53 protein-coding genes and 1 pseudogene (2 of these 54 only partly in view) are annotated in these 57671 nt (G+C 38.6%); 41 read left to right on the plus strand and 13 right to left on the minus strand.

The features are described 5' to 3' along the window. The 8 genes from tssH to I5515_RS05345 form a co-directional block, all read left to right on the plus strand. A protein-coding gene (tssH, locus tag I5515_RS05310; protein WP_199965101.1) for a type VI secretion system ATPase TssH crosses the window boundary here: on the plus strand, positions 1–769 show its 3' portion. 1913 nt of this gene lie to the left of the window's left edge; 769 of the gene's 2682 nt are visible here — the last part of the coding sequence; the start codon falls outside the window, past its left edge; the stop codon is at positions 767–769. 22 nt (positions 770–791) lie between these two features. Next, positions 792–1886: a type VI secretion system protein TssA gene (gene tssA / locus I5515_RS05315; RefSeq protein WP_199965102.1), complete on the plus strand. Its 1095-nt coding sequence runs from the start codon at positions 792–794 to the stop codon at positions 1884–1886. A 16-nt stretch (positions 1887–1902) separates the two neighbouring features. Continuing rightward, a complete protein-coding gene (gene tssK, locus I5515_RS05320; protein ID WP_199965103.1) occupies positions 1903–3267 on the plus strand; it encodes a type VI secretion system baseplate subunit TssK in 1365 nt (454 codons plus the stop codon). A 17-nt stretch (positions 3268–3284) separates the two neighbouring features. Then, positions 3285–4091: a type IVB secretion system protein IcmH/DotU gene (icmH, locus tag I5515_RS05325; RefSeq protein WP_199965104.1), complete on the plus strand. Its 807-nt coding sequence runs from the start codon at positions 3285–3287 to the stop codon at positions 4089–4091. 12 nt (positions 4092–4103) lie between these two features. Continuing rightward, positions 4104–4703 (plus strand): hypothetical protein, encoded by a 600-nt coding sequence (locus I5515_RS05330; RefSeq protein ID WP_199965105.1) that lies wholly within the window; start codon positions 4104–4106, stop codon positions 4701–4703. Positions 4704–4710: 7 nt separating this feature from the next. Continuing rightward, on the plus strand, positions 4711–5664 hold the full coding sequence (locus tag I5515_RS05335) for a M15 family metallopeptidase (protein ID WP_199965106.1): 954 nt from the start codon (positions 4711–4713) through the stop codon (positions 5662–5664). 10 nt (positions 5665–5674) lie between these two features. After that, the gene (locus tag I5515_RS05340; protein ID WP_199965107.1) at positions 5675–6343 is read left to right on the plus strand and encodes a hypothetical protein; all 669 of its coding nucleotides are present in this window, start codon (positions 5675–5677) and stop codon (positions 6341–6343) included. Positions 6344–6415: 72 nt separating this feature from the next. Then, entirely contained in the window at positions 6416–7564 is a 1149-nt protein-coding gene (locus tag I5515_RS05345) for a winged helix-turn-helix domain-containing protein (RefSeq protein WP_199965108.1), read from the plus strand. 89 nt (positions 7565–7653) lie between these two features. Here I5515_RS05345 and I5515_RS05350 read toward each other — a convergent pair whose 3' ends face one another. Next, a complete protein-coding gene (locus tag I5515_RS05350; protein WP_199965109.1) occupies positions 7654–8109 on the minus strand; it encodes a GNAT family N-acetyltransferase in 456 nt (151 codons plus the stop codon). Between the two features lie 110 nt (positions 8110–8219). Between I5515_RS05350 and I5515_RS05355 the strand changes: the two genes are divergently transcribed. Beyond that, positions 8220–9698, plus strand: coding sequence for a PLP-dependent aminotransferase family protein (locus I5515_RS05355; protein WP_199965110.1), 1479 nt, complete (start codon positions 8220–8222; stop codon positions 9696–9698). A 277-nt stretch (positions 9699–9975) separates the two neighbouring features. On the opposite strand, the gene I5515_RS05360 is transcribed toward I5515_RS05355, so the two are convergent. Continuing rightward, complete coding sequence (locus I5515_RS05360; protein ID WP_199965111.1) at positions 9976–10635, minus strand: epoxyqueuosine reductase QueH; 660 nt, start codon at positions 10633–10635, stop codon at positions 9976–9978. Between the two features lie 445 nt (positions 10636–11080). Between I5515_RS05360 and I5515_RS05365 the strand changes: the two genes are divergently transcribed. The 3 genes from I5515_RS05365 to I5515_RS05375 all read left to right on the plus strand — a co-directional run bounded on the left by I5515_RS05365 (position 11081) and on the right by I5515_RS05375 (position 12636). Then, positions 11081–11374, plus strand: coding sequence for a hypothetical protein (locus I5515_RS05365; RefSeq protein WP_199965112.1), 294 nt, complete (start codon positions 11081–11083; stop codon positions 11372–11374). 198 nt (positions 11375–11572) lie between these two features. Further along, positions 11573–12040 (plus strand): redox-sensitive transcriptional activator SoxR, encoded by a 468-nt coding sequence (gene soxR / locus I5515_RS05370; RefSeq protein ID WP_199965113.1) that lies wholly within the window; start codon positions 11573–11575, stop codon positions 12038–12040. 158 nt (positions 12041–12198) lie between these two features. After that, a complete protein-coding gene (locus I5515_RS05375) occupies positions 12199–12636 on the plus strand; it encodes an I78 family peptidase inhibitor (RefSeq protein WP_199965114.1) in 438 nt (145 codons plus the stop codon). Positions 12637–12696: 60 nt separating this feature from the next. On the opposite strand, the pseudogene I5515_RS05380 reads toward I5515_RS05375, so the two are convergent. Beyond that, positions 12697–12846, minus strand: a pseudogene (locus tag I5515_RS05380) (hypothetical protein); the annotation flags it as partial. A gap of 461 nt (positions 12847–13307) precedes the next feature. On the opposite strand from I5515_RS05380, the gene I5515_RS05385 reads away from it, so the two are divergent. Further along, a complete protein-coding gene (locus tag I5515_RS05385; RefSeq protein WP_199965115.1) occupies positions 13308–14687 on the plus strand; it encodes an L-serine ammonia-lyase in 1380 nt (459 codons plus the stop codon). A gap of 43 nt (positions 14688–14730) precedes the next feature. Here I5515_RS05385 and paaZ read toward each other — a convergent pair whose 3' ends face one another. Beyond that, on the minus strand, positions 14731–16833 hold the full coding sequence (gene paaZ / locus I5515_RS05390) for a phenylacetic acid degradation bifunctional protein PaaZ (protein WP_199965116.1): 2103 nt from the start codon (positions 16831–16833) through the stop codon (positions 14731–14733). A 265-nt stretch (positions 16834–17098) separates the two neighbouring features. Between paaZ and paaA the strand changes: the two genes are divergently transcribed. The 13 genes from paaA (at position 17099) to I5515_RS05455 (ending at position 28467) form a co-directional block, all read left to right on the plus strand. Beyond that, the gene (paaA, locus tag I5515_RS05395; RefSeq protein ID WP_199965117.1) at positions 17099–18037 is read left to right on the plus strand and encodes a 1,2-phenylacetyl-CoA epoxidase subunit PaaA; all 939 of its coding nucleotides are present in this window, start codon (positions 17099–17101) and stop codon (positions 18035–18037) included. 32 nt (positions 18038–18069) lie between these two features. After that, on the plus strand, positions 18070–18360 hold the full coding sequence (gene paaB, locus I5515_RS05400) for a 1,2-phenylacetyl-CoA epoxidase subunit PaaB (RefSeq protein ID WP_000389648.1): 291 nt from the start codon (positions 18070–18072) through the stop codon (positions 18358–18360). A gap of 12 nt (positions 18361–18372) precedes the next feature. After that, a complete protein-coding gene (paaC, locus tag I5515_RS05405; RefSeq protein WP_199965118.1) occupies positions 18373–19128 on the plus strand; it encodes a 1,2-phenylacetyl-CoA epoxidase subunit PaaC in 756 nt (251 codons plus the stop codon). Between the two features lie 16 nt (positions 19129–19144). Further along, on the plus strand, positions 19145–19645 hold the full coding sequence (gene paaD / locus I5515_RS05410) for a 1,2-phenylacetyl-CoA epoxidase subunit PaaD (RefSeq protein WP_199965119.1): 501 nt from the start codon (positions 19145–19147) through the stop codon (positions 19643–19645). Between the two features lie 23 nt (positions 19646–19668). Beyond that, positions 19669–20730 carry a 1,2-phenylacetyl-CoA epoxidase subunit PaaE gene (paaE, locus tag I5515_RS05415; RefSeq protein ID WP_199965120.1) on the plus strand — a complete coding sequence of 354 codons (1062 nt, stop codon included), beginning with the start codon at positions 19669–19671 and terminating at the stop codon, positions 20728–20730. Positions 20731–20738: 8 nt separating this feature from the next. Then, positions 20739–21512 (plus strand): enoyl-CoA hydratase-related protein, encoded by a 774-nt coding sequence (locus I5515_RS05420; RefSeq protein ID WP_199965121.1) that lies wholly within the window; start codon positions 20739–20741, stop codon positions 21510–21512. After that, positions 21512–22303, plus strand: a complete 792-nt coding sequence (paaG, locus tag I5515_RS05425) for a 2-(1,2-epoxy-1,2-dihydrophenyl)acetyl-CoA isomerase PaaG (protein ID WP_199965122.1) — start codon at positions 21512–21514, stop codon at positions 22301–22303. The genes I5515_RS05420 and paaG overlap by 1 nt, the downstream gene beginning before the upstream one ends. A 2-nt stretch (positions 22304–22305) precedes the next feature. Beyond that, positions 22306–23844: a 3-hydroxyacyl-CoA dehydrogenase gene (locus I5515_RS05430; protein ID WP_199965123.1), complete on the plus strand. Its 1539-nt coding sequence runs from the start codon at positions 22306–22308 to the stop codon at positions 23842–23844. 12 nt (positions 23845–23856) lie between these two features. Further along, positions 23857–25065 carry a 3-oxoadipyl-CoA thiolase gene (pcaF, locus tag I5515_RS05435; RefSeq protein ID WP_199965124.1) on the plus strand — a complete coding sequence of 403 codons (1209 nt, stop codon included), beginning with the start codon at positions 23857–23859 and terminating at the stop codon, positions 25063–25065. 40 nt (positions 25066–25105) lie between these two features. Then, complete coding sequence (paaK, locus tag I5515_RS05440; RefSeq protein ID WP_199965125.1) at positions 25106–26395, plus strand: phenylacetate--CoA ligase PaaK; 1290 nt, start codon at positions 25106–25108, stop codon at positions 26393–26395. Positions 26396–26448: 53 nt separating this feature from the next. Further along, the gene (paaX, locus tag I5515_RS05445; protein WP_199965126.1) at positions 26449–27414 is read left to right on the plus strand and encodes a phenylacetic acid degradation operon negative regulatory protein PaaX; all 966 of its coding nucleotides are present in this window, start codon (positions 26449–26451) and stop codon (positions 27412–27414) included. Beyond that, positions 27401–28006 (plus strand): DapH/DapD/GlmU-related protein, encoded by a 606-nt coding sequence (locus tag I5515_RS05450; RefSeq protein ID WP_199965127.1) that lies wholly within the window; start codon positions 27401–27403, stop codon positions 28004–28006. The genes paaX and I5515_RS05450 overlap by 14 nt, the downstream gene beginning before the upstream one ends. A 77-nt stretch (positions 28007–28083) precedes the next feature. Then, positions 28084–28467: a PaaI family thioesterase gene (locus I5515_RS05455; protein ID WP_199965128.1), complete on the plus strand. Its 384-nt coding sequence runs from the start codon at positions 28084–28086 to the stop codon at positions 28465–28467. A gap of 145 nt (positions 28468–28612) precedes the next feature. Here I5515_RS05455 and I5515_RS05460 read toward each other — a convergent pair whose 3' ends face one another. Continuing rightward, complete coding sequence (locus tag I5515_RS05460; RefSeq protein ID WP_199965129.1) at positions 28613–29950, minus strand: anti-phage deoxyguanosine triphosphatase; 1338 nt, start codon at positions 29948–29950, stop codon at positions 28613–28615. A gap of 386 nt (positions 29951–30336) precedes the next feature. Between I5515_RS05460 and I5515_RS05465 the strand changes: the two genes are divergently transcribed. The 4 genes from I5515_RS05465 to I5515_RS05480 all read left to right on the plus strand — a co-directional run bounded on the left by I5515_RS05465 (position 30337) and on the right by I5515_RS05480 (position 35953). Further along, positions 30337–32130 (plus strand): ATP-dependent nuclease, encoded by a 1794-nt coding sequence (locus I5515_RS05465; RefSeq protein ID WP_199965130.1) that lies wholly within the window; start codon positions 30337–30339, stop codon positions 32128–32130. Further along, the gene (locus tag I5515_RS05470; RefSeq protein WP_199965131.1) at positions 32123–33904 is read left to right on the plus strand and encodes an ATP-dependent helicase; all 1782 of its coding nucleotides are present in this window, start codon (positions 32123–32125) and stop codon (positions 33902–33904) included. Before I5515_RS05465 ends, I5515_RS05470 begins: the two co-directional genes overlap by 8 nt. A gap of 626 nt (positions 33905–34530) precedes the next feature. Further along, positions 34531–35088 (plus strand): TetR/AcrR family transcriptional regulator, encoded by a 558-nt coding sequence (locus I5515_RS05475; protein WP_199965132.1) that lies wholly within the window; start codon positions 34531–34533, stop codon positions 35086–35088. A 220-nt stretch (positions 35089–35308) separates the two neighbouring features. After that, a complete protein-coding gene (locus I5515_RS05480) occupies positions 35309–35953 on the plus strand; it encodes a glutathione S-transferase family protein (protein ID WP_199965133.1) in 645 nt (214 codons plus the stop codon). A 161-nt stretch (positions 35954–36114) separates the two neighbouring features. Here the strand turns inward: I5515_RS05480 and pobR are convergent, their stop codons facing one another. Further along, on the minus strand, positions 36115–36930 hold the full coding sequence (gene pobR, locus I5515_RS05485) for an IclR family transcriptional regulator PobR (RefSeq protein ID WP_199965134.1): 816 nt from the start codon (positions 36928–36930) through the stop codon (positions 36115–36117). Positions 36931–37071: 141 nt separating this feature from the next. On the opposite strand from pobR, the gene pobA reads away from it, so the two are divergent. The 8 genes from pobA to phnX all read left to right on the plus strand — a co-directional run bounded on the left by pobA (position 37072) and on the right by phnX (position 46565). Continuing rightward, the gene (gene pobA / locus I5515_RS05490) at positions 37072–38286 is read left to right on the plus strand and encodes a 4-hydroxybenzoate 3-monooxygenase (protein WP_199965135.1); all 1215 of its coding nucleotides are present in this window, start codon (positions 37072–37074) and stop codon (positions 38284–38286) included. Positions 38287–38463: 177 nt separating this feature from the next. Beyond that, entirely contained in the window at positions 38464–39186 is a 723-nt protein-coding gene (locus tag I5515_RS05495) for a UTRA domain-containing protein (protein WP_199965136.1), read from the plus strand. A gap of 91 nt (positions 39187–39277) precedes the next feature. After that, entirely contained in the window at positions 39278–40315 is a 1038-nt protein-coding gene (locus I5515_RS05500; RefSeq protein WP_199965137.1) for a putative 2-aminoethylphosphonate ABC transporter substrate-binding protein, read from the plus strand. Positions 40316–40337: 22 nt separating this feature from the next. Beyond that, positions 40338–41540: an ABC transporter ATP-binding protein gene (locus I5515_RS05505; protein ID WP_199965138.1), complete on the plus strand. Its 1203-nt coding sequence runs from the start codon at positions 40338–40340 to the stop codon at positions 41538–41540. Continuing rightward, complete coding sequence (locus I5515_RS05510) at positions 41534–43243, plus strand: putative 2-aminoethylphosphonate ABC transporter permease subunit (RefSeq protein WP_199965139.1); 1710 nt, start codon at positions 41534–41536, stop codon at positions 43241–43243. Before I5515_RS05505 ends, I5515_RS05510 begins: the two co-directional genes overlap by 7 nt. Before the next feature lie 101 nt (positions 43244–43344). Then, positions 43345–44499 (plus strand): TIGR03364 family FAD-dependent oxidoreductase, encoded by a 1155-nt coding sequence (locus I5515_RS05515; protein WP_199965140.1) that lies wholly within the window; start codon positions 43345–43347, stop codon positions 44497–44499. Positions 44500–44525: 26 nt separating this feature from the next. Next, a complete protein-coding gene (phnW, locus tag I5515_RS05520; protein WP_199965512.1) occupies positions 44526–45713 on the plus strand; it encodes a 2-aminoethylphosphonate--pyruvate transaminase in 1188 nt (395 codons plus the stop codon). 36 nt (positions 45714–45749) lie between these two features. Continuing rightward, positions 45750–46565, plus strand: a complete 816-nt coding sequence (gene phnX, locus I5515_RS05525) for a phosphonoacetaldehyde hydrolase (protein WP_199965141.1) — start codon at positions 45750–45752, stop codon at positions 46563–46565. Between the two features lie 217 nt (positions 46566–46782). Here phnX and I5515_RS05530 read toward each other — a convergent pair whose 3' ends face one another. Then, positions 46783–48033 (minus strand): MFS transporter, encoded by a 1251-nt coding sequence (locus tag I5515_RS05530; RefSeq protein WP_199965142.1) that lies wholly within the window; start codon positions 48031–48033, stop codon positions 46783–46785. 61 nt (positions 48034–48094) lie between these two features. Further along, complete coding sequence (locus tag I5515_RS05535; protein WP_199965143.1) at positions 48095–49246, minus strand: acyl-CoA dehydrogenase family protein; 1152 nt, start codon at positions 49244–49246, stop codon at positions 48095–48097. A 331-nt stretch (positions 49247–49577) separates the two neighbouring features. Between I5515_RS05535 and I5515_RS05540 the strand changes: the two genes are divergently transcribed. Beyond that, the gene (locus tag I5515_RS05540; protein WP_199965144.1) at positions 49578–50795 is read left to right on the plus strand and encodes a CaiB/BaiF CoA transferase family protein; all 1218 of its coding nucleotides are present in this window, start codon (positions 49578–49580) and stop codon (positions 50793–50795) included. A 186-nt stretch (positions 50796–50981) separates the two neighbouring features. Next, entirely contained in the window at positions 50982–51827 is an 846-nt protein-coding gene (locus I5515_RS05545; RefSeq protein ID WP_013198245.1) for an IclR family transcriptional regulator, read from the plus strand. A gap of 69 nt (positions 51828–51896) precedes the next feature. Here the strand turns inward: I5515_RS05545 and I5515_RS05550 are convergent, their stop codons facing one another. Continuing rightward, complete coding sequence (locus I5515_RS05550) at positions 51897–52706, minus strand: enoyl-CoA hydratase (RefSeq protein WP_199965145.1); 810 nt, start codon at positions 52704–52706, stop codon at positions 51897–51899. 286 nt (positions 52707–52992) lie between these two features. Here I5515_RS05550 and I5515_RS05555 point away from each other — a divergent pair, with 286 nt between their 5' ends. Beyond that, on the plus strand, positions 52993–53964 hold the full coding sequence (locus tag I5515_RS05555; RefSeq protein WP_199965146.1) for an NAD(P)H-dependent flavin oxidoreductase: 972 nt from the start codon (positions 52993–52995) through the stop codon (positions 53962–53964). 62 nt (positions 53965–54026) lie between these two features. On the opposite strand, the gene I5515_RS05560 is transcribed toward I5515_RS05555, so the two are convergent. The 4 genes from I5515_RS05560 to I5515_RS05575 all read right to left on the minus strand — a co-directional run. Further along, positions 54027–55199 (minus strand): MFS transporter, encoded by a 1173-nt coding sequence (locus tag I5515_RS05560; RefSeq protein WP_199965147.1) that lies wholly within the window; start codon positions 55197–55199, stop codon positions 54027–54029. Between the two features lie 64 nt (positions 55200–55263). Beyond that, positions 55264–56106 (minus strand): IclR family transcriptional regulator, encoded by an 843-nt coding sequence (locus I5515_RS05565; protein WP_004793097.1) that lies wholly within the window; start codon positions 56104–56106, stop codon positions 55264–55266. 109 nt (positions 56107–56215) lie between these two features. Further along, entirely contained in the window at positions 56216–57421 is a 1206-nt protein-coding gene (locus tag I5515_RS05570) for a 3-oxoadipyl-CoA thiolase (protein WP_199965148.1), read from the minus strand. A 14-nt stretch (positions 57422–57435) separates the two neighbouring features. Continuing rightward, positions 57436–57671 carry the 3' end of a 3-hydroxyacyl-CoA dehydrogenase gene (locus tag I5515_RS05575; RefSeq protein ID WP_199965149.1) on the minus strand. 1288 nt of this gene lie beyond the right edge of the window, so the window shows 236 of its 1524 coding nt (coding positions 1289–1524); its start codon lies off the right edge, out of view; its stop codon occupies positions 57436–57438.

Here is a 57671-nt window from a genome sequence, read left to right on the forward strand (position 1 = left end):
AATCACCATTAATATGTCTGAATATCAAGAAGCACATACTGTATCTTCGCTTAAAGGTGCACCTCCTGGATATGTAGGATATGGTCAAGGCGGTGTTTTAACAGAAGCTGTTCGCCGTAACCCATATAGTGTTGTCTTACTTGATGAAATTGAAAAAGCACATAGTGATGTTCAGGAGCTGTTCTATCAAGTATTTGATAAAGGTACTTTAGAAGATGGCGAAGGACGAGTTATTGACTTTAAAAACACCACTATTTTGTTGACTTCAAATGCTGGCTCAAGTGCCATTATGCAGGCTTGTTTAAATACGCCTGTTGAAGAATGGCCTACGGCGGAAGAGTTGATTGACCATTTAAAACCAAGTTTATACAAGCAATTCAAACCTGCATTTTTAGGCCGAATGAGAGTTGTGCCGTATTTCCCATTACATGACGATTTACTCGTACGAATCATTAAACATAAGCTAGGCAAGATCACAGCAAGAATTGAAAAACAATACGGTACACAAGTCCAGTATTCTGATGATTTGGTAGAGTTGCTCTTAAGCCGTTGTACAGAAGTCGATAGTGGTGCTCGTAACGTCGATAATATTTTAAATTCTACGGTGTTACCTGCATTAGCTACAGAAATTTTGGTGGCTTTAGCAGAGCAAAAATTACCAAAAATTATCATGATTGATGCTAAAGATGACGAAATTCAATATTTACTAGATCCGGTTGCAAAAGTTGCTAAAAAAAGGACGAGTAAAAAGTTGAAGTCAGAAGTTTAAAATTGAATAGAGCTAAAATTAGATGAATATTGATATTTCTGAACTACTTAAACCCATTAGTGATAGCTTACCTTGTGGTAACGACTTTTCATTTTCTAATGAATTTCATGAAATCAAAAAAGCGAAAACACAAGATGATTTATTGTTAGATCAAGGTGATTGGGTTGCTGAGCGCAAACAAGCAGATTGGGACTTTGTATCAAATAAAACAAGTGTTTTGCTAAAAGAGAATACAAAAGATATTCGTCTATTAACTTGGCTCTTGGAAGCTTGGACTCATCTTTATGGTTTTGATGGTATGGCCAAAGGTTTAACCCTAAGTCATACCATGTTGAATCAATACTGGCAGGAAATTCACCCTGTTATCGAAGATAATGATTTAGATCAGCGCATTGGTTTATTACAGGGTTTAATTAATCAACTCCCTATGTTGTTAAAGAAAGTCTCTTTAACAAATACAGCTCCTTATTATAATTTGCTTGATTACGATAATTTTCTCTATCACGAAAATATTCGTCGTAAGCAAACAGAAGATTATGATAGTCAGTCTGGACCTTCGGAGTTAGAGCAATTCGATCAAACCATTTTCAATACGTCTAAAAGTTTTCAATACTCTAATTATCAAGATTTTAGTTCAGTCTTAACTGAGTGGGATGTTCTAAAGCAAACCCTTGATCATTTAATGGGACTAGACTCGCCGAGTTTTGGTGCAATTGATTCAGCATTTGAAACAATTCACAGCACACTACGTAAAATTTATAAAGCAGAGGCTTTTGGTAATGGGCTTACACCAATCCAAGAACAGGCCACTGTCATGACAAGTTCATCTATGGAAAATCAAGTGCCAGTACAAATCGTGTCAGATCAGTCTGTTTTTCAGCCTCAAGCACAAACTCACTTGGCCAATCGTGAGCAAGCAATGAAAGTGTTGCAAGAAATTGCGGATTACTTTCAAGCAAACGAACCTCATAGCCCTGTGAGCTATATGCTTCAAAAAACCATTAAATGGAGTCAAATGCCGTTACATGAATGGCTAGCACAAGTCATTAAAGATGAGAATCCATTACAAATGGTTCAGGAAATGTTAGGTGTACAACCTAAAAATGAATATGAATAAAGATTGGTAAAGACATATGTTTAAAGCTGAAAAAGTCCTATGGGGCGAAGGTTTATTTTTAAGACCTCAACATTTCCAAATTCAAGATACTTATCATGAACAACGGTTGAATCATACGGTTAGAGCAGTTGTACCTTTTTCATATGGTGTTCAAAAACTCAGTTTCGATGAGGCTCAATTGAGCACACATATTCTTGCTCTTGAGTCTGTAGAGATGATCTGGCAAGACGGAGAAATTTATCAGGCACCTGCTTATGATTTATTGCCTGAGCCAATTTTATTGGATGATCTTAATTTACGTGGTGAAATGGTAATCTATTTAGCATTACCACTTTTACAAGCAAACAAGCAAAATCTAATTGATCAAAACCAAGCGCAAAAGGGCAGATATCAATCTCATCTTGTCGAAACGCACGATCTATTTACGAATGCAACCGAAGCAGATATTAGTTTACTCCGTCGCCGTGCTGTTTTTAAATTATTAGATGTACATAGTAATCCTGACCATAATTTAGATGGTTTTTTATATTTACCTATTGGAAAGATCAAGCGTCAAAGCTCTGGGGCTTTTGAAATTGATCGAAAGTTTATTCCACCAATTTTAAATGTAGATGCATCTGAAACACTCATTTCAAATTTAAAAAGAACACTGAACGTTATTAAGGCAAAAATTAAGACGATTCAAACCAATAACCGAGAAAATGAACAGAAATTAATTGAATTCCGTTCAGGTGATATTGTTTCGTTCTGGTTAGTGAATGCCTTAAATACAGCTCATGCTGGCCTTAATCATTTTGTGCAATATCCACAAATTCATCCAGAACGTTTATTCTTTGAATTATTACGCTTAGCAGGTTCATTATTAACTTTCTCGACGGCCTATGATGTTGATCAGTTACCTGCTTATAAACACCATAATTTACAAGAAAGTTTCTCACAGTTAGACACGATTTTGCGTGATTTACTAGATACGATTATTTCGAGTCGTTATATCAGCATTGCACTTAAAGAAATCCGACCTTCATATTGGGTAGGAAGTCTTGAAACCGATAAGATTACTCGAGACACTCGACTCTATATTGCAGTATCAAGTAGTGCAATGCAGACACATGAGTTAATCCAGATTGTACCTTTACGATTCAAAATCGGTAGTACTTTAGATGTAGAGCAACGTGTGGTTGCTGCATTACCTGCAATTCCATTGCATCACTTAATTCAAGTTCCAACTGCTATACCTGTACGTTCTGGTGTGAGTTATTTTGAAATTGAACCGCATCATGAGCTTTACCAACGCATGCTAGATTCAGAAACGATTTGTATTTATGTTCCGGCTGGTTTCCAAGATATCAGCATTGAATTGATTGCGGTCATGAACGCTTAACGGTAAAGGAGAGAAAAATGTCACAATCCACAGGTGCTCCTTCTTTATTTGATGATGGGCAAATTGGAACGGGCGGGAGCAATAATAGCCAGTCTCAAGCAAAATTACAGGCAATCAATCTTATTGATTTATTGCATGATGGCTTTTATCTGGTTTTTTTAATTCGAAATCAGTATGTGCCAGCAGATGCGCTGCAGTTTCGTGAAAAAATCTTAAACTTACTCAACCAATTTGAGCAACAAGCCAAAAAGTTGCAATTTTCAGCTGATGATATTCATGATGCTAAATATGCATTTTGTGCTTTGATTGATGAAACTATCGTAACGCAGCAGGACCCAAGTTATTTTAATTTGCAAAATGCTTGGTTAATTAGCCCATTGCAATTGAGCTTGTTTGGCTCTCAATTAGCTGGTTATCGCTTCTTTGAAATATTGGAACAATTACGTAGCCGTGGAAAAGAACGTCTAGCTGCTCTAGAAGTATTTCACTACTGCCTTTTATTAGGTTTTCAGGGGAAGTACCGAATTGAGTCTACGGAGAGTCTCAACCATTTAGTATCAAGAGTTGGTGACGAAATTGACTATTTAAAAGGGAAAAAGATCGCATTTTCGCCGTTCTCGGCAATTCCCGATCAAATACGAAATATTATCCATCGCGAAGTACCTTTCTTCTGGATTTTGATATTTTTATTGATTTTTGCATTTCTTACCTTTGCAGGGCTAAGATTTATGCTGACTAATCAGAATGATAAAGCATTATCTAATTATCAAAATGTGATTTCTGCTCCTCAAGAGCAAGCACATATTACAATTTATTTACCTTGATGATGGTACGAAATGGCTCAGGAAAAACCAACTTCTATTCGAGTTTTACAGTCGAATAAAAAAAAGCCGAAATCACCAATACTTTATATTGTGATTGGTGTTATTGCTGGGGTGTTTGTAAGCATCTCACTATTCCTGTTCTTGTCTCAACCGTATTCGTCAGATCCTACAACTGTTGAGAATAAATCAAATCAAGATCAGGAACATGATCAAGTATTAATGTCGAACTCCTCCGTACATGGACAAGTTGCAGCTGATCAGCAAGAGCAAGCTGATCCGGTGAGCCATGAAGGTTTTGAGCAGCCTAAGGAAAATGAACTGAGTGGTATTTTTAAACCTGCTCCTCATAAAAATACAGCTCCGAATCAACAACGGGTTTCACCATTTGATGCACAGTTAACAGGGGAACGGGTAGCACCTAAGCAACAAGTTGTAGCTAAATCTACTCAACCAATACAGCCAGTTCAGAAAAAAGCTGTTCCTCAACTTAAGGTAGCTCAAGCGAAACCTGCTGAGGCTAATAAGGCTCCAGTTGAGCCAGAAGCTCAGGTGGAGCCACCAAAAGCTTCGGTTGACATTAAAATTACTCGTAGCCCGTTTGCGGTGAACTAGTAAATTCATGATGATTTTTCTAATTTTCTTTTGTTTTGCCTGCCTTGCTATAGGGCTGGCATTTTTAATGTCATATGAATTAAGAAGTAAGGGTAGAACATTTGTTTTATCGTTATTACCTCAGGGACGTCGGCAACTCAATCAAGTAAGGCAATTTGCCCAAACTATGAATCAGGCAGCTGCACCTGAAAAATTACAATCCCATTGGCATTTGCAGCAATGGTGGATTGTGATTGCAGGATTTTTTTTATTTGCCAGTATTTTAGTTTTTGCTTTTACTCGCCCGATTAGCTCAACTCGGATTGAAGCTGAATATCTTAAAAAAACGGATCCTCAAATTTATGCATTATTAAATGGAGAAATTTTATCACCTCCGCCTGAAGTTGATGAAGGTCTGATTGCCGCAGCAATTGTTGAAGCGACGCAATTGGAACAGCAGCATGCTTCTCAAGATGGTGGTGTGGTTGATTCTTCACCTATTGATAAAGCAAGCTTCGATGGTCGTGCAATTTTAGATACAAACATGGTCAATCGTAAGTGGGACAAAATGAATCCACGCTATAAGCAACGTTTGCTTATGGTCTTTAAAATTATGAAAGAGCAATATGGCTATGAGCTTGTCCTGCTTGAAGGTTATCGCAGCCCGGGACGCCAAAATATGCTGGCAGGTAATCCGAATACAACCAAGGCAAAAGGCTATCAGAGTTACCATCAATTTGGTTTAGCAGCAGATGTGGCATTTAAGCGAAATGGTAAAGTGGTTATTTCTGAACGTGATCCATGGGCTATGCAAGGCTACCGCTTATATGGGCAAGTTGCTGAATCAGTTGGGCTCACGTGGGGCGGACGTTGGAAATCTATTCAAGATTATGGCCATACTGAATTCCGTATGCCTGGATTAAGAAAAACTCAAGAAATGGCAGAAAAACTTATTGCCGAAAGTTTGAATGATATAAATTAAAAGAGTAAATATGTTTACAGAACCTAGAATACAGGACGTTAAAATTGATTCAGTGATTAGTTCAAAACAAATCGCAAAATTATATTTTAAGCCTAAAGCATTTTTCTTAATGTTCGCGAAATTAGATATGCAGTATATTCATTTCGCGACTTATCTTGTTGCTGTATTTTTTGTTATGGATCGCATTGATACAAAGCTTCTTAAAGCTTTGGCATCAGACCATCCCAATTATTCTTCCTATTCTTTTATTTTAGATCATTGGCTTAACTATTGGATTTGTGTTGCAGCACTGGGCGCGGTTGCTTCATTTATCACATGGTACTTTTATGGTTGGTGGTATGAAATTCGTCTGAAATGGTGTGGTGTAGAGAACCCAGATACCTCTTTGATTCGTCAGGTCAATATTATGCAATGGTTTGTTGCAGCATTACCTGTAATTATTATTACTATTATTCAAACATTTGTTTATGATAATTATTTAGATACATTTTTTAGTGAAGAGATCTGGTCTGGTTTAATCATTTTATTTTTTAGCATTTATTCCTGTTGGGTAAGTTATCTTGCTGCAAAAATAGTATTTTCAGCGAATAAGCGTGCAATTTTATGGTTTTTGGCTTTACCTTTGATATTTTATTCTTTGGGTCTTATTGCAATGTTTAGTGTATTTGCAGGAAACTGATTTCACTTGAACCAATCTCATATTCATCTGAGTAGTAGCCCATATCAATATAATTAGCCCATTGAGCTTTGTATGACTTCATCTTTAAAACGTTTGGTTTTATTTAATCAAGGCTTAGGAAAGACTAGTCCGTTTGCCAAAGGTATGGACGGAACTCTACAGGCTATTGAACATTTGGGTTATGTGCAGATTGATACTATATCGGTTGTTGAGCGTGCTCATCACCATATATTGTGGAATCGAGTTCCTGATTATGATTTAAGTTATTTAAATCATTTAGTTCGAGAGCGTCAGGTTTTTGAATATTGGTATCATGCTGCCTCTTATCTGCCAATGAAAGATTATCGTTATGCTTTGCCTGCCATGCTGTCTGTCAGGAATGGGGAAAGCCGTTACTTTAATAGAGGTGATCAACATCTCATGAATGAAATTTTGTCGCGTGTTCGTGCTGAAGGTAGAATTCGACTAAGAGATATTGATAAAAATAATAAAAAGAGTTTGGGGAATTGGTGGAATACGGGTCCGGGACGCCGTGCTTTTGAGCAGTTATATATGCAGGGTGACCTGATGATCTGTGAGCGTAACGGAATGGAAAAAGTCTATGATTTGACTGAGCGTTGCTTGCCTGAAAATATTGATTTGAGTATGCCTACGCTTTATGAATATGCGCAGTATTTATTTAATAATACGCTTCGAGCACATGGTGCATTTACATGGAAGCAATTAGTCCATTTAAAGAAAAATGATTTAAAAGAAACGATGCGTGTCGTACTGAATGAGCAGATTGACGCAGGTGTTGTATCAGCAATTAAGCTTACCAGTGGGCAAACGATATATGTTGATATGGCCGCAATAGAACAAAAAGCTAGTACTGATTTTGGATTAAAAATACTTTCACCGTTTGATAACTCACTTATTCATCGTGACCGTTTAACTTCTTTATTTGAATTTGATTATCGGATCGAGTGCTATGTGCCAGCGGCCAAACGGGTATTTGGTTATTTTTGCTTACCTATTCTTTATCAAGATGAGTTAGTGGGCCGTATAGACTGCAAAGCACATCGGATAGTAAAAGAGTTACAAGTAATTAGCCTACACCTAGAAAAAATAATCAAAGATAAAGAGCATTTCTTTTACGAGTTAGAGCAAGAGCTCAAACGTTTTGCAGAATTCAATCAATGCACGCTCATTAATGACAAAGTAATCAAGCTTATCCGCTAAGGTGTAAGTAGTGAACCATTTGGGTCTTAAATAGAATATTTTTAATATAAAACACCAAAAGAATCAAAGTTTTTGGTGTTTTGCTTCATTTAGACTAAAGGCATACGATATTCAATTATTCCTGGTTTTTGTGCAATCCAGTCATAGAGTTTTTGAGCGGTGTGATTGGTTTCTTGAGTGTGCCAATATAAACGGTCGCAGTTGTGTTCAATCGCCTGCTTTTGTACATACTCAATGAGTTTTTTACCAATATGTTGACCACGGACCTCAGGTGAAACATAGAGGTCTTCTAAATAGCAATAATTATTTTCTACCCATGTTGAGCGATGAATAACATAATGCACAATTCCCAAAACTTGCTCACCTTGTTTTGCCACCGCACAATAAACAGGCTCATTTCCATCGAAAAAGCGTTCCCAAGTCATTTTTGTGACATGAAGAGGTAAATTTACCTGATAAAAATTTTGATAAGCAAGCCAATATTTTTCCCATTGAGAGTAGTCCTGTGGCTGAACTGGAACAATCTGAATATCTTGATTTTGCATAATAATTACACTCTGTTTAAAGTAATAGAAAATTGAAAACTAGAGTGTAGTTTTGATAGTGGTATTTTTATAAGGTACACTTTTAATATTTTTTACAGTACCAGTTTATTATGGTAGCTTTGATTTCTGCATCTTTTCCACATTTGATTTTGCCAAAAGGCCAAATTAAAGATGGGCTATATACAGCCTTGCGTGATGCTATTTTAGATGGGAGACTTATTGCGGGAACAAAATTACCCTCTAGTCGTGCTTTAGCAGAAATGATGTCGATTTCACGCAATTCTGTATTAGCTGCGCTTGAACGCTTACTTGATGAGGGATATTTATTTACCAAACCAAGTTCTGGTACCTATGTGGCTGAGGTCATGCCAGATCAGTTAATACATATCCAAGAAAATTCAAAAAAAACTACGCTAGCCAATCAGCATTTGTTAAATATTAATCCAAATATTGAAGCTTTATTAGGGGCTTGGCGAGCGCAGACTTTGTCAAGCAAAGAGAAAAAGATGTTTCATGTGGGAGTAGGTTGTATCGATTTATTTCCTCATCAACTTTGGGGGAAATTATTAACGCAAGCTTGGCGACAGTCATATCATCAACTTGGTCAATTTCACGACCCAAGAGGTTATCTACCTTTGCGTCAGGCGATCTGTGAATATGTCCGCTCAACCAGAGGACTGAACTGTAATGAACAACAAATCATTATTGTAAATGGTACGCAGCAAGCAATTCATTTAACGGGCTATGCCTTACTTCAAGCAAATGATGAGGTATGCCTAGATGAACCAGGTTACGATGCAGCTTTTAACATTTTTCGTAGTTTTGGTGCGCAAGTAAATTTAATCGAAAGTGATGAAGAGGGAATGCAGGTTTCAGACATTATTCATCATTATTCAAAAAGCAAACTTGTTTATACAGCACCTTCACATCAGTTTCCTGTAGGGGGAACTTTAAGTCTAGCTCGCCGTTTTGCGTTACTCGATTGGGCATCTCAACAGGGAAAATGGATTTTTGAAGATGATTATAATAGTGAGTTTCGCTATGGCACACACCCCATTCAAGCTCTACAAGGCTTAGATCAGCAGCAAAGAGTTATTTACTCTGGTACTTTTACTAAAATGATGTTTCCTGAGTTTCGTTTAGGGTTCATGGTTGTGCCTGAAGCATTGATCGAAACATTTAGTGCAGCCAAATATTATACCGATGTGCGAAGTTCTTATTTAGAGCAGGTTGCTTTGTCTCTATTTATACAAAAAGGTCACTATGCTAGACACGTGCGTAAAGTTAGAAAAGCATGCTATGAGCGCCAACAAGCATTGATTAAAGCTATTAATGACAATCTTTCAAATGTGCTTAGTGTTCAACCAACAGATTCAGGTATTCATACAGTGTGTTGGTTAAAAGATGAGTGGACAGAGCAAGAATTTATTGATCAGTGTTCAGCTCTAAAGTTAGCAGTTCAGCCGTTATCAAGGTATTGTCAGATGCCAAACAAGAAAGCCGCGGTACTTATTGGCTATGCAGCCCATACACCTAATGAAATTATTGAAAATATTCAAAAAATTGCACAACATTTACAAGCTAAATAATAGCCTAATTTATGCTCTTTACATAAATTTAATCATTATTCAAATGCTTAAATGCAAATTTTTATGTTGATGAGTTAGTTATATGAAAATAGAGATATTATTCAAATTTTTAAAAATTAATTTTAATTAATATTATTTTAAGCTAGCACAATTAATCTAACTACATCAAAGCTTATTTAGTACACCTTTTAGCCACATTCTCCAGATGTGGCTCTTTTTTTTATCAAAAATAAATATAGTTTACAATGGATAATTAATTGTTAATAAACTGTAAAGTTTAATCTTCTTCCATGGCATTATTATAAAACTTTACACCAATTTTAATTCGATCACGGCCATTACTCATACGCCAACGGTTAGTATCTCGTAAAGAATATACACAGCCACAATATTCTTGCTGATAAAACTCTTCTCGTTTACTGATTTCAATCATACGGCTTGAGCCGCCATTTTTACGCCAGTTGTAATCCCAGTACTGAATTTCAGGATAGTGAGCAGCAGCTCGAATTCCGCAATCATTGATCTGAGCCATATTTTTCCAACGAGAAATTCCAAGTGAACTACTGATGAGGCTAAAGCCGTGTTCATGTGCGTAAAGGGCAGTTCGTTCAAATCGCATATCGAAACACATGGTACAACGAATACCGCGTTCAGGTTCATCTTCCATTCCTTTTGCTCGGGCAAACCAATTATCAGTATCATAATCTGCATCGATAAATGGAATATTATGCTTTTCTGCAAAACGAATATTTTCTTCTTTACGGATTAGATATTCTTTTACTGGATGAATATTAGGATTATAAAAAAATATTGAAAATTTAATTTCTGAGTCGATCAGTGCTTCCATAACTTCTCCTGAACAAGGAGCGCAACAAGAATGAAGTAATAATTGATCGTGTCCAGACGGCAGTTCTAATTTTAAACGTTGAGTTGACATAATAAAAAAATTAAATTGTATTCCTATTAATTATATATTTATTTTTTATATAATGTGAAATGAATTATTTTCAATTTTGCTGTGAAATTAATTTAATATTTAAGAAATAATTTACGTAATATCAAATTTAAAATAATTAAATAAATGTGGGGTTAAATATTAAAAAAGCTATCTTTAATTATATTTTAAGTTATTGCTAAATATACTATGTATTTAAATAGATTATAGTTGAAATTTATATGTTGGAAATAATAAACTTTAAATATTGTTTGATAAGTAATTGATGTATATAAATATAATTTGAGGTTTTTTTGTTTTTATTGTGATTTGTGTCACAAATAAACCTTATTTTTTCAATTAAAATATTTCTTTAGATTTATATCTTTAATAAATTTATACTATAAAACTCAGTGTGTTTTAATTTAAGCGTGTGATAATTTGAGATATGAAAGATTGGCAATGTAAGTATTGTAATGGTTACATGATGGTTAATCATTCAAAGATCAGTGTAGGAGAAAAAGTTTACTTTTTGGTATATAAATTTGATGCAAAGAATGAAAGGAAAAAATTATATAAAAAGGGCGTTGTGGTTGCCCGTTACGATAATATACTTCACATTGAGTCACATAAAAAAACTTATAAGATTGAGCAGATCAAAGTCTATCCATTAGATGCCCCAATGCCTTTCGTTTACAACATGTTTTGGATTTGTGGATGCCCATGTACTCTACAAAACTAATTTCTTAAATTGAACTGACAGTAAGTTATTTTATAAATTGAACTGAATTAATAATGACATCCTTTTTTTGTCATCAGCTTTAATAGATAAGATCGGGAACTTGGGACAAAGTGGCTTATAGGGTAAAAAGATCTCTGTTCTTTATTTGACAAAATAACAGCGCTCTCTTATAAACCTCAAGTAAAGTTGAGGTCAATCATGATGAGTGAAAATAAAAAAGCTGACTCTAGTCGAGTTTTGACTGTGGGTGAAGTGGCAAAAAGGAGTGGGGTTTCTGTCTCGACCCTACATTTTTATGAAGCGAAAGGGCTTATAAAAAGTATAAGAACAAATGGTAATCAACGTCGGTATCCCTTAATTATTTTAAGATATATTGCGATTATTAAAGTCGCGCAAAGGGTGGGTATTCCTTTAAATGAAATTAAAGAAGCTTTAAGTCAGTATCCGTTAGGTAGCAAATTAACAGCTAAGCAATGGAAAGATTTATCGAGTCATTGGCGAGAAAATCTGGATGATCGTATTCAAAAATTAACGAGATTAAGAGATGAAATGGACTGGTGCATTGGTTGTGGCTGTTTATCATTAGAGCAATGTCCATTAAGAAATCCTGAAGATATTTTAGGACAAGACGGATCTGGTCCCCGAATTTTAGAAAGACCTGAATAGAATATTTTAAAAATGGCTTTTAATTGGGAATATCTTAATTTCCAATACATTAAATTTATTTTGTTAGAACATTCAAGTGAGTTTTTTATTGTAAAGAAGTGATATGAAATATGAAATTTTTTGATATCTTTAGTTTTTTTAGTAAGAAGCAAAAAATTATGAAAAAAACTCTCTTTCTTGGCTTGGCACTTGTTTCATTAACAGCTTGCTCATCTGTACAACATCATAAAGAATCCACTCCACCAAAAATAGGATCACCAAATCCAGCTAGCCAATATTGTGTTGAACAAGGTGGAAAATTAGAAATTAGAAATGAAGCAAATGGTCAGGTTGGCTATTGTCATTTGCCAAATGGGAAAGTCGTTGAAGAATGGAAATTATTCCGTGACAATCAAGCGAACTGTGTAGCAGAGAAAGCTCAAAAATTAGTGGGACAATCTGGCCTTACTGATGATCAAATTAAACAAAAGACTCAATCAGAAATTGTACGTAAAGTTGCTCCAGGTCAACCAATGACTATGGATTATCGTACAAACCGAGTTACAGTCACAATTGATCCAGCTTCTAAGAAAATTACTCAGGCAACATGTGGTTAATTTGTTTAATTAAATTTTGAAGTAAAAAAGCCTGCTGAAATGCAGGCTTTTTATTACTTTTCGGTAGGCTGTAAATCCCTGCATTTCGGAGTTAGCAAATTGAAGTAGATGTTTTGTAGGCATTCCTCCCCAAAGAATAGCTGTATCTTTCGGTAGTTTTATAGACGTTATATTTTCTTGTTTAAGTGGAGCAGTTTGCTCATTTTTCTTGTCTTTCATGATTTCTAGAAATTTAATATATCAGCCTTTAAATTAATAATAAAAAAAGCCTCTAGCGGACTAGAGGCAGAAAAAACATCAGATGCGGTAACAGGTGAATTATGCATCTGAGTTAAGTAGGTTGTATCAAACCATGTAAAGCACTTTACCAGCAAAAATGAATAAAAATAGAGGGGTGCGACTAATGGCTAATATTTGTAGTTTTTTATTTATACAAATTGGCATACTTATTTAAAAAATAGTTTTAGAACATCTATTAGGGATAATAAAAGCTCCACAGTTTATGTTTTTGATTCAACTGCCCGATGTTGATTGTTCAACCGTTGTCTTTTTGTGCTACTACCTTATAGTTATTCGTGATTTGTACCAGACTTAATGATAATTTGAATGTCATCCGAAAGGACACAATAACGACGAACATACGAATAATAATGATTGAAGGTAGGACTCCCGTGTTTATTAGTGTATTTGATCTTTTTAAAATTGGTATAGGCCCATCTAGCTCCCATACGGTTGGGCCAATGCGAGCAGCATATTGTTTTGTGGATGATTTATTTAAGCAAAATGATGTACAAAAGACGGTTAGAATTCAGGTTAAGTTATATGGTTCGCTTGCGGCAACTGGTGTCGGTCATGCGACAGATAAGGCGATTCTGTTAGGTTTAATGGGTTTTGATCCTGAACATATCGACACTCAAGTAAGTACAAGCTTGATTGAAGATGTTCTTGAAAATAAAGCGATTCAGCTCAATCAGCAAAAGAACGTCTGCTTTGACTATAAGCATGATGTGCTTTTTTTAGATGAGTCTTTGGCTTACCACCCAAATGCAATGGAACTGATTGCATATAACGAAACTGAAGAAGTTTTATATACCGAAACTTATTATTCGGTTGGTGGTGGTTTTATTGTTAGTCAAAGGCAATTAACACACACCCAGTCTGAAACAAATGAAATCAATGTTCCATATCCATTTCATAGTGCGGCTGAACTTTTAAGCTTATGTAAAACTCATGATTTATCGATCAGTGAGTTAATGTTTGAAAATGAAAAAAGCTGGCGTAGCGAAAGCGAGATTCGCTCCAAAATTATGGATATCTGGAAAGTGATGCAGCAATGCATTCACAATGGGTTAATTAATGAAGGAGTATTGCCTGGTGGTTTAAATGTAAAACGCCGAGCCAAAAAAATTCACGATAAGTTATTAAATAAGAAAAATTCAAATCTGATTGTGACGACTTTTCATGCCATGGAGTGGGTCAATTTATTTGCTTTAGCTGTAAATGAAGAAAATGCGGCTGGCGGCCGAGTGGTCACAGCACCAACAAATGGTGCAGCAGGAATTATTCCGGCAGTTTTATATTATTACGTGACTTTTTCTAAAGATTTTTCTGAAGACAAAGTCGTCAATTTTTTTCTGAGCGCAGCAGCAGTCGGCATTTTATGTAAACTCAATGCCTCTATTTCTGGGGCTGAAGTCGGATGTCAGGGCGAAGTAGGCTCAGCGTGTGCAATGGCTTCGGCTGGTTTAGCTGAAATTTTAGGTGCATCACCTGCACAAGTTGAACATGCAGCAGAAATCGGTCTTGAACATAACTTAGGTTTAACTTGTGACCCGATTGGTGGTTTGGTTCAGGTGCCTTGTATTGAACGAAATGCAATTGCGGCTGTAAAAGCCATTAATGCAGCACAAATGGCACTTCATGATGAGGGTGAGCATTTTGTGACTTTAGATAAAGTTATTCAGACCATGAAGGAAACAGGTAGAGATATGTCTGAGAAATATAAAGAAACCTCAAAAGGTGGTCTCGCTGTTAATGCAATTGAGTGCTAAAAAAAATGAGATGGGGACGAGGTGCCCCATCTCATTTTAAACATTAAGCCTCGCGAGCAACTAAGGTCAAAATGTCATAAGTTGCAACAAGTTCACCGCGTTGGTTTTTAACTTTAATGTCCCACACCACAACGCCATGCGCAGGCTGAGATGGGTCTTTTTGTGGCTTAGGTGTTTTCTGTTTACAGGTGAGTTCAACCTGAATCGAGTCACCAATTTTGACGGGTTCAACAAAGCGTAAATTGTCCATACCGTAATTGGCAATGACAGGGCCTTGCGCGGCATCTACAAATAGACCTGCTGCGGCAGACACAATGAAATAGCCATGTGCAACGCGCTCACCAAAGAAAGACTCGGCAGCTGCAATTTTGTCTGTGTGCGCATAGAAGTAGTCACCACTTAAACCAGCAAAATTGACAATATCTGCTTCGCTTACAGTGCGACGCGCCGTTAATAAGCGTTCACCAATGACTAACTCATCAAACGACTTTTTAAATGGATGTACGCGGTCTTCATTGACTTTCGAGCCCGCAGTCCACGAGTGGGTAATTTGCGTCAGGCTGTTTGGAGAACCTTGAATAGCGGTGCGTTGCATGTAGTGTTTAACGGCGCGAATACCGCCTAGTTCTTCGCCACCACCTGCACGACCAGGGCCGCCGTGTACAAGATGAGGAAGCGGAGAACCATGTCCTGTACTTTCTTTTGCTGACTCTGCGTCGAGTACATGCACACGTCCATGCCAAGGCGCAATTTTTTGAATAATCTGTTCAATATTCTCATCGTTATTTTTAACGACTGAAGCCACTAAGCTACCTTCGCCAAGTGAAACAAGGTCAGCCAATTCTTCAATGTTGTTATATGGCATGAGTGTACATACAGGACCAAAAGCTTCTGTAGTATGCACATGTGTCGCTTGTAAAGGTTGCTCACATAACAATAAAGTTGGAGCGAAAAAAGCACCTTTTTCAGGATGGTCTGCATTAAATTTAAAGGACTCGTTGTCACCAAAAACAATTTTTGCATCTTTACTGAGTTCAGCAACTTTTTCTGCAACGTCATGTTTTTGTTTAATGCTCGCTAAAGCGCCCATGGTGGTTTCTTCTTTTTGAGGGTCACCCACCACAACTTTAGCAAGTTTGGCAGTTAGCTTTTCTTGCACAGCGGTTAATAAATTTTCAGGAACGAAAGCACGACGAATTGCTGTACATTTTTGGCCTGCTTTTGTGGTCATTTCACGGAAGACTTCACGCACAAATAAATCGACAGTTTCTTCATTTGCTTCAGGGCTTAAAATTGCACTGTTTACCGAGTCTGCTTCCATGCTAAATGGAATCGAATATTTATTGAGGTGAGGGTGATTACGCAGTTTTTGGCCTGTGTAAGCAGAACCTGTAAATGTAACGCAGTCTTGTGGGCCTAAGTGGTCGAACAAGTCATAAGTTTGACCGCAAATGAGTTGTAGCGAACCCTTTGGTAATACATGTGCTTCTTCAATCGCTTTTACAACTGCTTGAGTTAATTGAGAACCATCGGTTGCAGGTTTAACAATACATGGCACACCTGCAAGTAGAGTCGGTGCAATCTTTTCAAGCATTCCCCAAATTGGAAAGTTAAATGCATTAATGTGAACGGCAACACCTGCTTTAGGACTTAAAATGTGTTTGGCACCAAAAGTTCCATTTTTAGACAATTGAATCCAGCTATCTTCAGTAATAATTTTTTCATCATTGAGTTCACGACGAACCAGACTCGAATAAGCAAATAATGTCTGGATACCACCTTCAATATCAATCCATGCATCTTTACGAGTTGCACCTGTTGCATAAGCAAGTTTGTAGAACTCTTCCTTACGCTCAAGTAAATATTGGGCAATTTGTTTTAAAGCATTAGCACGTTGATGAAACGTCCAGTTTGCCAGTTCTGAACCATTTTGTTTGGCATATTGAACAACACGTTTCATATCAATGCCATGGCTACTTACGGCATAAATCGATTCACCTGTAATGGCATGATAAACAGGGCGTAGTTCTTCACTCGTCGAATGCCATGTTCCATAGACATAAGAAGCAAGGTGAGGCAGTTGATGCTCAGACTGCTGAAAGTCTGTGTCAGTTGAGGTTCCTTCTAGGTGTGCTTGTTCAAGCATGACCAAACTCCTTTTTTATGTGATACATCAATTATAAAAATTGCAAAAATATGATTCATAATTTCAGATTAATTTGGCTAAAAGTCAACTTTATTTTGATTTTTAAAAGTAAAAAAGTTTTTTACAATTGGTTAATTTTTATTTATTTCAAATATTTAATCTGTTTTTGTGGGGTGAATTTAATTTGATACTAAAAAAGTGGTTGACTTTGTTTTTTGTGTATCGAAAAATAGATTCAAGGGTGATACCTACAGGGAATGAAAGAATGGAAAACAACTACCAGAAATTTGAACAAAATATTGCCAATGAAATTACGATTGAGGCTAAGGATCAAATGCCCGATGCCTACCGTAAAACATTGATTCGTCAAATCGGGCAACATGGCCATTCTGAAATTGTAGGTATGTTGCCTGAAGGGAACTGGATTACTCGTGCACCAACTTTAAAACGTAAAGCAGTTTTGCTCGCGAAAGTACAAGATGAAGCGGGTCATGGTTTGTATTTGTACAGTGCGGCAGAAACTTTAGGTGCTGACCGTGATGACATGATGGAAAAATTAATTGATGGGAAAATGAAATACTCATCAATCTTTAACTATCCAACTTTGACTTGGGCAGATGTCGCTGCAATTGGCTGGCTTGTCGATGGTGCAGCGATTGTAAATCAGGTTGCACTTTGCCGTACTTCATATGGGCCATATGCACGTGCGATGGTCCGCATTTGTAAAGAAGAAAGTTTCCACCAACGTCAAGGTTTTGAAGCCATGATGGCTTTGGCAAACGGAACACCAGAACAAAAACAGATGGCACAAGATGCGGTAAATCGTTATTGGTGGCCAGCACTCATGATGTTTGGTCCAAGTGATGAGCATTCTCCAAACAGCGCGCAAAGCATGGCATGGAAAATCAAACGATTCGGTAACGATGAATTACGTCAAAAATTTGTTGATAACACTGTGCCGCAGATTTTACAGCTTGGTTTGGAAGTACCAGATCCAGATTTAAAACTGAATGAAGAAACAGGCCACTATGAGTTTGGCGAGATTGACTGGCACGAATTTAATGAAGTGATTGCTGGACGTGGACCATGTAATCACGAGCGTATCGAAGCACGCCGTAAAGCATGGGAAAACGGCAAATGGGTTCGTGATGCAGCAGTGGTCTATGCGAAAAAACAGCAGCTTGAAGCGAACAAAGTGGCTTAACAAGATTTATGGAAAAATTTGAGGAAATCAAAATGGAAGATAAAAACAACTGGTCGCTCTACGAAGTATTTGTACGCAGTAAACAAGGCTTAAGCCACCGACACGTAGGCAGCTTAAGAGCACCTGATGATGAAATTGCACTACAACATGCGCGTGATGTTTACACACGCCGTAATGAAGGGATTAGCATTTGGGTGGTTCGCTCTGAACTGATTAAATCATCACAGCCAGATGAAAAAGCAGAATTTTTCGATCCTTCTCTAGACAAGGTTTATCGTCATCCGACTTTTTACCATATTCCAGATGGCATTGAGCACATGTAAGGGGAATGGCACATGAATCATTCAGTTTTATCTAAATTCTTATTACATATTGGCGACAGCCAACTGGTTTTATCTCAGCGTTTGGCTGAATGGTGCGGGCATGCACCTGAGCTTGAAGTTGATATTGCTTTAGCAAATATCGGTTTGGACTTGTTAGGTCAGGCTAGAAACTTTCTGACGTTGGCCGGTCAATATGATGAAGCTAAACGTGATGAAGATCAGCTAGCGTATTTCCGTACAGAGCGTGAGTTTTTAAACCTACTGTTGTGCGAACAACCCAATGGTGATTTTGCTCAAACGATTGTACGCCAGTGGTTGATGGATCATTACCATCTTCATCTATTTACTGCTTTAACCCAGAGTTCACTTCCAGAAGTCAGTGCACTTGCCGTGAAATCTTTAAAAGAAGTGAAATATCACATCCGTTTTTCGACAAGCTGGATGGAACGTTTAAGTTTAAGTACAGATGAAGCGCATCAACGTGTGCAAGATGGATTAAATAATTTATGGCGTTTTACCGCTGAATTATTTGAACTCAATGCAGATGAACAAGCATTAGTCGCACAAGGTGTGATTCCAGATTTTTCAAATGAAAAAGAACAATGGAACCAAACCATTGCAGATGAACTTAAGCGCTTTGAATTAAATGTTGCTGTGAATGGGGCTTATCGCCGTGGTGCAAAACAAGGATTGCATACCGAGCATTTAGGTTATTTGTTGGCTGAAATGCAAAGTATTCAAAGAACTTATCCGGGAATGACCTGGTAAGACAAGGAGGTGAGCCATGCACATGATTCGTCATTGCATCGACCAATGTTGGGATGTTCTACAAACGGTAAGTGACCCTGAAATTCCGGTTTTATCTGTTGTGGATTTAGGCATGATTCGCGGCGTAGACATTAACGATCAACAAGAAATTATTGTTCGTTTAACTCCGACATATAGCGGTTGCCCAGCAACAGATATGTTGAAAGCGCAAATTGTGGAAGCATTTACCGCAGAAGCTTTGACACCAGTCAAAGTGATGGTTGATTTGTCAGAAGCATGGACCACGGACTGGATGTCTGAAGCGGGTAAAAAGAAACTGCAAGTCTATGGCATCGCACCACCTGAAGGGTTGGCGCATCAATGTGGTACTCACGTTCACTTAAAAGATGGTGTCGAGTGCCCACGTTGTAAAAGCCGACACACCCGACTATTAACAGAGTTTAGTTCTACCGCCTGTAAAGCACTTTATAAATGTCAGGACTGTCTTGAGCCTTTTGATTACTTCAAATGTATTTAAGTCTTTAGATAAGGAAATCAGCCATGAGCCAATTTGTACCATTAAAAGTAAAAAGTATTACGCCTCAAACCGATCAGGCAATTTGTATTGCATTTGACATTGTACCTGAACAACAAGAACAATTTCAGTTTCAACCGGGTCAACATTTAACCATTCGCCACTTAACCGAAGCGGGTGAAATCCGTCGTTGTTATTCAATTTGTAGCTATGCGGGCAAAGAAGACATTAGTATTGCGGTTAAAAAAATTGATCAGGGTCAATTTTCACATTGGGCAAATGACCATTTAAAAGTGGGTGATGTGCTTGAAGTGATGCCACCACAAGGCGTGTTTTTTCAAAAAGCAGCCAAGGTGGGCGGACAAAACTTTTTAGGCGTTGCTGCAGGCAGTGGTATTACTCCAATTTTATCAATTGTTAAGCAAGTTTTATTTGAACAACCTGAAGCTAAATTTACGTTGCTCTATGGCAATCGCTCATGGAAACAAACCATGTTTGCCGAGCAAATTATGGATTTGAAAGATCAGTTTAAAGAACGCTTTCAGCTCATCAATATTTTTTCTCGTGAGTTCAACGATAGTGAGCTGATGAACGGTCGTATTGATGAAGAAAAGCTTAAACGCCTTTTTGATTTTGATGTGCTTGAAACGAGTTTTGACCATGTGTTTGCCTGTGGTCCAGATGAAATGATGAATGCCGTAGAAAGCACTTTGCCCAACTATGGTATTGCAAAAGAAAAAATCCACACCGAACGTTTCCATACGGGACAAGCGCGTAAACGTAGCGCTGAAGCTGATGCAAATCGTAAGGAAGAAAAAGTAAACATTATTTTAGATGGTCGTGAGCTGATTGTTTCTGTGGCTCAGGATGATGAAAGTATTCTTGATGCGGCTTTACGTGCGGGTGCTGACTTACCGTATGCCTGTAAAGGTGGGGTGTGTGCGACCTGTCGTTGTAAAGTTGTTTCTGGTGAAGTCGACATGTTCCTTAACTATAGCCTTGAAAAAGATGAAGTTGAAAAGGGCTATGTGCTTAGCTGTCAAACCTTACCAAAAGGCTCAAATGTTCGTTTGAGTTTTGATGAATAGAGGCCACCATGCAAGAGTTGATTAAAGCCAGCACAGCGGTTGACGGTGTTTTGTTATTAACACTAAACCGTCCAGAAAAAAGAAATGCTTTAAACAATGCAACATTGCAGTGTTTATGCGAGTTACTCGAAGAAGCTGAGCACAATGCTCAAGTCAAAGTGGTGGTTTTAACGGGTAACGCTCAATGTTTTGCAGCTGGAGCAGATCTTACGGAGTTGGCTGCAATGGACGCCGTGACTTTGCAACTCGATATACGCCCGAAGCTTTGGCAAAAAATTGATGCGTTTAGTAAGCCACTGATTACCGCAGTGAATGGTTATGCATTAGGTGCTGGGTTTGAGCTGGTTTTGCATTCGGATATGGTGATTTGCGGTGAAAATGCCCGTTTTGCTTTACCTGAAATTGGCTTGGGTATGTTGCCGGGTGCAGGCGGAACGCAGCGTTTAGCGCGCTTGGTTGGGCAACAGCTCACCATGCGCTGGGCGATGACAGGTGAGATGATTTCGGCAAAACAGGCTGAGCAACACGGCATTTGCAGTCAAGTCGTACCGACTGAATTAACCGTTGAATATGCGGTTCAACTTGCAGCCAAAATTGCGAAACAAGCGCCTTTAGCGATTCGCGTGATTAAACAATCAATTAAAAGTATTCATGAAACGACTTTAAGTCAGGGACTCAAGTTTGAACGTCAAAACTTTGTCTGGCTGGCTGCTACAAAAGATCGAAACGAAGGGATTAATGCTTTCTTTGAGAAAAGAAAGCCAGTGTTTAGAGGTGAGTGATGGACTATCAAAATATTATTGCTGAAGAAAAAAATGGTGTTGGCTACCTGACATTTAACCGCCCAAAAGCACTAAATAGCTTTAACGTTGATATGCACCGTGAAGTGGCTGAGGTTTTAAACCTGTGGACTAAAAATCCGGATGTTCGCTGTGTGGTGATTAGTGGCGAAGGCCGTGGCTTCTGTGCAGGGCAAGACTTAGGCGACCGTGTAGTAGACCCAAATGCTGAAGCGCCAGATTTAGGATATTCCATTGAAACTTACTATAACCCGCTCATTAAAACGATTGTAAATATGCCAAAACCTGTTATTTGTGCTGTAAACGGCGTGGCAGCAGGTGCGGGGGCAAATATTGCACTGGCGTGTGATTTGGTGATTGCAGCTAAATCGGCAAACTTCGTACAAGCATTTTGCCGCTTAGGTTTGGTCCCTGACTCTGCGGGTACATGGTTTTTACCACGTGCTGTAGGCCATGCGCGTGCTATGGGTTTGACGTTGTTAGGTGACAAGCTCCCAGCAGAAACCGCAAAAGAATGGGGCATGATTTGGGATGTGGTTGAAGACGCTGAGCTTAAAGAAAAAGTCACTGAACTCGCAGAGCGTTTAGCGAAACAGCCTACTTTTGGTTTATCTCTCATTAAAAAAGCCATTCATCAATCAAGTAATAACACCTTTGATGAGCAAGTGCTGCTAGAGCGAGATTTACAACGTATTGCGGGTCGTTCAGAAGATTATCGTGAAGGTGTGCAAGCCTTTATGAATAAACGTGAACCAAATTTTAAAGGGCGCTAAGCATGACAGATTTAGACTTATCTCGTGCCCGAATTGCCGTCATTGGCTCCGGCACTATGGGCATCGGCATTGCTCAATTAGCCATCGTCAATGGGCACTCGACCGTTTTGTATGATCTAGACGCTCAAAAAGCGCAACAAGCAGTTGAGGGCTTGGGGCAGACGTTTAAAAAGCTGGTTGAAAAGAGCAAGCTTACACAACAGCAAGCTGATGATGCTTTAGCGCGTTTAACTGTAGTGAATCAAGTTGAAGCGCTACGTGATGCTGACTTGGTCATTGAAGCAGTCGTTGAGAAAAAAGAAGTCAAACAGTCTTTATTTAAACAACTCGCTGAAATTTGTAGTTCGCAAACTATTTTTGCAAGTAATACATCTTCAATTTCAGTGACCGCAATTTCGGCTGGCATTGCTCACCCTGAGCGCGTGGTCGGTTTACACTTTTTTAACCCCGCGCCAGTCATGAAACTGGTTGAAATTGTACAAGGCTTAAAAAACCCAAACAGCTTATGTTTGGCTTTAAAAAAGTTGATGTTAAATTGGAAAAAAATTCCAGTACTCACCAAGTCGACTCCGGGTTTTATTGTTAACCGAATTGCACGTCCGTTTTATGCAGAAGGCTTTAGAGCACTGCAAGAACAAGTCACCAGCTACGACCAGCTAGACTATGCTTTAAAGCAATGCGGTGGTTTTGCGATGGGGCCGTGTGAACTTACCGACCTCATTGGGCAAGATGTTAACTTTTCGGTGACCCAAAGCGTTTATCAAGAGTTCTTTTACGAGCCGCGTTACCGTCCAAGCCTAATTCAAAAAGAATTAGTCGATGCGGGCGCGTGGGGCCGTAAGTCAAAACAAGGCTTTTACAGCTATAACGAAAAAAATCAGTATGAGACATTTCAGCCTCCAGTTGTGGTTGCCAAACCAATTGATGCACATATTCAGCTCAAAGGGACTTGGTCTCAGCTACCTGCTTTTTTAACGCGTTTAGGTTTAAAAAGCGGATCTGCAAGCGACGACAATATTCTTCAAATTGATGATATCGACTTGCGTTTAAGCCAAGGTGAGTCAGCCAATATTCATTACTTGAGCCGTAAAGTGGTTTTAATGGATTGGCATCATGATTTTGAGCAGGCGCAGGCTGTGGTGCTCAGTCATAACGAGCTTTGTGACGCAAGTGACCTCGCTAAAGTTGAAGCTTACTTTGCGCAGTTTGGCATGAGCGTGATGTGGATTAAAGACCATCCGGCACTGTTAACCTTACGTACCATCGCTTTACTCATTAATGAAGCATGCGAAGCAAGTTTACATGGTGTTGCAAGTCTGGAAGATATTGATAATGCCATGAAATATGGGGTGAATTATCCTAAAGGCCCTTACCAATGGTTGACACAAATGGGCGGCGCTTATGTGCTCCAAACCTTAAATAACTTATATGCACTGTATGGAGAGGAAAAATATCGCGCGAGTATCTACCTCAAGCAATATGTAGCGAAAACTCAGAACATTGCTACTCAATATTCACGTGATATGACCGAATTTGCATAATCAGGAGTCAACATGGAAGACGTTTTAATTTGCGATTTTATTCGTACCCCAATTGGACGATATGCAGGTGCCTTAAGTGCTGTACGTGCAGATGATTTAGCTGCATTGCCCATCAAATATTTAAAAGATAAACACCCAAACTTACCGTGGAATACGGTAGACGAAGTGTTTTTAGGATGTGCCAACCAAGCAGGTGAAGACAACCGTAACGTTGCACGTATGGCAACACTCTTGGCAGGTTTACCTGATACAGTGCCAGCCATGACGGTTAATCGCTTGTGTGCTTCGGGTTTAGATGCAGTAGGACTTGCTGCGCGCTCAATTAAAGTAGGCGAAGCGCAGTTCGTTTTGGCAGGTGGCGTTGAGTCAATGAGCCGTGCGCCATTTGTACAAGCTAAACCGACCGAAGCGTTTAGCCGTACACCTGAAATTTATGACACCACTATTGGCTGGCGCTTTGTAAATAAGCAACTGAAAGCGCAATACGGCACTGACAGCATGCCGGAAACTGCTGAAAATGTAGCTGAAAAATATCAGATTAGTCGTGACGACCAAGATGCTTTTGCATTGCGTAGCCAACAAAAAACGGCTGCTGCCCAACAAAACGGTTTCTTTAACGATGAGATTTTGCCAGTCGAGATTGTAGACCGTAAGAAGAATGTGAATGTAGTTAATCGCGATGAACATCCGCGTGAGACTACCCTTGAAGCACTCGCAAAACTAAAAGCACCTTTTAGAAAAGAAGGCGGTTCGGTGACTGCCGGAAATGCCTCTGGTGTAAATGATGGTGCCGCGTGTGTGCTCATTACCAACCGTACATTTGCAGATACACATGGTTTAAAACCTTTAGCACGCGTAATTGGTATTGCAAGTGCAGGTGTTGAACCCAAATATATGGGTATAGGTCCTGTTCCTGCTGTGCAGAAAATTTTAAAGCAAACAGGTTTAACGCTAGATCAGATGAATGTGATTGAGCTGAATGAAGCATTCGCAGCCCAATCTTTAGCTTGTATGCGTGAACTTGGTTTAAAAGATGACGATGAACGCGTGAACCCAAATGGTGGTGCGATTGCACTCGGACATCCGCTCGGTATGAGCGGTACACGTTTAGTGATTACCGCAACACGTGAGCTAAAAAAACGAGGTGGACGCTATGCACTTTGCACGATGTGTGTGGGTGTTGGACAAGGTGTCGCACTGATTTTGGAAAATTTAAATTAATTCAGACGGTTTTTAAAATTACATAATGAGGAGAGAGGCGATGGACAGCCTTACAACGGATAATGTTGAGCAATTAACACTTGCAGAGCTTAGAGAACTGCAAACTAAACGGTTAAAACACACCCTGACTTTTGTATATGAAAATAGTCCGGTCTATAAGAAGAAGTTCGATGAAGCAGGTGTACATCCTGATGACTTCGTCACTTTAGACGATCTGGCGAAGTTTCCATTTACGACTAAACAGGATTTAAGAGACAACTATCCGTTTGGGATGTTTGCCGTACCGCAAGAGCAAATTGTGCGTTTACATGCATCATCAGGCACAACGGGTAAACCGACTGTGGTGGGTTATACCCAAAAAGATATTAATACTTGGTCGGACATTGTTGCGCGTTGCTTACGCATGGCAGGTTTAACCGCGAAAGATATGGTTCAGGTTGCTTATGGCTATGGACTGTTTACAGGTGGTCTAGGTGCGCATTATGGTGCCGAGCGCTTAGGTGCAACGGTTATTCCTATGTCTGGCGGGCAAACTGAAAAGCAAGTTCAGCTTATTCAAGACTTTAAACCGACTGCGATTATGGTTACGCCATCGTATTGCGTGAGTATTATTGAAAAGCTAGAACAGCAATTTGGTACGGCACGTAATACGTCTTTAAAAGTCGGTATTTTTGGTGCCGAGCCTTGGACCAACGAACTGCGCCGTGAAATTGAAGAACGCCTTAATATTAAAGCACTCGATATTTATGGTTTGTCTGAGGTAATGGGGCCGGGCGTTGCGATGCAGTGCTTAGGTGAGGGCGAAGGACTAACCATTTGGGAAGATCATTTCTACCCTGAAATTATTAACCCTGAAACGGGTGAAGTCTGTAAAGATGGCGAACTTGGTGAGTTAGTCTTTACGACCATTACCAAAGAAGGCTTGCCGATTATTCGTTACCGTACCCGTGATTTGACCCGTTTGTTAGCGGGAGAAAATCTGGCGATGCGTAAAATGGATAAAATTGTAGGCCGTAGTGACGACATGCTGATTATTCGCGGCGTGAACGTTTTCCCGACTCAAATTGAAGAGCAAATTTTGCAAGTTCAGCATTTAGTTCCAAATTATGAAATTTTGGTGACTAAAAAAGGACATATGGATACTTTGCATATTCGTACAGAGATGTGTCATAACTGTACTATACAGGCCAATCAACTTGCTCAGGAGTTGATGAAACGTATTAAAACCATGATTGGGATTAGCGTTACTGTAGAGGTTGTTACAGAAGCGACCTTACCTCGTTCGGAAGGTAAGGCAAAGCGGGTAATCGATATGCGTCAGATTGCTTAACATCAAGATCATTCAGGGTATAGAATCTATACCCTGAAACTAAACGCCAAGACATGAGTATGAGTGCAAAAATACAGCAAATAATTGATTCTGTTGTAAAGAATGAGACCTTAAGTGGAACTTCGCTTATTTCGACAATTTTTGGAGATTCAGTACTTCATCGGGGTGGAAACATTAGTCTTGCAAGCTTGATTCAGTTATTAGAGCTATTTGGTTTTAATGACCGTGCTGTAAGAACCTCTGTTTTTCGTTTAGTTAAAAATGATTGGTTATGTTCGGACAAAATCGGCAGAACCAGTTTTTATCGAATTACCGATTCGAGCCGTTCGACCTATTTGCAGGCCGAGCAACGTATTTATAACGACCAGATGAAAGAGTGGGACCATTATTGGGATCTTATTCTCATGTCTACGCTCGACACTGAAAATAAAGCGTTGTTAAAGAAAGAACTCGAATGGTTAGGATTTGCCAATATTTCAACAAACTTAATGGCTTATCCGGGTTGTAACCGTATTGAACTACAACGGTTATTGGTTGATTTAAATATGAGTGAGCAAGTGGTGGTGTTTAAAGCCGAAACCTTGCAGCTCTTTAATAATTCGGTTGATACCATTGGGCGTATGCTCAGAACCAACTGGCCAATCGATGAATTACGTCAAAGATACCTACAGTTTCTCGATATTTTTAGAGAAATTGGCGTGTTGCTGATGCAGGAAAACGAACAGCTCGAACCCGTTCAGGCCTTTCAAATTCGGACTTTGCTGATTCATTATTATCGCCGAATTTTATTGAAAGACCCTGCATTGCCACTTGAGCTTTTACCGGCTGACTGGCCGGCCATTAATGCTCGTACCTTATCAATGAACATTTATAAAAAAGTATTTGAACCTGCGGATGAATACTTCTTGTCTGTTGCAGCAACAGCAGAAGGGCCAATGCCAAATGCCACAGCACATTATTGGCGCCGTTTCGGAGGTTTAGTTGCGACAAATGAGAGGGTAAATCATGCCTTGTTATAGTATTGACGGTGTTATTCCAGTGGTAAGCCCAGAGGCTTTTGTACACCCAACGGCAGTTTTAATTGGTGATGTGATTATTGAAGCGGGCGTATACGTGGGGCCATTTGCTTCATTGCGTGCCGATTTTGGTCGTATCCATATTAAGCAAAATGCCAATGTACAAGACAACTGCACCATCCATGGCTTTCCACAAAGCGTGACTTTAGTTGAGGAAATGGGCCACATTGGGCATGGCACAACTTTACATGGCTGCCGCATTGGAAAAAATGTTTTGGTCGGCATGAACAGTGTAATTTTGGACTATGCAGAAATTGGTGAAAACACCATTATTGGCGCAAATAGTTTGGTCAAAACTAAAGATATTATTCCGGCAAATGTACTGGCAATGGGTAGTCCTGCTAAGGTTGCACGTGATTTATCAGAACAAGAAAAAAAGTGGAAAACCCGCGGCACTCAAGAATATATTGAACTTGCACAGCGATGCTTAAATTCAATGCAAGAGGTTCAACCATTAACATCAGAGTTGAATGACCGCCTGACCTATAAGGATTTTCATTCTTCAAACTATCAGATTAAACAAGATAGTGTTTAACGGCTTTTAATAGGTCGATTTCGATACACATGGGTTTATAACACTTAGGGAATACTCGCACGAGTAGGGAGACGTTTGTGTCAAAAATGGAAACGACTGCGGTTGATCAATTCGCAGAGCTATTGGGTGTTCAAGTGCTGCATCGCAGTTTTGATGAAGCGCGTTGTCAGCTTAATGTGAAAGATGAACACATGAATGCCTTGGGCGGCGTGCATGGCGGTGTCATATTTTCTTTAGCCGATATCGCTTTTGCTCTTGCTTGTAATGCAGGGGATGCGCCATATACTGGACTACAGGCTGATATTCGCTATATGAGCGGTGCTAAAGATAGGGTGTTATTTGCCACGGCAACTAAGGTCGGAAGTAGTAAAAAATTCGCGCATTATGAAGTATTAATAACAGACGGTTTGAATAATAGAGTCGCTTTATTTACATCTACGTGTTATAGACTTGCGCCGTAACAGATGGTTATTTAGTAGTTAGATCTAGAGCAGAACTTACATTAAATTAATAAAAGTATTCAAAGTTGAAACTAATCAAAATGTTCCTTTAGTTACTTAAAAACAGATAAGGGTTGACCCTTATCTGTTTTTATATTTTTAAAGTCTAAATTTGATCAAAAATAGATCCTTTATGTGGGGCGTAAATTTTTTCATATAGTCTTGTTGCATACTCATCAGTCATTCCCGATATATAGTCACAAATGACTCTCATTTTTTCGTTTTTACTTTTTGCTTCTTGATAGTTACCGAGAGCTGATTTGGGTAATAGACGTTCCGGATCTGAAGAAAGGGCATCAAATAATTCTATAACAATTTTCTGACCTTTAAATTCTAATAGCTGAACATTCGGACTTTTAATAACTTCATCATAGACTATAGTAAAAATATGTTCTCGTAAGGTAGAAAATGGGTGGGATAATTCTGCATTCCATTTTAATAATGGTTCATCAAAGCCATCTATTTCTTTTAATCTTATGTTAGTTATAAATTTATGAACAAGCTCACCTATAGCTGATTTTCGTTCATAAGTATTTGAGTTAAATAGCCTTTCACCTAATTCTTTTGAGTTGTAATTGCATGCCGTAAATATTGATTCTTTCTCCTTATTATAATTATTCCATTCATTTAAGCTAATCAAGCCTAATGAAATAGCATCTTCAAAGTCATGTAAACTATAAGAAATATCATCAGCGAGTTCCATAATAGACGCATCTAAGCTATGAAATTTAGGCTTAAAGTGTTTATTGGAATATGATATTAAAGTGGAAAATTTTTCGATATCATTATTCGATAGCTTTTCTAATATCCACTTAACTAATTTTGTTTCCGTATCCAAATAACATTTTGGAGGTTTTTGTTCACTAGCTTTAGCTAACCATTTAGTTTTCGGAATTTTACCATAATATTTATCATTACAGACTTCACTGTATGGTGCTGGGTATTTTAATACTCCTAACAGTAATCTTCTTGTCGGGTTCATACCATTTTTTTCTGTGTATTTTTCTAATTTTGATAAAATCCTAAGAGTCTGTCCATTTCCTTCAAAGCCCCCATATTTACGCATACAAATATTTAAAGCTACTTCACCACCATGGCCAAATGGAGGATGTCCAAGATCATGTGCTAAACAAATTGCATTAATTAATGAAGACTTAGGTAATATTTCTTCTAATATTTCTATATTGAGTTTATTTGCATAGTCACCTTCTTTCAACCAGCGAACAATTCCGACACCTATTTGTGCAACCTCCATGGAATGAGTTAGTCTGGTTCTGTAGAAATCACTTTCCCCTAATCCAAGTACTTGAGTTTTAGCTTGTAAGCGACGAAATGCCGCAGAGTGGATGAGTCGAGCATAATCTCTTTCCCATTCATTACGTACATCGTGACCCTTTTTCTTTTGCTCTAGAAGACGTTCTTCCCAAATATTTTGATTCATCATGAAACACTACAAGTATTTTAAATTATTAAGTTATATATAATGTATCGAAATAAATAAACCTTTTATATTAGACTTTATATTATTAACATTTCATAGACTTAATATACTTTTACATGATAGTTTTTTTAATTAATTTAACATATGAAATAATAGTATTTTAATTGCGGAGACTCCGCTCATTGAGTGTTCTCCTTGAGTTAGGATAGCTATAAAATTTTCATTTTGGCGTAAAAGATATTGAATTAGGGGATAAGCTATCGGAAGATAATTTAGTACTAATAAGGTTGGTGTTCAAAACTTAATTTTATAAAAAAGATATAACTATCTTGATAAAAAAATGTAAATTATTTATATCTTAAGTAAATTGTACTTACTAAAAACAACCTATGCATTTAAAAAATTTGAAGATTAGTAATTTTAGAAACTTTGAATCTATTGATATTCCTTTAAATGGTAATATTGTATTACTTGGAGAAAATCGTGTTGGGAAAAGTAATTTAATATTTGCCATGCGTTTGGTGATTGATCAAACACTTTCTGATTCAGCTAGGCAGTTAAAAATTTCTGATTTTTGGGATGGGTGTGATTTATATACAAAGCCAAAAATTGAAGTTCATTTAGATTTTACTGATTTTGAAGCTGATTCTTATTTAACTGCTTTATTAACTGATTATAGACTAGCAGATGACCCTCACACAGTTCGCTTAAGCTACGTGTTCAGATGTAAGCCAGAGATTATTGGTTTACCAACAAGTGGTGAAGATTTCGAATTCAATATTTACGGCGGTGGGGTTGAGACAATACCTGTAAATAACCAAGTTAGAAGAAGAATTTGTTTAGATTTACTTGATGCCTTACGTGATGCAGAAAGTCAATTGGGCTCTTGGAAAAATTCACCTTTAAGGCCTCTTATTGAAAATGCTATGGCAGCAGTTGATAGCACAATATTAACTACAATTTCGGCTGATTTAGAAGCAGCAAATACAAAAATAGTTGAGCAACCTCAGATAAAATCTTTAGATGATTCATTAAGTAAGCAAATTTTGAACCTTTCTGGTAAAGCACATGATTTAAAGACTTCACTCCGCTTTTCAAATGCTGATCCTTTACGATTATTTCGCTCATTAGGTATGTATATTGATGGAGGAAAACGTAGTATCAGTGAGGCTAGTCTAGGGTCAGCTAATGTTATGTTGATGGCATTAAAACTAGAAGAATTTACTTGGCGTAGAGAAAAAAATGAAAGAAATTATTCTTTATTGTGTATAGAAGAACCAGAAGCTCATCTTCATCCTCAACTACAGCGTAGTATTTTTAAAAATATATTCAAAGAAAAAGATTCTGCACAAGCACTTATTATTACTAGCCATTCCCCAACTTTAGCAGCAGCAGTGCCGCTAAATTCAATTGTTAACTTAAGGCTGAAAAATGATAGTACCAAAGCATTTTCTTTAGCCAATTTACCAATTAGTGATGACGAGAAGGATGATATTGAAAGATATTTAGTAGCTACTCGTTCTGAGATCTTATTCGCTAAAGGGGTCATCTTTGTTGAAGGAGATGCAGAAGAAATTTTAGTCCCTTGCTTTGCTGAGCAAATAGGGCATGACCTTGATGGGTTAGGTATAACGGTTTGTAATGTAGGTGGGACGAACTTCAACCCATATATTAAATTAGCTGAAGGTTTGGGCCTACCTTTTGTTGTTATTACCGATTGGGATCCTTTAGATGGAACTAAGCCTGCTTTAGGAAGAGCAAGATGTGTTGGTATTTGGGATTCTCGTGTTGAAGTTAATTCAACTATTTCTCTAATGACAGAAAAAGGTCGTAATTTTTGTGAAACAGCTACATTTGATAAATTCAGTCAAGCATGGGCAAAAAGAGGTATCTTTCTTAATGATGAAACATTTGAAGTTGCTATAGCTAAAACACCTAATTTAAGTGAATTATTATTAGATATTTTACATGAACAAAATTTTGGTCCAAAAAGAACTAAACGTATTGAAGAGTGGAGGAAAAATATCACCCAAATAGATAGTACACAACTACTTGCAATGATAAAAGATATTGGGAAGGGCCGACTAAGTGGGAAATTAAAAAAGAAAATAACAAATTCTGAGTCTATACATCCTCCTATGTATATTCATAATGCAATTGAATATATGGTGGAAAATGTCTAACTATTTAAATTTAAAACAAGCTTTATTAGAGCTAAGAAAAAATGAAGAACAATTTGAAGCTGTAAATTGTAAGAAGCATTGTGTTGTTTTAGCAGGCCCAGGCAGTGGGAAAACAAAAACACTTACTACAGCTATTGCTCGTACTCTTCATGAAGAAGTTATTAATCCAAGAGCAATTGCATGCATAACTTATAATAATGAATGTGCAATTGAACTCGAAACTAGATTATCTAAATTTGGTATTGAGAGTAATGGACAAAATTTTATTGGTACTGTTCATAGCTTTGCTTTAACCCAAATAATAATTCCCTATGCTCGTTGTATAGAGGGGCTTGTCCCTAAGAACTTTAAAGTGGCAAATCTCCTCGAATGTAAAATAGCTATCGAAAGTGCTTATAAAACTGTATATAACGATTCAGAAGATCCTAAGACGCAGTGGGATTTTGCTAATGAAAAAAGAAATAAAGAGGTAGATAGAACCCTGCCAACTTGGAAAGGTCACAATAGAGAATTAGCTGAATTCGTTGAAGAATATGAGTTAGCGTTAAGAAAAAAAGGTCTGATTGATTTTGATGATATGCCTCTCATAGCCTTTAAGATGATTAAGGAAAATCCTTGGATTCGGCAAGCTTTGGAAGCTCGATTTCCAATTTTATTTGTTGATGAGTATCAAGATTTAGGCCATGTGCTTCATGAACTAGTTCATCTTCTATGCTTTGAAGGGAAAATTCGATTATTTGCTGTAGGGGATGCGGATCAATCAATCTATGGATTTACTGGCGCTAATCCGGAGCTATTACAAAGTTTGACCGAAAGACAAGATGTACAAACGATTCAGCTAAGATTTAATTATCGATCAGGAACAAAAATTGTTAAAGCATCCTCAGCTGTTCTAAATGAGGAAAGAAACTATGAAAGTCCAGAGGGCTCACCCGAAGGAGAGATAATTTTTCATCCTGTGATAGGAGCTTTAGAGGAACAAGCATATTACATTGTAAATAATATTTTAACTGAGTTAGCTTTTCGGGGGGTTAAAAATGAGCAAATAGCAATTTTATATAAGGCTGCATGGCTTGGAGATAAAATCGTAGAAGCTTTAGAACAAAAGAGGGCAGCCTATCATCGAACTGATAGAAATTCTTTAATTAAGAGAAGCTCAAGATTTGCTCGCTTTATTGAAGAATGTGCAAAATGGGTAACAGGAGGTTGGAAATATGCTGAACCGTCTTTTAATCGTTTGTTTAAACAAGCATTAAATATAGTTTATGGCAATCATTGTACCCAAAGTGAAAAACAAACATTAGAGCAACAACTCATTGATTTTCTTCAACGGAGCAGGCTTGTCCATGAAACTGCGAATGAATGGTTAATAAGATTTCATAATGAACTTGTAGTTTATTGGTTGAGTATTTGTCGCAATAATATTCAAGAATGGGATATATGCTTAGAACTTATACAAAAAACTTCTCCCGAAATGAATAAAGATATGTCTCTTGAATTATTTTCTGGAAAAACTGAGGGAACTGGAAGGCTGACCCTAACTACTTTTCACAGTTCGAAAGGTCGTGAATTTGATGCTGTGATTATTTTTGGTGCAAATAAGGGGATATTGCCTGATAAGAGAGACATTAAAACATTTAAATCTTTAAAGGAAGTAAGAAGACTATTTTATGTTGCTGTTACAAGACCAAAAACTATATTACATTTAGTCTATCAATCAAAAAATCATTCTGAATTTTTAAATGAGTTTTATAGACGTACTCTGCAAAGTTAGTATTAAAGTATTCCGTTAAGAATTGAGAAAACCACCCCCCTTTATAACTCCGCTTAACAATAACTCCCTCATTATTTAGCCTTACTTTTCTAATGATTTAATTTAAAACAAATGGCATTTTGTGTGCTTGACTGCAAAAGGGTTGGGCACTATTCTTTGCCTGCTGGCCACATTGCCAGTCGGTCGTCGCGGACCGCAGTAAGAGCACATCAGATATATTCCTTTCTGAGGGATAGTCTTATGTGTTACTCCTAGTCTCCTCCCGTTGCGGTAGGACGGGAGTGGGACACCTTCGGGTGTGCTGGAGTCTTACCCAGTCCGCGAACCCTCTTCCGTTCTGCCACCATAATTTCTATTCATGTCGGCAGAACTCCCAATAAAAAGGAGTTGGCTTTGCACATCTATTATTTCTTGGCTCTCAAGGCCAAAAGCTACAACGACACAGCTTAAAATTTAAAGCAGCTTGATTGCCCTAAGGTTTTCAGGCTTTAAATCTTTTTTATTTAAAACTTAGCAATAACAAACTTGAGATGTGCCAAGCACAGTCTTTACGGCTTTGCTGTGGCTTTTTTTCTCCCAAAAAAGTATCTCACTGAGAAACAACAAGAATTTATAACGGTAAAACGATGCCAAATTTAGTTCTCCCAACACGTGCCATACAAGTCGTAAATAAGTCGATTTATTTATTTCACCATTACGGGTTTCATACTGTTGGGGTCGATAGAATCGTGAAAGAGTCAAATATTCCAAAAGGGACTTTTTATAACTACTTTCACTCTAAAGAGCGGTTTATTGAAATCTGTTTGATTGTGCAAAAAGAACGGCTAAAAGAAAAAGTGGTTTCAATTGCTGAGTACGATCAAGGTACAAGCGCGAAGGATAAACTCAAGAAACTTTATTTCTTACATACCGATTTAGAGGGGCTTTACTACTTACTATTTAAAGCCATTTTTGAAACGAAACTGACCTATCCAAACGCTTATCAAGTTGCAATTAAATATAGAACATGGCTGCTTAATGAAATCTATAGTCAGCTTAGAGCACTTAAAACCGATGCGACTTTTCAGGATGCAAAGCTATTTTTATATATGATTGAAGGCGCAATTATTCAGTATTTAAGCTCAGATGGGGCAATCGATCGGGAAAAGGTACTGGATTGTTTTTTACGCAGTTTAGGTGGTTGATGTAATTTGAGGCCTCAGAATGCGCTAGACAGTCGATAAAATTAAAAGCCAATTTGTCACCATATCTACGGATGTGGTTTTTTTATGTTTTTAACACATTTACTTTATTACTTAATCAGACAAATGCCGGGCTGATAACAAAAAATATTAGACCGGTCGTCTATCAATCTATATAGTGAGGCCTCACTTTGTTGACCTTCTAGTTTAAAAGAGAAAATTAATGTCTATTATTCTTCATCATTTAAATGCTTCACGCTCATTTCGCATTCTGTGGTTACTTGAAGAAATTAATCAACCTTATGAATTAAAAAGTTATTTTCGAGATAAAACTACAAATCTTGCACCTCAAGAATTAAAAAACATTCATCCTTTAGGAAAATCACCTGTGATTGAGCTCAATGGAAAAATAATTGCTGAATCAGGTGCCATTGTAGAAATTTTGATTGAAAAGTTTGCTCCCCAACTTATGCCAGCGAAAGATTCAGACAGTTATCTTGATTATTTACAATGGGTTCATTTTTCAGAAAGTTCGGCTATGGTTCCATATTTATTAAATATTTTTAATTCGATTGAGTTAAAAAATGGCACTCAATTAAAGTTCTTAGATCAATATGCGCATGCTGAGTTGGATAAAGTATTCTCATATTTAGATCAACAATTAGTAGGCAAAAAATTCTTAGTAGACAATTGCTTAACGGGTGCAGATTTTATGATTGGTTTCGTAGTCTATGGTCTAATTAATTCTTTAAATATTCGATCAAAATATCTCAATATTGAACAATATGTAAAAAGTCTAGAAAGCTTAGAAAGCTGGAAAAAAGCCATGTCTATTGAACAAAATCTTCCTCACCGAATCAATGCCTAAAATTGCTGTAAGTAATTTTTTCAATATTGTTTAGCTGCTCAATTGGCTCGTATTCGTTCTTTGTTTAGTTCTGGCAGACCAGCGAGTTAAAGAATTCGCCATTTAAAATCATGAGCTGAAACTCTTGTACCTCTAATTGATGACAAGATTTCTATGTCTATTTAAATCACATTTCTAAGTTCATTTGCCGTGTTGCGCAGCAATGGCAAAATTTGCTGAATCAAATAATCTTCTTGTACACGGTTGGTTTGAGACATGCAGTTAAGCGCTGCCACCGCTTGACCTTGTGCATTAAAAACAGGCACTGCAATCGCAATCACACCAAGCTCATGTTCTTCTTTAGAAAGACAATAATCCGATAGTGAAATTGCTTTAAGCACTTCAAAAAACTTGGACTCATCAATAATCGTAAATGGGGTTAAGCGTTTTAAACCATAAGTTTTTACCCATGTGTGCTGAGCTTCTTCAGACAGTGCAGCAAGTAATACTTTACCTGTCGAAGTTGCATGCGCAGGGAGTCGGTTCCCTAAATGCATGCCGTAAGGGCTAACACGTAAATTATCTTGTTGTGGTAAATAGCTACGGGCAATTGGCACGACTTCATTATCGTCTAGAACCACAATTGAAAAAGTGAGGGACGTCTGCGCGCACAAAAGATTTAAAAATGATTGAGCAATTTTAGGCAGGTGGGCAGAACTTAAATACGAACTCGAAAAGCGCAGCACGCGATGAGTGAGCCAAAAGTAATGTTCATCGGTATCTAAATAGCCTAAGTATTTTAAAGTTTTTAGATAACGTCTTGCTGCTGTGCGGCTAATGCCAGTTCGATCGGCAACTTGAGTCACATTGAGCCGTTGTCGATCTGTTCCAAAAGCTTCCAGTAAAGCCAAGCCTTTTGCTAACCCTGCAATATAGTCTTCTTGACGAATTTTCTCATGCGAGTTCGGGTGCTCTAAAAAAGCATCGAGAGAAGGCATCCATTCATTCCTGTTATTTTGATTGTTTCTGTCCGCTATTCGGACAAACTAGATGATAAACGGTTATTTTCGTCTTGGATACATAGTGCACAAAACTTAAAGCCAGTAATTTAAAAGTCAGGATGAAACAAGGATGAAGTTATGGATATTTTAAAGACACAGGTTGCAATTATTGGTTCTGGACCAGCAGGGTTATTGCTTGGGCAACTTCTATATAAAGCTGGCATCGAACATATTATTGTTGAGCAACGTAGTGCTGAATATGTGGCTTCACGGATTCGTGCAGGAATTTTAGAGCAAGTTTCGGTCGACTTACTCAAACAAGCAGGCGTTGACCAAAACTTAAAAGAAAAAGGCCTACCACATTCAGGCATCGAAATCTTAACTAATGGCGAGTTACATCGAGTTGATTTGGCCTCACTCACAGGTGGCAAACAAGTGACCGTATACGGCCAGACCGAAGTCACCAAAGATTTAATGACTGCGCGTGAAGCAGAGCAGCTTACTTCATTTTATGAAGCTCAAAATGTACAGGTAAAAGATTTCTACACTGCGCCAAAAGTTGAGTTTGAGTACCAAGGCAAAGCTTTTCAAATTGAATGTGACTTTATTGCAGGGTGTGATGGTTATCATGGCATCTGCCGCGCCAGCGTGCCCGAAGATAAAATTAAGACCTTTGAAAAAGTTTATCCGTTTGGCTGGCTAGGGGTGTTAGCAGATGTTCCACCTGTAGCTGATGAACTTATTTACGTACAGTCAGAGCGTGGCTTTGCTTTATGCAGTATGCGTTCAGAGACTCGCAGCCGTTATTATTTACAAGTCCCTTTAACAGATCACGTTGAAGACTGGTCCGATGAAAAGTTTTGGGATGAGTTAAAGAAACGTTTAGACCCTGAAAGCCGTGAAAAGCTAGTGACAGGAGCTTCAATTGAAAAAAGTATCGCGCCGTTACGTAGCTTCGTGACAGAACCAATGCGGTTTGGGAAACTATTTTTAGCGGGAGACGCTGCACATATTGTTCCCCCGACTGGAGCAAAGGGCCTAAATCTCGCTGCTTCTGATATTGCGTATTTATCAAGTGCACTTATTGAATATTATGCCGAAGGTTCGGAACAAGGTATAAATGAATATTCTGAAAAGTGCCTACAACGTGTATGGAAAGCCGAACGTTTTTCTTGGTGGATGACTCATTTATTGCATCGCTTTGAAACTGAAAGTGAGTTTGACCATAAGATTAAGCAAGCTGAGTTAAGTTATGTGCTTGGTTCTGTAGCAGGTAAAACGACCTTGGCTGAAAACTATGTTGGTTTACCCTATGAAATTAAGCAAATTGATAGTTTTAAACATGCAAGTTAACGATTAGATGAAACAGAAACAGGGCATGAAAATGCCCTTTTTTTATGAAAAATTTGAATTAGAAAAAGATAAGATAAGGCACTGTTTTGCCTAAAAAATCAGCATTAATAAAAGCTTTTGTCATATTTTTTCAGTATATTGCTATTAATTTCTTTATTTATAAATTCTAAAGTTTTTATGGAACAGGACCAAGCACGTATACCGAAATACATTCCTATCCGCGATGCAATTGCCCATGATATTGAATCTGGTGTATTAGAAGCTCACGCAAAGCTATCTTCGGAAAGAGTGCTGTCTGAGCAATTCCAAACCACTCGTGTTGCTGCCCGCGAAGCATTGTTGGCTTTGGAAACTGATGGTTTGATTTATCGATTAGACCGCCGTGGTTGGTATGTTCGTTCTCCGCGTATTATTTATCATCCACAATCTACGAAAAACTTTAACCAGTTTGTGATTGAACAAGGTTATGAACCTTCCACAGAAGTAATTTCCAGTGAGCTAACAACTGCAACTTCTTGGGATGCCAAGCATTTAAAAGTTGAAAAAGGGCATCCGATATATTCAGTTTGGCGACGTCGTTGCATTAATGGACGTCCTGTACTGGTTGAGCATTTACGGGTGAATGCAGAGCTTTTTCCTGAGTTTTTAAATCATGATCTCAAGCAATCAATTACTTTACTTATGGCAAATCAATATAACTGCCATATCACCAGAGCCGATATTAACTTGTATCCGACGGCTTTATCTGAACAGCAGGCCAAAGCACTGCATGTGAATGTGGGTGCGCTTGGGTTGTATATTTGCCGTAGCAACAGAAATGAACAAGGCGTGATTACCGATGTAGACCAAGAATATTGGCTACACGATGTTTTAGACTTACATTTCGAAGCACGAGCATAAAAAGTTAATCTGGTTTAAACCAGATTAACTAAACTGTCATATAAACCTGTTGAAATACGATCATCAACTAATTGCATTCGATGGTTTGCAGATGAAACAGTACGTTCAACAGACAATTAAACTTGGCACTGCATCAGTTTTAGGTGTAGTGGTCGCTATTCAAATGGGATGTTCATCAGCAACATCAAAACAATCAGAAGAAATTACAGTCTATACGGCAGTGGAAGCCGACCAGCTTAAACAATACCAAGAAGAATTACACAAAGCCTATCCAGAACTAAAAGTAAAATGGGTACGTGATTCAACTGGTGTAATTACCGCTAAACTTTTGGCAGAACAGAAAAATCCTCAAGCGGACGTGGTTTTTGGTGTGGCTTTAACCAGTTTGTTGGTCATGGAAAAGAAAGACATGCTTGAGCCTTTTAAACCTGAAGGCGTCCAAAATTTAAAACCCGAATTTGTAAGTCAAAAAAATGTACCGACTTGGACAGGTATGGATGCATGGGAATCTGCAATCTGTGTAAATAAAGTCGAATTAGAAAAACGTAAGCTACCGATTCCAAAAACTTGGAAAGATTTAACCAACCCAATTTATAAAAACCTAATTGTGATGCCAAATCCGGCTTCAAGTGGTACAGGATATTTAGATGTCACTGCTTGGATGCAGATCTGGGGTGAAAAGCAGGCATGGGACTATATGCAGGCTTTAGATAAAAACATTTCGCAATATCCTCACTCTGGTTCAAAACCTTGCAAGATGGCCGCACAAGGCGAAATTCCAATTGGTGTTTCTTTCGGTTATCCAGCATTTAAATTAAAAGCAGAAGGTGCACCTTTAGAAGTGGTTTATCCAACTGAAGGGTTAGGTTGGGAAATGGAAGCTTCAGCGATTGTGAAAGGAACCAAAAAATTAAGTAGCGCACAAAAATTTATTAATTGGTCTGTGAGTAAAGCAGCAAATGAAGCTTATGCGCATAACTTTTCAATGGTCGCTTATAAAGGCATTGAAAATACGACCATGGATTTCCCGAAAAATCTTCCTCAAATGCTAGTAAAAAATGATTTTTATTGGGCGGCTGAGCAGCGTGAACGTATTTTGGCTGAATGGTCAAAGCGTTTTGAAAAGTGATCTTTTGGATAAAGGCTTCATTATGCAAATTCCTTCGTCATTGCAATCATCGCTGAATGTTCAAAACCAAAATGCTGGGTTAGCAGGGCAGTTATTGTCGACATTAAAGACTTATAAATACCCTGAACATAGCCCTGTAGTTTTGGAAGTGGTGGATATTCAAAAAAAGTTCCAACACTTTCAGGCTTTAAGCCATATTAATTTGGACCTCAAATCTGGTGAGTTTGTCAGTTTTTTAGGACCGTCAGGATGTGGAAAAACCACATTGCTACGTATTATTGCGGGCCTAGAAAAACCTGATTATGGAAAAGTCATTAAAAAAGGAACAGATATTACATTGCTCAGTGCGGAAAAGCGTCACTGTGGCATTGTGTTCCAGAACTATGCGTTATTTCCAAACTTAAATGTCGAAGAGAATATTGCTTTTGGATTAGACAAAAGAAAATGGGATAAAGCAGAGCGTAGCCAACGGGTTCAACAGTTATTAGAGCTGATTGAGTTGCCCAATATTGCAAAAAAATATCCAAACCAATTGTCGGGCGGGCAGCAGCAACGTGTTGCACTTGCTCGGGCAATTGCACCGAATCCCGATATTTTATTGCTAGATGAACCGTTGTCTGCACTTGATGCTCAGGTGCGTTTGAACCTAAGACAAAAAATTCGTTCAATTCAATCACAGCTTAACTTGCCAACCATTATGGTGACACACGACCAAGAAGAAGCATTAAGCATTTCTGACCGTGTTGTTGTCATGAATCATGGTGTGATTGAGCAAATTGATACGCCGCATAATATTTATTACAAACCACAAACGCGTTTCGTTGCTAAATTTATTGGCACAATGAACTTTCTGGAAGCCACTTGTTCAGCGACTAATCAGCTCGATATTTTGGGTTTTATTCAGTTGAGTTTGGAGCAGCAAAAGCTGAAAGCAGGGCAAAATTACAGTATCGGTTTTAGACCTGAAGTCGTCGAGTTAGTCGATGATTTAGGCGGCGATAAAGAGTCACTCTACCTACCGATTAAAGTATTAAGTACCGAGTTTTTAGGTGCGAAACGTCGTTTATTCTGTGCCATTAATATTGATGGAATTGAGCAGGCAGAACATGTTTTGCAAATTGAAATTGAAAATACAAAGTTCAAATATTTGCAAGAATTTATGTTTATAAAAGTGCCTAATCAGCTCATTCATGTCTTTGATGAGCAAGGATATGCACTATGTTAAACGAAGCTGCTTCAGCGGTTTTAAAAACACAGCCGCGTCAAAAAACTGAATATTCTTTAAGATCGAACATCGCTTTGTTTGTTGTGGCAATTGCACTGACATTAGCCATTGTTGCACCATTAATTATGCTGTTTCAAAGTGCTTTTTTTGATGAAAATCAAAACTTTGTTGGCCTTGAAAATTTCTATAATTATTTTGGTAGTCCGGCTTTAGTGAGTTCTGTATTTAATTCGGTGTGGATCGCGTGTACAGCAACTGTCATTACAGTGCTTCTTGCCAGTATTTATGCGTTTGCTTTGACCAATGTCAATATTAAAGGAAAAGGCTTCTTTAAATTGGTGGCTTTTTTACCGATCTTGGCACCATCACTTTTGCCTTCCTTGGCATTGGTTTATTTGTTTGGCAAGCAAGGTGTATTCAAGTCTTTATTGGGTGATGTACAGATTTATGGCCCAATTGGTATTTTAATCAGTTATTGCTTTTGGTTGTTTCCAGCTATTTTGATGTTGATGATTGTCTCTTTTAGAAGTGTCGATCAGCGTTTAATTGAAGCATCTTTGTCACTCGGAAAAAATATCTGGAAGACGCATTATCATGTGACTTTACCTGCAGTTCGTTATGGACTCATCAGTGCAAGTCTGGTGGCTTTCATTTATGTACTAACAGATTTTGGTATTCCGAAAGTCATTGGCGGTTCATTTAACATGATGGCGCTTGATGTCTATAAGCAGATTATTGGTCAGCAAAATATGAGCATGGGCGCGGTGATTTCCATCTTGTTATTACTGCCGGCAGTTTTTGTGTTCATTTTTGATCGTATACAAAGCAAACGCCATGCACGTTTTCAAGCCTTTCAAATTAAGCCTTATGTCTCTGCGCGTAATGAAAAGCTTGAAACGGTTTTGACTTTATTTTGTGGCTTGGTTTCGGGTTCGATTTTACTCATTATCTTAACAGCAGTGCTGGCTTCATTTATCCAGTCTTGGCCCTACGATTTGTCTTTGACCTTAGAACACTACAGTTTTGAATATGTCGATGGCGGCGGTTGGGCAGCGTATTTCAACTCGGTTCGAATGGCTTTTTTCAGTACGATTGTTGGAACAGTACTCATTTTTATGGTGGCGCTATTAACCGAACGTTTTAAGGCACATCCTCTCATTAAAAATTATGTGCAGGCTTTGGTTTTGTTGCCATTGGCAGTGCCAGGTCTGGTTTTAGGTATTGCATATATTCTGTTTTTTAATCAACAAAGTAATCCCTTAAATATTCTGTACGGCACCATGACCATTTTGGTGATTTCAACCATCATGCATTATTACACTGTGCCACACCTGACTTTAACCAATGCCATTAAACAGATTCCGATACAACTTGATCAGGCAGCACAAACTTTAGGTACATCGAAGTGGAAAACCTTTTGGAAAGTGTATTTGCCAATGTGTTTTCCAGCGCTATGCGATGTATCGGTCTATGTTTTTGTGAATGCCATGACGACCGTGTCAGCTGTGATTTTCTTGTATTCACCAGACACCAGTTTAGCTGCGGTTGCTGTTCTAAATATGGATGATGCAGGAGACACGGTTGCTGCCGTTGCCATGAGCATTTTAATTTTGATGACTTCATGTGTTGTAAAACTCATTCATTGGTTATTTACCCGAAAAATGATGGCAAGAAGTCAGCAATGGCGCGAAAGCTCCCACTAGGTCTTAGCTAAACACAATTTTTATTTAACCGACTGAAACGAAATGCTTTGTTAAACAAGGCAAGGATTTGTTCATCCTAAATTTCGCAAATTGGAAGTCTTATGAATAACGTACAGTTTGATTTAATTGTTGTTGGTGGCGGTATTTTAGGTTTGTCTGCTGCCATACAGGCACAAGAGCAAGGCTTAAAGGTTTGTATTTTTGAGAAAAATGCCAAGCCTGTAGGTGCAACTCGCCGTAATTTTGGCATGGTTGGAACATCGACATTAACGCACCCCGAACAGCAGTGGCGAAATTATGCACTTGAAACCCGTTCTTTTTACCAGCGTATTCAAGCTGAAACCGATATTTCATTTGAGCAAAGACAAGGCGTATATCTGGCAAATACTGCGCTTGAATGGCAGGTTTTAAATGAGTTTGCCGAGCGTGCAGATAAGTACCAGATTCCGGTTCATTTATTCAGTCATGAAGAACTGACTACCCAATTTTCGTATTTAACTCCTGAGCAGCAGTTTCAAGGTGGCTTGGTTTTTGAAGAGGATTATTCGGTTGAACCACATGTAATTGGGCAACGGCTATTGGCGTATGCACAAAGAAAAGGTGTGTTGATCTATACCAATGCCTGTGTAGTACAGACCGAATATCAGCAGGGAAATTGTCAGGTTCGTTTGGCAAGTGGTGAAACTTATCGAGCAAATAAAGTTTTGATCTGTCACGGTGAGGTTATTGATGTTTTATATCCAGAGCTGCTGCAAAGTTTGAACCTGAAACGTTGTGGCTTACAAATGGCACTGACTCAAACTTTTAAGCAAAAATTAAATGCTTCTCTTTATTCAGGTTTGTCGATTTCGCGCTATCCAGCCTTTGAAATTTGTCCGAGTCATGCTGAGCTGGTCCAAGCATCACAGCAGGGGTTGATCAAAGAATTTGGTATTCATATTTTAATTAAACAGAACGAATTTGGTGAACTCATCGTAGGTGATAGTCACGAATACCATCTGCTTGATGAAGCACCTCAGTTTGAGCAACGTGAAGATATTAATGAGTTTATTCAAGCGTACTGCCATGAAAAATTAGGGCTGACTTTACCTCCGATTCAAAAACGCTGGAATGGTTATTACCTAACCCATGAACATGAGTTGGCTTGCGTCACTGAAGCCGAGAAAAACATCTTTTTGGTGAGTGCGATTGCGGGCAAAGGCATGACCACAGGGGCCGGTTTTATCAAAGAAGTGCTAGAACAAAATATTTATTAGTTTGTAATCTGGTTTAAACCAGATTGGTGTATATTGAAATTAACGTTAAAGAAACGAGCAATCTTATGAACATGCAACCACAACTCGATATGGATTTAGAAAACAAATATCTGCTTCTTACTCCAGGTCCGTTATCAACCTCTGCGACAGTGCGCCGCGCCATGCAAAAAGACTGGTGTACTTGGGACCAAGAATATAATTCGCTTGTACAAGATATCCGCTCTCGATTGGTCAACTTGGCAACTAATCAACCTGAACAATATACGGCTGTGCTAATGCAAGGCAGTGGTAGTTTTGCCGTGGAGTCTGTGCTTGGTTCAGCTATTCCGCGTGATGGCAAAATCTTAATTATTAATAATGGCGCATACGGTGCACGTATGGTGCAAATGGCACGTTGCCTAAATATTGAAGTGATAGAGCTGAACTATTTAGAGACCCAGACACCAGATTTACAAGAAATTGATCGTGTTTTAAAAGATCAAACCATTAGCCATGTTGCTTGTGTGCACTGTGAAACCACCACCGGAATTTTAAACCCAATTCAAGATATTGGCCGTTTAGTTAAATCGGCAGGAAAAATCTGGATTGTGGATGCGATGAGTTCATTTGGCGGTGTGCCAATGGATATAGCTGAGCTTGAAATTGATTTTCTGATTTCAAGTGCGAATAAATGTATTCAAGGTGTTCCGGGCTTTGGTTTCATTTTGGCAAAACGTGATTGTCTAGAAGAGTGTAAAGGTTTGGCGCGTTCGGTCAGCCTCGATTTATACGACCAGTGGAATACCATGGAGCAACATAACGGTAAATGGCGTTTTACCTCGCCAACCCACGTAGTACGTGCATTTTACCAAGCATTGCTTGAACTAGAGACAGAGGGCGGAGTAGCTGCACGTTATCAACGTTATTTACAAAATCAGCAAACCTTATCGCAAGGTATGCAACAGCTTGGTTTTGAATTGGTATTAGGCAATCAATCACCTCAATCCCCAATTATCACCACATTCCTTTACCCGACAGTCGAAACATTTAGCTTTCTGTCATTTTATGAAACGCTGAAAAAATCAGGCTACGTGATTTATCCGGGCAAGGTCACAGATCTCAACTGTTTCCGTATTGGCAATATTGGCGAAGTTTATGTTCATGACATTGAAGGGTTGCTGGCTGCTATTGCCAGTTATTGCAAAGACCATCTACAGCAAGCTGTAACAGCATAATTTTTATTAAATTATTTAAATTAAAGGAAATACATCATGACAACGAACAATACACAAATTCAAGCCGTGGTTTTTGACTGGGCTGGCACAACTGTAGATTTTGGTTCACGCGCCCCGATTTTGGCTTTTATGGCTTTATTTAAAGACAATAAAGTTGAAATTACGGTTGAAGAAGCTCGTGCTCCAATGGGCTTGGAAAAACGCGACCATATTGCTGCCGTTTTAAAAATGCCGCGCGTAGCTGCCGCATGGCAGGAGGTTTATGGTCAGACGGCAACTAAGGCAGATATTGACCGTTTATATAAAGATTTTATTCCGTATCAATTAAAATCGATTCCAACATGTTCTGCTTTAATTCCGGGTGCATTGGCGACTTTTGAAAATATTAAAGGCCGTGGTGCAAAAATTGGCAGTAACACGGGCTATGCATCAATGATGATTGGGCGATTGGTTAAAGATGCTGCCGATCAGGGTTACCGACCTGACTGTATTGTTACGGCAAGTGATGTGAAATTTGGTCGTCCATATCCTGAAATGTTATGGAAAAACTTAATTCAACTCGACGTATCAGACATCAAAACAGTTGTAAAAGTGGATGATACCGTAGTGGGTATTGATGAAGGTTTAAATGCAGGATGCTGGACGGTAGGTCTTGCAATTAGTGGTAACGAAGTCGGTTTAAGCTATGAAGAGTGGAGCGCATTATCGGCTGATGAACAAATTGTTCTAAAAGATAAGGCATATCGAAAAATGAATGCCTCGGGTGCTCACTATGTGATTGATAGTGTAGCCGATTTGCCAAATGTTCTAGATGATATTGAACGTCGTTTAGGACAGGGCGAAAGACCTTAAACAAAGTCTAGGCCAATATATTTTTAAGCTTAGCTCCCTTGAGAACTAAGCTTACCTAAAAAATTAAAATGAAGAGTAGATAAACTCTACATATTTTAAAATAAGGAGCAACCTTGCGGATTAAGCTCCTTATTTCTGTCTAACGATCTAAAAACATATGTTTTGATCGTTAGAACTATCACTACATATAGACATCTGTTCTATGTAATGAATCTGTTTATGACTTTTGTGGGTCATATAATTTTTCTTTGATAAATAGAGCAGGGATCACACCACAAATTAGGTAGGCAGCTCCCATCACGACAAAACCTAAACCAATAGATCCGCCAGATGCTAAGAAACCGATGGTTGCTGGTGCCAACGCAGCGCCTAAACGCCCGACATTATAAGCACCACCAATGGCTGTACCGCGAATAGCTGTTGCAAAGCTTTCGGTCATATAGGTTGCATTTACGCCATACGGAATACCGTAAAGGAAGCCGAAGGTGACGAGTAAATATAAAATGTTGCTTGGTGAGTTATAAAAAACAATCAGGGGTAGGAAAATAGCAGTACCGATTGCACCAAATGCATAGGTAAATCGACGTCCTAATTTATCGGCCATCATGCCTGCAAGGACTTTACCTAAAATCATGGCGGTATATGTACCCACCATATAAGCCGTCATTTCCTTGAACTTCATACCAAGTTCACTTTCTAGGTAGGATGGCATCCAGTTATTTACACCGTAGTAGCCAAACTGTAAGAAACCAGCGGTTAACGCCCACAAGATAAACATATTACGGTTTCGTTTATCTTGGAAAATAAGCTTAAATACCGAAGTTTTCTGCGAGTTTTGCGCCGTAACAGGTTGTTGAAGTCGTGACTGTTGCCATGCCTCTGGTTCAGGTACAAGAATATGCATGAGAACAGCCATAATGATTGGAATAATCGCAACGTAAAACAGCATGCGCCAGCCATGATCAGGAATAATCCAGCCCGCAAGTAAGGTTGCGACAATATATCCAACAGTCCAGCCGGCTTGTAAAGTGCCTAATACTGTAGTGCGGTAACGCGTTGGTACATATTCAGCCATGAGGGTATTACAGGCAATATAAAGTGAGCCAAGACCAAGCGATGCAAAAAATCTTAAAATACCAAACTGAAGAAAGTTCTGTGTAAAACCTAAGCCACAGGTAAGGAGTGAGAAAATTAAAATAGAAATAACCACAATGCGCACACGGCCAAATTTATCGCAAGCCCATCCCCCAAAAATTCCACCAACTGCCATACCTGCTAATGTAAAACTGCCAAGCATGCCTGCTTGTACTGAACTTAATCCAAAATCTGCCTTAATGCTATTTAAGCTATAAGACAGCAGCATCAAATCTGCACCATCAACTAATAGCGCTAGAAATGCGAAAATAAATGCAATTTTCCACGTATGAGGTTGTACACGTGAAAGATTGTCTTTGTAATTTGTAGCCATAATCCATTACCTACATTTGATTGAAAGTACTTCAAGTCGTTTTAAAGTGCTTGAAATTTGATTAAGACGCCGCGCGAATCATATTTCTGGCAATAATCACTTGTTGAATCTGGGTGGTCCCTTCATAGAGGCGGAACAAACGGACATCTCGATAAAAACGTTCAATGGCATATTCACTGATATAACCAGCACCGCCGTGAATCTGTACGCAGCGATCAGCAACACGGCCACACATTTCGGTTGCAAACATTTTTGCGCATGAGGCTTCAGTACTAACGTTATGTCCTGCATCCCGTAGGCGTGCAGCATCTAAAACCATACATCTGGCAGCATAAATTTCAGCTTTTGAGTCAGCAAGCATGGCTTGAATGAGTTGAAATTCAGCAATTGGTTGTCCAAATTGTTTGCGTTCAATAGCGTAATTTAAAGAATCATCTAGCATTCTGGTTGCAGCACCGACACTCAAAGCAGCAATATGCAAACGGCCTTTATCCAGCACTTTCATGGCCGTTTTAAAACCGACACCTTCCACACCACCAATGAGTGCAGAGGCAGGTACACGGCAATTTTCAAAAATCACATCACACGTGTGTGCGCCTTTTTGCCCCATTTTTTTATCGCGTTTGCCAAGAGAAATACCGGGGGTTTGGCTATCAACAATGAAAGCAGAAATCCCACCAGTACCTTTAATATCAGCATTTGTACGTGCCATGACTGTAAATACACCAGCATGAGGTGCATTGGTAATAAAGCGTTTGGTGCCATTTAAAACATAAAATTCGCCATCTTTTACAGCACTGGTTTTTAAAGATGCAGCATCAGAGCCTGCATCTGGTTCGGTTAAGCAAAAAGAACTGATTACTTCACCGCGAGCTAGCCGTGGCAAGAAAAATGATTTTTGTGCTTCGGTACCGTCAATAATGAGGCCACTTGAACCAATGCCATTATTGGTTCCAATGAGAGAGCGAAAAGCAGGAGAGGTACGACCTAATTCAAAAGCAACATAGACCTCTTCTTCCATCGTCAGTCCAAGACCTTCGTACTCTTCAGGAATGGTTAAACCAAATAAGCCCATCGCTTTCATTTGCTCAACGATGTCTTGAGGAATTTCATCCGTTTCAGCGACTTCATTCTCATGAGGAATTAATACACCTTCAACAAATTGTCGAATCATATCAACAAGTTGATTTAAGGTTTCCTGATCTCGAATCATAGTCTCGTCCTTTTACTATATGCAGACAACATCAATGTGATGTTCGTAAAATCACCAATATTTGAACTGATAGTAATCAAAGGATGAATGCAAAACAATATATTTTGAAAATTAATTTCGCAATGCGGTACTTTGTTGTTGATCTGTCGTTGGCTAATTTGTTGATTTATTTAAGCTATATTTTCTTATAAAAAATCATCATTTTTAGTGGAAAATTAAAGTTTGATTTTTAAAATGAGCTGTGTATATTAAAAATATATATCGCTATGCGAAATTTTAATTGGATAAGTTTTCCGATAGGAAATGAATCACAAAATATAGTGGGATAAAGATGGGTGCTTTAAATGGAATTCGGGTGCTTGACTTAAGTCGGGTATTGGCTGGACCTTGGTGTGGACAGACTCTTGCCGATTTAGGTGCAGAAGTGATCAAGATTGAAAGGCCGAAAGTGGGTGATGATACTCGTTCTTGGGGACCACCTTGGATGAAAGATGACTCAGGCCAAGATACTCAAGAAGCAGCTTATTATCAGTCTACCAACCGCAATAAACTATCGGTTGCCATCGACATTGCCAGCCCAGATGGACAAGAGTTAATTAAAGCGCTTATTCAAGACACCGATGTTGTGATTGAAAACTATAAAGCGGGTTCTTTGAAGAAATATGGCTTGGACTACGAGTCTTTATCTGCACTTAATCCTAAGCTGGTGTATTGCTCGATTACAGGTTTTGGTCAAAATGGCCCTAGAGCAGAAGAACCCGGTTATGACTTTATTATTCAAGGCATGGGCGGACTCATGTCGGTCACGGGTGAGCGTGATGATTTACCGGGTGGTGGGCCACAAAAAGTAGGGGTCGCATTTTCCGATTTAGCGACAGGTCTTTATTCTACCATTGCCATACAGGCTGCTTTACTCAACCGTCATGTGACAGGTTTAGGCCAATACATTGATATGGCTTTGCTTGATGTTCAAATTGCCACCATGGCAAATCAGGGAATGAATTATCTTTCTTCGGGTAATATCCCTAAGCGTTATGGCAATGCACATGCCAATATTGTGCCTTATCAAGTGTTTAAAGCTTCAGACCGCGATTTTATTATTGCATGTGGAAATGACACTCAGTTTATTCAGCTCTGTCGAAGTATTGGGTTACCCGATTTACCAAATGATGCGCGTTTCGCTAGAAATGCAGACCGAATCAAACACCGTGATGAAATTATCGGAATTTTATCAAATCATTTTTTAACAAAAACAGCAGATGAATGGGTAGATGTAATCTATGCTGCTAAAGTTCCGGTTGGTGTGATTAATAACTTGGAACAAGCTTTTCAAGAGCCGCAAGTGATTGCTAGAGAAATGTTGGTCGAGATGAACCATCCGCAACGTGAGAAATTGAAAGTGATTGGCTCACCAATTAAGCTTTCAAGAACGCCTGTTGAATACAAAACAGCACCTCCGCTGCTAGGTGAACATACGCAGGCGGTTTTAGGTCGAGTGGTGTCTTCAGAAAAACTAGCTAAGCTGAAAGAAAAGGGCGTGATTGGATAATTTACTTAAAAGCGAGGGGTTAAAATTATATTTAAAATCAGAAAATAAAATATTTAGCCTTTCGCTTTAATGATTTAAATGAAGTTATGTTTTAGATGCGAACTAGGATGTTTGCTCTTTTGCTATTTATAGAAAAAATAGATTATAATTTTCGCAGTGCGAAACAAAATATGGATTGGTATGACAATGAATGATGCAGTAGATGCAGAACCGACAGAAAAATTATTAGCGCCTTTAAGACATGAATTATTACATCCGATTGAAGACATGCAGGATGAAAATGATCGCCAATTTATTACTGCATTAGCACGTGGTTTAGAGCTATTACGTTGCTTTACACCTAAGCATCAACATTTGGGCAACCAAGAGCTTGCTCAGATGACAGGTTTACCAAAACCAACCATTACTCGCCTTACACATACCTTGTCGCGTTTGGGTTATATCAAACAAGTACCGAACTCGAGTAAGTTTCAGCTTTCAGTAGGTGTTCTTGCGTTTGGTTATTCTATGCTGTCTAACGTGTCGATTCGCTCTATTGCTCATCCATATATGAAAAATCTGGCAGACTATGCTGGCGCTGCTGTTGCAATGGCAACACGTGATCGACTCAATATGATTTATCTTGATGTGGTACAAGGTAAAGGCAATATGACCATGCGCCGTCAAGTCGGAACCTATTTACCGATTCATTTAAGTTCGATGGGGCGTGCATGTTTAGCTGCAATGCCTGAAGATGAACGAGAGTTTTTGCTTGATGCGATTCGTAGCAAACACAAAGAAGACTGGATCAAGATTAACCGTGATTTAGACAAAGCTTTTAAAGACTACCAAGATTTTGGATATTGTTTTTCAATTGGTGAATGGCATAAAGATGTCAATTCGGTTGCCGTTCCACTCATCCATGAACAACATGGTTTGCTGGTGTTTAACTGTGGCGGTCCAAGTTTTATTATGAATCGTGAAAAACTCGAAGAAGATATTGCACCGCGTCTTTTACACATGGTGAATAATATTCGCACCGAGATCAGTTAGAGCGTTCTGATCTATTTATAAAAAGGCCAGCAATGATTTTCAATGCTGGCCTTTTTAGTTAGTAGATTTTTAAATTGTCTGTTTATGAAAGTTCGGTTTTCTTTTTTCTTTAAAAGCATTTAATGCTTCTTTAAATTCTGAACCTTGTAAACAGTGCGAGAAAATAGTCGACTCATGATCAATACGATTGAGTAGATCATCAATTGGCATATCTCTTAATAACTTTTTACTCAGTTGTAAAGCTTGGCTTGGTTTGTGGGCAAGTTTGATTGCCACATCTTCAACGACCTGATCAAGCTCAGTTGATTCAAACGTTTCATTCACCAGTCCATAGTTTTTCGCTTGTACTGCCGAAAACTTTTCGCCGAGTAAAATAATTTCAGAAGCACGAGCAAAACCCAATAATCTTGGTAGGATGTAACTTGAACCTGCTTCAGGTACAAGTCCCAAATTCACAAATGGGAACTGAAAAATAGAATTTTGGCTTGCATACACAAGGTCACAATGTAGAAGCATGGTGCTGCCAATACCAATTGACACACCATTTACTTTAGCAATAATTGGTTTTGGAAAGGTTGCCAAGCTTTTTAAAAATACAATCGAAGAGGGTGGTTCAGAACTTGTTGTGTCGCGGGTTTCGAAAGCGTTTACATCATTGCCACTGGTAAATGCTGACCCTTCACCAGTGAGTATAACTACATGAACGTCTTGATGAGTGGCCGCCTCATTTAATGCCTGACTTAGTGCTGAATACATTTCATAATTAATTGCATTCTTCTTGGTGGGATTGCTCATGGTGAGCGTTAATATATTTTTATCTAGTTGCTGTTTAATTGTGCTATTTATAAGCCCACTTTGACTTTTATCATCCTGTTGCATCATTCATTCCTTTAAGTTAACCATATGAAAAATATTTGCTTTTTGATTGAACGAGGCCAAATATTCTCGAAAAATTTCTGATTGGAACTTTAAACTTAATAGTATAATGCTATCGAAAAATAATTCCGTTATCAATTATTTTGTTTTATATTGTGGTATTAAATTTTGTATTGTGAAATTTTGAGTTTGTGTGAGCTTAAAATGGTTACATGATTTATGCGTAAATAAGTACCTAGCCCTGTTAAGGAAATGAGAAGCTAGCTATAAAACAGTGAGTGGAAATAATATGAAAACCAAAATTACAGAATTATTTGAAATTGAACACCCAATTATTCAAGGCGGTATGCATTATGTCGGTTTTGCAGAGCTTGCTGCTGCGGTTTCAAACGCGGGCGGGTTAGGCATTATTACTGGCTTAACTCAGCGAACACCAGAAAATCTGGCAAAAGAAATTGCACGTTGCCGAGAAATGACCGATAAGCCTTTTGGCGTAAACTTAACCTTTTTGCCTACGGTGAATACGCCTGATTATCCGGGTTTTGTAGAGGCAATTATTAAAGGGGGAGTAAAAGTTGTTGAAACAGCGGGGCGTAATCCTGAACAGGTCATGCCTTATTTAAAGGCTGCTGGAATTAAAGTAATTCATAAATGTACGTCGGTTCGACATAGCCTAAAAGCACAGCAAATTGGATGTGATGCGGTTTCTGTAGATGGTTTCGAGTGTGGTGGCCATCCCGGCGAAGATGATGTGCCCAATATGATTTTATTGCCGTTAGCAGCCGATGCATTAGAAATTCCATTTGTTGCCTCAGGGGGAATGGCAGATGGGCGCTCACTGGCTGCTGCGTTAGCCATGGGAGCCGATGGAATTAATATGGGAACGCGCTTTATTGCGACTCAGGAAGCCCCCGTACATGCAAATGTGAAACAGGCAATTTTGAATGCCACCGAAAGAGACACGCGTTTAATTATGCGCGCTTTACGTAATACTGAACGTGTTATGAATAATGCGGCCGTAGAAAAAATCGTGGCAAAAGAAAAAGCGCTCGGCGATAGCATTAAATTTGAAGATATTATTGAAGAGGTTGCGGGCGTTTATCCAAAAGTCATGATTGATGGCGATGTAAATGCAGGCGCATGGTCCTGCGGTTTAGTGGCAAGCTTGATTCATGATATTCCGACATGCGATGAACTCGTTAGCCGAATTGTCAAAGATGCAGAAGATATTATCCGTGGCCGTTTATTGGGGCTTTTATAGGATTTATCCTAGCCTTCTATAACTAACTATTAGCCTACTTTAATATAAGATCAGCACAGCTTTTAACTGTGCTGATCTTTTGCATCACTCACACAATAATAAAGACATAGTACGGCAAAAACTAAGCCTAAAATGCAAACGCCTGTCCATCCGAAGTGTTTCCAAGCGTAGCTTCCTGCTGTTGTACCTAAAGCACCCCCAGCAAAATAACCCGTCATATAAATGGCATTAAACCGTGAACGTAATTCTTGATTAAGTTTAAACACAATACTTTGGTTGGTGACATGAACAGCAGAAAGCGAAGCGTAGAGAATAAGTAAGGCAATAATATAAAAGGCGAAATGATAGGGTAGCAGTGAAAAAAGGATCCAACTTACAATAAGCCCAATGCCGCAATAAATTGAAATTTTGTGGATATAGCCTTGGTCAATAAATTTACCTGAAAAATTGGCAATAACAGTTCCTAAAACACCCACAAAACCAAAAAGTCCAATGGTAAAGTCACTAAAAAAATAGGGTGCCGGAGCCAGAAGCAACGACATGGTGGTAAAGGTGAGGCTTACACAGGCAAATGTAAAACCACCAATATAAGTTCTGGTTCTTAAGCGTCGATTTTGAATAAAAAGCTGTGGAAGTGAACGAATGGTTTTTACATAGTTTTCAGATTTGGTTGGTGGGAATAACCCGATATTACGATGCAAAATAATGGCAATAATGAGTAATAGAAAACCACTCACCAAATAAATAATATTCCATGCAAAAAGCGTAGACATCAGCCCTGAGAGGGAGCGGGCGAGTAAAACGCCCATCATGAGGCCGCTCAGTAAAAAGCCAACGACACGGCCACTTTGTTGAATGGGAACCAGACTTGCAGCTAGGGGTAACAAAAGTTGAGCTGAACTTGAAAATAAACCAGTAATGACAGTGCCGAGTAGTAAAAGATAAATATTGTGCGAGAAACCGCTAATAATTAATCCACTTGAAGCCAATAACATAAAGATAAATAGCAGCTTGCGCTTTTCTATTATGTCACCCAGTGGCATTAAAAAGAGTAAGCCACATGCGTAGGTGATTTGGGCTAGAGTAGGCACCCACGCTGTAGTTGTTTCAGTTAAATTTAGGCTTAGACTAATTGAATGAATGAGTGGTTGGCTAAAATAATTCCCACCCGTACAAATGCCTGCTGCAATCGCCATTAAAATAATGGTTGGGGTATAGAGTGCGTTTTTCATCATGCCTATAGTCATAATGAAAGTGGAACTTTAATCAACACAACCATTACTGTTTTAAATACGGCTGTTAGTGCGTTTCATTCAAAGCATCTTGAATATTGTGCACCATGTGGATTAAACGTGGTCCAATTTCACCTTCAAGTTTTTCCGGGTTTAAATGAAAACTTGGCGCACCACAGTTAAAAACATAAAGACCGTGTTTGGAGCTGACTAAAGGTACAGCCACCGAGTTCACTTCTTTATGCCATTCACCTAAAGACAAGCAGTATCCGTAATCTTGGTAATCACGGAAAGCTCGTTCTAAAGAACGTTTTATGGCTGGCCAGTTTTCGGGATTTTTTTGTTTAAGCGCATCAAGTAGAAAGTTACGTTCGCGTTCAGGGGTCGCAGCTAAGCATGCTCGTCCCATTGAGCTACTATGAATGGGCAAAGTTGAGCCAATTGGACGGCGCATATTTAATGCCGTTTCAATTTGCACAACATCGATATACACCATATTTAATCGGTCACGCGTTGCCATCGCCACAGGGGCTTGAACATACTGACTCAATTCTTCCATATATTGATGAGCAATATTACGGATCGAGATGTTAGATAAGGCTGCATATCCTAAAGATAAAACACCAATGTCTAATGTGTATTTAGTTGAGTTAGGCAATTGTTTTAAATAACCTAATGACACAAGGGTATTGGTAATACGTGCAATGGTTGGTTTTGGTAAACCTGTCATTTTTGCTAATTCTTGGTTGCCAAGCACCTGATTATTTGCAGAAAAGCATCTTAAAAGTTCTAAACCGCGTGCTAAAGAAGCAATAAATTGCGGGTTATTTTCCCGATGTATATGCGAAATAGGATCTAAACGTATCTCATCAAAATTTATTGGTTTTTCAGTTTCCGTGTTTTGAGACATTCGATCCTCAAATATAATTAAAGCAATAGTTTTGCCATTATATTTCGCTCTGCAAAATAAATCCATTCATCACTGCGCTGTTGTGATGAATGGATATCTGTTTCAACGTTTATGCAACGTTTTCAATCACCATTGCGAGGCCTTGGCCTACACCAATACATAGGCTCACCACAGCATATTTCTTTTTACGACGTATAAGTTCGCGTGCCACTGTTAAGCTAAGACGAGCACCAGACGCACCCAGTGGATGTCCAATAGCAATTGCACCACCGTTCGGATTTACACGTGAATCATTAAAATCAATATTTAAGCCTTTTAAACAAGATAAAACTTGTGATGCAAAAGCTTCATTAATTTCAATAATATCCATGTCATCTAAACTAAGACCTGCACGTGCAACGGCTTTTTTAATAGCCTCGATCGGGCCAGCACCCATAATGCGCGGTTCAATACCTGCGGCCGCTGCTGACAAGATTTTTGCCATTGGTTTTAGGCCATATTTTTGACCTGCTGCTTCTGAACCAATCAATAGGGCTGCTGCACCATCATTAATACCTGAAGCATTACCAGCAGTGACCACGCCACCTTCAAAGAGTGGTTTTAACTTTGTGAGTGCTTCAACAGTTGAACTTGGGCGAGGGTGTTCATCTTCTGAAACGAGTTTAGGAGGTAATTTTTTGCCTTGGAAAACCTCAATTGGGGTAATTTCATCGGCAAAGAAACCTTCTTCTTTGGCTTTTTGATATTTGGCTTGTGATTGGGCTGCAAATAAGTCTGCTTGCTCACGACTAATACCAAAATCGACTGCAACGTTATCGCCTGTTTCAGGCATTGAATGACCGCCATACTGAGCAATAATTTTTTTATTTGGAAAACGAGAGCCAATGGTAGTGTCATAAATTTTCGCATCACGGCTATAAGCACTTTCGGCCTTACCCATCACAAAAGGTGCACGTGACATACTTTCTACACCACCTGCAATATAGAGTTCGCCTTCACCACAAGTAATTGCACGTGCTGAGTCAATCACAGCTCCTAAACCACTGGCACATAGGCGGTTTACTGTCTGGCCCGGTACAGTAACAGGTAATCCCGCAAGTAACAGGGCATTTCTCGCTACATTACGACTGTCTTCACCCGCTTGGTTGGTATCGCCTAAAATCACGTCTTCAATATCAGCGCCCGGAACACCAGTTTTTTCTAGTAGTTTTTGAATGACAGTTGCCGCTAAATCATCAGGGCGAATTGAGGCAAGTTCACCTGCATGACGCCCAAAGGGGCTACGTAAACCATCATAGATATATGCATTTAACATTGAGAAATTCCTTTTCAAGATTCATGAGTAAAAGTAAGAGGTAAATGAAGTGCGACACGGCGCTGTAACCACGGGCTAGGGCGGTAACGTGGGTCATGCGTAATTGCTGTTATACGGTTCAGAATGAGTAAAATTTTTTCACTGCCGACTTGATCGCCCCATTCAATTGGACCAAATGGATAACCTAAACCAAGACGTACTGCGGCATTAATATCATCTACCGTGGCAACATTTTGCTGGGCAATATCAC

Source organism: Acinetobacter calcoaceticus (genome assembly GCF_016508255.1).
In the GTDB taxonomy this organism is placed as follows: Bacteria; Pseudomonadota; Gammaproteobacteria; order Pseudomonadales; family Moraxellaceae; genus Acinetobacter; species Acinetobacter calcoaceticus_E.

What these genes read in the sequence shown, in the direction of transcription:
- tssA (WP_199965102.1), top strand. Translation starts at nt 792, where the DNA reads ATGAATATTGATATTTCTGAACTACTTAAACCCATTAGTGATAGCTTA.
- tssK (WP_199965103.1), top strand. Translation starts at nt 1,903, where the DNA reads ATGTTTAAAGCTGAAAAAGTCCTATGGGGCGAAGGTTTATTTTTAAGA.
- icmH (WP_199965104.1), top strand. Translation starts at nt 3,285, where the DNA reads ATGTCACAATCCACAGGTGCTCCTTCTTTATTTGATGATGGGCAAATT.
- I5515_RS05330 (WP_199965105.1), top strand. Translation starts at nt 4,104, where the DNA reads ATGGCTCAGGAAAAACCAACTTCTATTCGAGTTTTACAGTCGAATAAA.
- I5515_RS05335 (WP_199965106.1), top strand. Translation starts at nt 4,711, where the DNA reads ATGATGATTTTTCTAATTTTCTTTTGTTTTGCCTGCCTTGCTATAGGG.
- I5515_RS05340 (WP_199965107.1), top strand. Translation starts at nt 5,675, where the DNA reads ATGTTTACAGAACCTAGAATACAGGACGTTAAAATTGATTCAGTGATT.
- I5515_RS05345 (WP_199965108.1), top strand. Translation starts at nt 6,416, where the DNA reads ATGACTTCATCTTTAAAACGTTTGGTTTTATTTAATCAAGGCTTAGGA.
- I5515_RS05350 (WP_199965109.1), bottom strand. Translation starts at nt 8,109, where the DNA reads ATGCAAAATCAAGATATTCAGATTGTTCCAGTTCAGCCACAGGACTAC.
- I5515_RS05355 (WP_199965110.1), top strand. Translation starts at nt 8,220, where the DNA reads ATGGTAGCTTTGATTTCTGCATCTTTTCCACATTTGATTTTGCCAAAA.
- I5515_RS05360 (WP_199965111.1), bottom strand. Translation starts at nt 10,635, where the DNA reads ATGTCAACTCAACGTTTAAAATTAGAACTGCCGTCTGGACACGATCAA.
- I5515_RS05365 (WP_199965112.1), top strand. Translation starts at nt 11,081, where the DNA reads ATGAAAGATTGGCAATGTAAGTATTGTAATGGTTACATGATGGTTAAT.
- soxR (WP_199965113.1), top strand. Translation starts at nt 11,573, where the DNA reads ATGATGAGTGAAAATAAAAAAGCTGACTCTAGTCGAGTTTTGACTGTG.
- I5515_RS05375 (WP_199965114.1), top strand. Translation starts at nt 12,199, where the DNA reads ATGAAAAAAACTCTCTTTCTTGGCTTGGCACTTGTTTCATTAACAGCT.
- paaZ (WP_199965116.1), bottom strand. Translation starts at nt 16,833, where the DNA reads ATGCTTGAACAAGCACACCTAGAAGGAACCTCAACTGACACAGACTTT.
- paaA (WP_199965117.1), top strand. Translation starts at nt 17,099, where the DNA reads ATGGAAAACAACTACCAGAAATTTGAACAAAATATTGCCAATGAAATT.
- paaB (WP_000389648.1), top strand. Translation starts at nt 18,070, where the DNA reads ATGGAAGATAAAAACAACTGGTCGCTCTACGAAGTATTTGTACGCAGT.
- paaC (WP_199965118.1), top strand. Translation starts at nt 18,373, where the DNA reads ATGAATCATTCAGTTTTATCTAAATTCTTATTACATATTGGCGACAGC.
- paaD (WP_199965119.1), top strand. Translation starts at nt 19,145, where the DNA reads ATGCACATGATTCGTCATTGCATCGACCAATGTTGGGATGTTCTACAA.
- paaE (WP_199965120.1), top strand. Translation starts at nt 19,669, where the DNA reads ATGAGCCAATTTGTACCATTAAAAGTAAAAAGTATTACGCCTCAAACC.
- I5515_RS05420 (WP_199965121.1), top strand. Translation starts at nt 20,739, where the DNA reads ATGCAAGAGTTGATTAAAGCCAGCACAGCGGTTGACGGTGTTTTGTTA.
- paaG (WP_199965122.1), top strand. Translation starts at nt 21,512, where the DNA reads ATGGACTATCAAAATATTATTGCTGAAGAAAAAAATGGTGTTGGCTAC.
- I5515_RS05430 (WP_199965123.1), top strand. Translation starts at nt 22,306, where the DNA reads ATGACAGATTTAGACTTATCTCGTGCCCGAATTGCCGTCATTGGCTCC.
- pcaF (WP_199965124.1), top strand. Translation starts at nt 23,857, where the DNA reads ATGGAAGACGTTTTAATTTGCGATTTTATTCGTACCCCAATTGGACGA.
- paaK (WP_199965125.1), top strand. Translation starts at nt 25,106, where the DNA reads ATGGACAGCCTTACAACGGATAATGTTGAGCAATTAACACTTGCAGAG.
- paaX (WP_199965126.1), top strand. Translation starts at nt 26,449, where the DNA reads ATGAGTATGAGTGCAAAAATACAGCAAATAATTGATTCTGTTGTAAAG.
- I5515_RS05450 (WP_199965127.1), top strand. Translation starts at nt 27,401, where the DNA reads ATGCCTTGTTATAGTATTGACGGTGTTATTCCAGTGGTAAGCCCAGAG.
- I5515_RS05460 (WP_199965129.1), bottom strand. Translation starts at nt 29,950, where the DNA reads ATGATGAATCAAAATATTTGGGAAGAACGTCTTCTAGAGCAAAAGAAA.
- I5515_RS05465 (WP_199965130.1), top strand. Translation starts at nt 30,337, where the DNA reads ATGCATTTAAAAAATTTGAAGATTAGTAATTTTAGAAACTTTGAATCT.
- I5515_RS05470 (WP_199965131.1), top strand. Translation starts at nt 32,123, where the DNA reads ATGTCTAACTATTTAAATTTAAAACAAGCTTTATTAGAGCTAAGAAAA.
- I5515_RS05475 (WP_199965132.1), top strand. Translation starts at nt 34,531, where the DNA reads ATGCCAAATTTAGTTCTCCCAACACGTGCCATACAAGTCGTAAATAAG.
- I5515_RS05480 (WP_199965133.1), top strand. Translation starts at nt 35,309, where the DNA reads ATGTCTATTATTCTTCATCATTTAAATGCTTCACGCTCATTTCGCATT.
- pobR (WP_199965134.1), bottom strand. Translation starts at nt 36,930, where the DNA reads ATGCCTTCTCTCGATGCTTTTTTAGAGCACCCGAACTCGCATGAGAAA.
- pobA (WP_199965135.1), top strand. Translation starts at nt 37,072, where the DNA reads ATGGATATTTTAAAGACACAGGTTGCAATTATTGGTTCTGGACCAGCA.
- I5515_RS05495 (WP_199965136.1), top strand. Translation starts at nt 38,464, where the DNA reads ATGGAACAGGACCAAGCACGTATACCGAAATACATTCCTATCCGCGAT.
- I5515_RS05500 (WP_199965137.1), top strand. Translation starts at nt 39,278, where the DNA reads ATGAAACAGTACGTTCAACAGACAATTAAACTTGGCACTGCATCAGTT.
- I5515_RS05505 (WP_199965138.1), top strand. Translation starts at nt 40,338, where the DNA reads ATGCAAATTCCTTCGTCATTGCAATCATCGCTGAATGTTCAAAACCAA.
- I5515_RS05510 (WP_199965139.1), top strand. Translation starts at nt 41,534, where the DNA reads ATGTTAAACGAAGCTGCTTCAGCGGTTTTAAAAACACAGCCGCGTCAA.
- I5515_RS05515 (WP_199965140.1), top strand. Translation starts at nt 43,345, where the DNA reads ATGAATAACGTACAGTTTGATTTAATTGTTGTTGGTGGCGGTATTTTA.
- phnX (WP_199965141.1), top strand. Translation starts at nt 45,750, where the DNA reads ATGACAACGAACAATACACAAATTCAAGCCGTGGTTTTTGACTGGGCT.
- I5515_RS05530 (WP_199965142.1), bottom strand. Translation starts at nt 48,033, where the DNA reads ATGGCTACAAATTACAAAGACAATCTTTCACGTGTACAACCTCATACG.
- I5515_RS05535 (WP_199965143.1), bottom strand. Translation starts at nt 49,246, where the DNA reads ATGATTCGAGATCAGGAAACCTTAAATCAACTTGTTGATATGATTCGA.
- I5515_RS05540 (WP_199965144.1), top strand. Translation starts at nt 49,578, where the DNA reads ATGGGTGCTTTAAATGGAATTCGGGTGCTTGACTTAAGTCGGGTATTG.
- I5515_RS05545 (WP_013198245.1), top strand. Translation starts at nt 50,982, where the DNA reads ATGAATGATGCAGTAGATGCAGAACCGACAGAAAAATTATTAGCGCCT.
- I5515_RS05550 (WP_199965145.1), bottom strand. Translation starts at nt 52,706, where the DNA reads ATGCAACAGGATGATAAAAGTCAAAGTGGGCTTATAAATAGCACAATT.
- I5515_RS05555 (WP_199965146.1), top strand. Translation starts at nt 52,993, where the DNA reads ATGAAAACCAAAATTACAGAATTATTTGAAATTGAACACCCAATTATT.
- I5515_RS05560 (WP_199965147.1), bottom strand. Translation starts at nt 55,199, where the DNA reads ATGATGAAAAACGCACTCTATACCCCAACCATTATTTTAATGGCGATT.
- I5515_RS05565 (WP_004793097.1), bottom strand. Translation starts at nt 56,106, where the DNA reads ATGTCTCAAAACACGGAAACTGAAAAACCAATAAATTTTGATGAGATA.
- I5515_RS05570 (WP_199965148.1), bottom strand. Translation starts at nt 57,421, where the DNA reads ATGTTAAATGCATATATCTATGATGGTTTACGTAGCCCCTTTGGGCGT.